The following is a 55,979-nucleotide window of genomic DNA, read 5'->3' as shown; positions in this document are numbered from 1 at the left end:
CCTTTACGGAAATCGTCACGCTGACGCAGATCGACAACAACGGCGTCTTCTTTGTTAATCAGACGCGTCGCTTCACCACGGGTGATAACCTTAATCTTAGACGTCAGGCTCTTAAATGTGGTGAACAGTACAGCAGCCAGCAGGCCAATCCACGCGATGCTCAGAACCGGATGGCGGCTAACGAATTGCATAATTTCTTGCATGGAGGGTAACTACTCCCGACTAAGTGATAAAAAAACCAGGACAGGAGTATACCTGTGCGTTCTGGCAAATACAGCCAGCGACCATAACCTAATCCATTTTCTGCGGCATGCCACCTAAAAAAATGCCTCAAAATGGTCCGGTCAGCATCTTGCCCCCGCGCTTTCTTTGATCTTCTGCGGCTATTTGATCGATTCAGCTGTAGTAAAATTACGCAAATTTTGACTCTTGAGCATGAGGTTGTTGCAATGTCGGTTTCTAAAAAACCTATGGTACTGGTGATTCTGGATGGCTATGGCTACCGCGAAGACAGCCAGGATAACGCTATTTTCAACGCAAAAACCCCGGTAATGGATGCGCTGTGGGCAAAACGTCCGCATACCCTGATTGATGCATCCGGTCTGGAAGTCGGCCTGCCGGATCGCCAGATGGGCAACTCCGAAGTCGGTCACGTTAACCTGGGCGCAGGCCGTATCGTGTATCAGGACCTGACCCGTCTGGACGTCGAAATCAAAGAACGCACCTTCTTCGCGAACACGGTTCTCTGCGGTGCGGTAGATAAAGCCGTTGCAGCAGGTAAAGCGGTGCACATCATGGGTCTGCTCTCCGCGGGCGGCGTGCACAGCCATGAAGATCACATCATGGCGATGGTTGAGCTGGCCGCTGAACGCGGTGCGGAAAAAATCTACCTGCACGCCTTCCTGGACGGTCGCGATACGCCACCGCGCAGCGCAGAAGGCTCCCTGAAAGCTTTCGAAGACAAATTCGCCGCGCTGGGCAAAGGCCGCGTGGCCTCCATCATTGGCCGTTACTACGCTATGGACCGCGACAACCGCTGGGATCGCGTTGAACAGGCCTATGACCTGATGACCCTGGCAAAAGGTGAGTTCCAGTTCGCGACCGCCGTTGAAGCCCTGGAAGCCGCATACGCGCGTGATGAAAACGATGAATTCGTGAAAGCGAGCGTGATCCGCGCTGAAGGCCAGGCCGATGCCGCGATGGAAGATGGCGACGCGCTGATCTTCATGAACTTCCGCGCTGACCGCGCGCGCGAAATCACCCGTGCGTTCGTCAACAGCGATTTCGACGGCTTTGCCCGTAAGAAAGTGGTGAACATCAACTTCATCCAGCTGACCGAATATGCGGCAGATATCAACGCGCCTTGCGCTTACCCACCTGCCTCGCTGGAAAATACCTTCGGCGAGTGGATGGCGAAGAACGACAAAACCCAGCTGCGTATCTCCGAAACTGAGAAGTATGCGCACGTGACCTTCTTCTTTAACGGCGGCGTTGAAGAGCCGTTTAAAGGCGAAGAGCGCATTCTGATCAACTCGCCGAAAGTCGCCACTTACGATCTGCAGCCAGAGATGAGCTCTGCCGAGCTGACCGAAAAACTGGTGGCTGCGATCGAAAGCGGCAAGTACGACACTATCATCTGTAACTATCCGAACGGCGACATGGTCGGCCATACCGGCGTGATGGAAGCGGCGGTGAAAGCGGTTGAAGCGCTGGACCACTGCGTTGAGCAGGTTGCGAAAGCGGTTGAGTCCGTTGGCGGCCAGCTGCTGATCACCGCTGACCACGGTAACGCCGAGCAGATGCGCGACCCGGCAACCGGCCAGGCGCACACGGCCCATACCAACCTGCCTGTTCCGCTGATTTATGTAGGTGATAAATCACTGAAAGCAGTGGAAGGCGGCAAGCTTTCCGACATCGCGCCAACCATGTTGTCGCTGATGGGCATGCCGATCCCTGAAGAGATGACTGGTAAGCCGCTGTTCATCGTGGAATAATCGCTCCCCATGAGGGGAAAGGCGATTTTTTCAATCACATGGGTCGTGAAGCCGCTTAGGTTATCAGTCAGACCTCTGCTTTGCGCCAGCGCACTCAGCGCTGGCGTATTGCTGTGCGCCGCATCCGCCCACGCGGATGACCGCGACCAGCTGAAATCCATTCAGGCCGATATCGCCGCCAAAGAGCGTGCGGTACGCCAGCAGCAACAGCAGCGCTCCGCCCTGCTCGCCCAGCTTAAGCAGCAGGAAGAGGCCATCTCCGCTGCTGCACGTAAACTCCGTGAAACGCAAAACACCCTCGCCGAGTTGAACAAACAGATCGACGAGATGAACGCGTCGATTGCCAAACTGGAGCGCCAGCGTGATGCGCAGGAGCGCAACCTCGCGGCACAGCTGGATGCTGCATTCCGCCAGGGTGAACATACCGGACTCCAGCTGATCCTCAGCGGCGAAGAGAGCCAACGCGGCCAGCGCCTGCAGGCCTACTTCGGCTATCTCAACCAGGCGCGTCAGGAGACTATCGCGCAGCTGAAGCAGACGCGCGAAGAGGTCTCCACCCAAAAAGCGGAGCTGGAAGAGAAGCAGAGCCAGCAACAGACGTTGCTCTACGAACAAAAAGCGCAACAGGCGAAACTTGAGCAGGCCCGTAACGAGCGCAAGAAAACCCTGTCCGGTCTTGAGTCCTCCATTCAGGCAGGACAAAGCCAGCTGAGCGAAATGCGCGCCAACGAATCAAAACTGCGTAACAGCATCGCCCGTGCGGAAGCGGCGGCGAAAGCGCGCGCCGAAAAAGAGGCGCGCGAGGCGCAGGCGGTTCGCGACAAGCAGCAGGAAGCCTCCCGCAAAGGAACCACCTACAAGCCAAGCGAGAGCGAACGTTCCCTCATGTCGCGTACCGGTGGCCTGGGCTCCCCTCGCGGTCAGGCATACTGGCCCGTTCGCGGTTCTATTTTGCATCGCTATGGCGAACAGCTGCAGGGTGAGCTACGTTGGAAAGGGATCGTTATCGGTGCGTCTGAAGGTAGCGAAGTGAAAGCCATCGCCGATGGCCGTGTGATTCTGGCCGACTGGCTGCAGGGTTACGGGCTTGTGGTGGTGGTCGAGCACGGTAAAGGCGACATGAGTCTTTACGGCTACAACCAGAGCGCGCTGGTCAGCGTCGGCACGCAGGTGCGCGCCGGCCAACCCATCGCCCTTGTGGGCAGCAGTGGCGGTCAGGGCCGCCCGTCACTCTATTTCGAAATTCGTCGTCAGGGTCAGGCGGTCAATCCACAGCCGTGGTTGGGAAGATAAGTTTTGCTTCAGTTTCGTCGAATGATTCTCTCCGTCGTCAGCGCGCTGGCGCTGGCTGCACCAGCTTATGCAGGCAAACTCGCGATTGTGATTGATGACTTCGGTTATCGTCCGCACTATGAAAATCAGGTGCTGGCGATGCCGTCAGCCATCTCCGTCGCCGTCCTGCCCAATGCGCCACACGCGCACGAGATGGCTACCAAAGCCCACAACAGCGGTCATCAGGTGCTTATTCATCTGCCAATGGCCCCGCTCAGCAAGCAGCCGCTGGAAAAAGATACCCTGCGCCCGGATATGAGCAGCGATGAGATCGAGCGCATCATCCGTGACGCCTACAACAAAGTTCCGTATGCCGTAGGCCTGAACAACCATATGGGCAGCGCGATGACCTCCAGCCTGTATGGAATGCTGAAAGTGATGCAGGCGCTGGAGCGTTACAATCTCTACTTCCTCGACAGCATGACCATCGGCAACAGCCAGGCGATGCGGGCCGCTCAGGGGACGGGTGTAAAGGTCATTAAGCGTAAAGTCTTCCTGGACGACTCCCAGAATGAAGCGGATATCCGCGTGCAGTTTAACCGCGCGGTAGCGCTGGCGCGCCGTAACGGTTCGGCTATTGCCATTGGGCACCCGCATCCTTCAACGGTGCGCGTTCTACAGCAGATGTTGCCCTCCCTGCCTGCCGACATCACGCTGGTACGCCCGAGCGATCTGCTCAATGAACCGCAGGTAGACACGTCTCGTCCGGGTAGCGCTCAACCTCCGGCAACGCAGCCGCGCAATCCGTTCCGCGGCGTGAAGAACTGCACGCTGAAACAACCGCCTGAACCGGTGCATGCAACCCGCTTCTTCACAGTAATCAGCGAAAGCGTGAGCCAGAGTACGCTGGTGCAATACTTCCAGCACCAGTGGCAGGGATGGGGTAAGAAAGTCTCAGCGAACCACTCCCAGTGACAGGCGATTAAGGTAGAACAATGCCGCAACGACACAAAATTCTGCTCCTCGATACCGGTAAAGAGTGGGGAGGAGGCACCAACAGCATGCTCGAACTTCTGAAGCGCATTAACCGCGAGAAGTTCGATATTACCTGTTGTTTTTACAGCGACTACAGTCGGGCCGAAGGACAAACCATCGGTCAGGTGCTGAACGGCATTGGCATTCCCTTAATTGTCATTCCCCAGCATAGACAGCCCGCATGGGCGAAAATCGGAAAAGAGCTGGGCCGCAGCCTGCTGTTTTTCTCCCGCAGCGCCCGGAAGGCGCTTACGCGCCATGTTGATACCCTCTGGCGCATTCGCCCTAACGTCCGCAAGATCGAGACGATTTTCCGGGAAGGCGGTTTCGATACGCTGTACATGAACAACCAGCCAGGCTCTAACGAAGAGGGTTACCTGGCGGGCGCGAAGCTGCATGCGCGGATAATTCAGCACTGCCGGATTGAACCGGTGCTGACGCCGCCGCTGGTAAAGCTGGTGAATGCCCATGCCACAAAAATCATCGCCGTTTCGCACGGCGTCGAGCGCGTGTTACTTCAGCATGGCGTCCGGCCCGAGCTGTGTACAACGGTGAACAATGCCATCGACATCCACCAGCCTTTGCCCGACCGACGCGCCATGCGTCATCGTCTGAACATTGATGACGACACCTTTGTGTTCGGCAGCATTGGATCGCTGATCCCCCGCAAGGCTAACCACCATACGCTGGCGGCGCTGGCGCAGTTCAACCAGCAGCATCCGCAGGCAAAATGGAAGATGGTGCTGGTCGGTGAAGGGGCTGAACGCGGCGCGCTGGCGGCACAGGCTGAAGCGCTGGGTATTGCTGGGCACGTGATTTTTACCGGTTTCCAGAACACGCCTTTTGACTACCTCGCTACCTTCGATGCGTTTATTCTGGCCTCGCAGAGCGAAGGTCTGCCCCGCGTCGTGCTGGAAGCGATGCTGCTGAACATCCCCGTCATTGGTTCAAAGGTGACCGGCACGGCAGAATTGATCGACCACGAGGCGACCGGGCTGCTTTTCCCGTGGAGCGATGTATCGAAACTTGCTCAACATCTGGATAATATCTGGCAGGATCCCGATCTGCGCGCCCGGCTCGCCGCGGCTGCGCATCAGAATGTCTGCAACGTGTATGCCATTGAAAGCTATGTTAACGGTGTCGAGGCCGTTCTTGGCGCGCAATAACCAAACGAGAACAACATGTTTAAATTCCTGAATGCTCGCTACCGCCACATCACCGGGCGACATAACATTCCGTACGCTTCCCTTCCGGTTACGCGCGATCTCGTTGCGGTGGACTCCATCGTGATCCCGTGTACGGGCGCGGATTTCGTTGAAGAAGCGTTGTTGTCAGCGACATTTGCAGAACGTTATGCCACCGACGTCAGCGAAATTGTTATCGTCAGCGATCAGCCTGAATCCGCTTTCGGCGAACTCCCGCCAAAGACCCGCGTCGTCACGCTTACCCTTCCGGTACGCGAGGAAAGTTACCGCTATAAGCAGATCTACCTCAGCCGTCTGGTGAAGCTGAACGCCCCGTTACAGGCGCGCGGTGAAGGCGTATTGATGATCGATTCCGATCTCAACCTGCTGAAAATGCCGGAAATTAACATGGCCGATATGCACATCTACTCCAGCTTCCGTCAGGGCAAAATGATTGCCAAGCTGGACGGTGCGCCAGCGGAGAAAGTGCCGGCGTATTACAAAGAGACGGTGCGCCCGTATCTGGTCGATCACGTTAACGGCGCGTTTCTTGCGGCCACCAAAAAGACCTGGCGCCGTATCTGCCCGCTGTGGCTGACGCTGTTCCAGGATACCTGGGAACTGATGGACGACACGCAGCCGCCAACCGATCAGCTGCCGCTCGCCGCGCTGCTGGACATGCTGGATTTAAAAACGGTTAATCTGGGCGACTGGATGAACTGGCCGGTGTCCAAGAAGATCGGCGGACAGGAAGCTGTTGTGCCGAAAGAGGTGATTGGCGCGCACGGTGGTTTCCCACTTTCCGAATGGCAGAAGTATCTTGAATCGCCAGATAATAAGCTGTTATTCAAAGGGCAGGACTACACCCGCAAGGTGCGTTACCTGACGGACGAAGAGAAAAAGAATCAGTAAAAAAGGGGCCGCTGGCCCCTTTTTGATTATTTATCCCAGCTCAGGATCACTTTTCCTGACTGGCCGGAACGCATCGCGTCAAAGCCCTGCTGGAATTCGTCGATGGAGAAACGGTGCGTAATAATCGGTGACAGATCCAGACCGGACTGGATTAGCGCCGCCATCTTGTACCAGGTTTCGAACATCTCGCGGCCATAGATGCCCTTGATGAACAGCCCCTTGAAGATGACTTTGTTCCAGTCGATGGACATATCTGACGGCGGAATACCCAGCATCGCAATACGCCCACCGTGGTTCATGGTGTCCAGCATGGTGCGAAACGCCGGTGGCGCGCCGGACATCTCCAGACCCACGTCAAAGCCTTCGGTCATGCCCAGCTCTTCCATCACGTCGGTCAGGCTCTCTTTAGAGACATCCACCGCGCGGGTCACGCCCATTTTACGCGCCAGCGACAGACGGTATTCGTTCACGTCGGTGATGACCACGTTGCGCGCGCCCACGTGCTTCGCCACGGCTGCCGCCATGATGCCGATTGGGCCCGCGCCGGAGACCAGCACGTCTTCGCCCACCAGGTCGAAGGAGAGAGCGGTGTGCACAGCGTTGCCGAACGGGTCGAAGATGGAGGCCAGATCGTCAGAAATATTGTCCGGGATTTTGAACGCGTTAAAGGCCGGAATCACCAGGTATTCCGCGAAGCAGCCCGGACGGTTAACGCCCACGCCGACGGTGTTACGGCACAGGTGCGTACGTCCACCGCGGCAGTTACGGCAGTGGCCGCAGGTAATATGGCCTTCGCCGGAAACGCGATCGCCAATCTTGAAGCCTTTTACTTCCTGGCCGATGCCGACCACTTCACCCACATATTCGTGGCCGACAACCATCGGGACAGGAATGGTTTTCTGCGACCACTGGTCCCAGTTGTAGATGTGAACGTCAGTACCGCAGATGGCGGTTTTACGAATTTTGATCAGCAGATCGTTATGACCGACTTCCGGCTCCGGCACGTCGGTCATCCAAATCCCTTCTTCCGCTTTCAGTTTGGATAACGCTTTCATCACACGTCCTCAGGCAATTACGCCCAGCTGTTTACCGATGCGGGTAAAGGCTTCCACCGCACGTTCAATTTGTTCAGGCGTATGCGCCGCGGACATCTGGGTGCGGATACGCGCCTGACCTTTTGGCACCACCGGGAAGAAGAACCCGGTGACGTAAATCCCCTCTTTCTGCAGCTCGCGGGCAAACTTCTGCGCGACGACCGCATCACCCAGCATCACCGGGATAATGGCGTGATCGGCACCGGCCAGGGTAAACCCTGCAGCGCTCATTTTTTCACGGAACAGACGGGCGTTGGACCACAGGCGGTCGCGCAGTTCGGCACCGGACTCCACCATCTCCAGCACTTTGATGGAGGCGGCCACAATCGCCGGCGCAAGAGAGTTGGAGAACAGGTACGGTCGAGAGCGCTGGCGCAGCCACTCAACCACCTCTTTGCGCGCAGCCGTGTAACCGCCGGACGCGCCGCCGAGCGCTTTGCCCAGCGTGCCGGTGATGATGTCCACGCGGCCCATCACGTCGCAGTATTCGTGGGAACCACGGCCGTTTTCGCCGACAAAGCCGACCGCGTGAGAGTCATCGACCATTACCAGCGCGTCGTATTTATCCGCCAGGTCGCACACGCCCTTCAGGTTGGCGATCACGCCGTCCATCGAGAACACGCCGTCGGTGGCGATCAGCACATGACGAGCCCCCGCTTCTCGGGCCTCTTTCAGGCGCGCTTCCAGCTCGACCATGTCGTTGTTGGCGTAGCGGAAGCGCTTCGCTTTGCACAGACGTACGCCGTCGATGATGGAGGCGTGGTTCAGGGCGTCGGAGATAATCGCATCTTCTGCGCCGAGCAGGGTCTCAAACAGACCGCCGTTGGCGTCGAAGCAGGAGGAGTACAGAATCGCGTCTTCCATTCCGAGGAAGCTCGCCAGCTTTTGCTCAAGCTGCTTGTGGCTGTCCTGCGTACCGCAGATAAAACGTACGGAGGCCATGCCGAAACCGTGGGTATCCATGCCGTTTTTCGCCGCGGCAATCAGCTCAGGGTGATTCGCAAGACCTAAGTAGTTGTTCGCACAAAAGTTGATCACATGGCTGCCGTCGGCAACGGTGATGTCCGCCTGCTGAGCAGACGTGATAATACGCTCTTCCTTGAACAACCCTTCCGCACGTGCGGTGTCGAGGTCGCTGTTTAACTGTTTGTAAAAATCACCACGCATTGCAATTCTCCAGACTCGGCAAATTTCGGCACATATTACCCAAACCTATAGTTCATGACGAGATGACGCAGTATCTCTTCTCGTTTTTGCAGCATAAATCACGTGTAACCCTGCTGCATATCGGTGAATGGCTGAAGGGTCGCCATACTAATGATATGATATGAACATTAGCGTCCGGGATTGGCCCCGGGCTCCACACTTCAAAGGTTACAGTTATGATCATCGTTACCGGCGGCGCGGGCTTTATCGGCAGCAATATTATCAAGGCCCTCAATGACAAAGGCATCACCGACATCCTGGTGGTGGACAACCTGAAAGACGGCACCAAGTTCGTTAACCTGGTGGATCTGAACATCGCTGACTACATGGATAAAGAAGACTTCCTTATCCAGATTATGGCAGGTGAAGAGTTCGGCGAGATCGAAGCCATCTTCCACGAAGGTGCGTGCTCATCCACCACAGAGTGGGACGGCAAGTACATGATGGACAACAACTATCAGTACTCCAAAGAGCTTCTGCACTACTGCCTGGAGCGTGAAATTCCGTTCCTGTATGCCTCCTCGGCGGCAACCTATGGCGGTCGTACCTCGGACTTCATCGAGTCGCGCGAGTACGAGCAGCCGCTGAACGTCTACGGCTACTCCAAGTTCCTCTTCGACGAGTACGTGCGTCAGATCCTGCCTGAAGCGAACTCCCAGATCGTCGGCTTCCGCTACTTCAACGTCTACGGACCGCGCGAAGGCCACAAAGGCAGCATGGCGAGCGTGGCGTTCCACCTGAATACCCAGCTGAATAACGGCGAAAGCCCGAAACTGTTTGAAGGCAGCGACGGCTTCAAGCGCGACTTCGTTTACGTGGGCGACGTGGCAGCCGTGAACCTGTGGTTCTGGGAAAACGGCGTGTCCGGCATCTTCAACCTGGGCACAGGCCGCGCGGAATCCTTCCAGGCAGTGGCTGACGCGACGCTGGCGTACCACAAAAAAGGCAGCATCGAGTACATTCCGTTCCCGGACAAGCTGAAAGGCCGCTATCAGGCGTTCACGCAGGCTGACCTGACCAACCTGCGCGCCGCAGGCTACGACAAGCCGTTCAAGACCGTTGCCGAAGGCGTAACGGAATATATGGCCTGGCTGAACCGCGACGCATAAGTATGAAGATTCTGGTGATCGGCCCGTCCTGGGTGGGCGACATGATGATGTCGCAAAGTCTTTATCGCACGCTCAAGGCGCGTTATCCCCAGGCGATAATCGACGTGATGGCACCTGCATGGTGCCGTCCGCTGCTATCGCGCATGCCGGAAGTGAACGAGGCGATCCCGATGCCGCTTGGCCACGGGGCGCTGGAAATCGGCGAGCGCCGCAAACTCGGCCACAGCCTGCGCGAGAAGCGCTACGATCGCGCGTACGTGCTGCCAAACTCCTTCAAATCCGCCCTGGTGCCTTTCTTTGCGGGTATCCCGCACCGTACCGGCTGGCGAGGTGAAATGCGCTACGGCCTGCTGAACGACGCCCGGGTGCTGGATAAAGAGGCCTGGCCGCTGATGGTGGAGCGCTACGTGGCGCTGGCCTACGACAAAGGCGTGATGCGCAGCGCGAAAGACCTGCCGCAGCCGCTGCTGTGGCCGCAGCTTCAGGTTAACGACGGGGAGAAATCCCACACCTGCAACGCGTTTGGCATTTCGTCTGAACGCCCGATGATTGGCTTCTGCCCTGGCGCGGAATTTGGTCCGGCAAAGCGCTGGCCGCACTACCACTACGCCGAACTGGCGAAACAGCTGATCGACGAAGGCTACCAGATTGTGCTGTTTGGCTCGGCGAAGGACCACGAGGCGGGCAACGAAATACTCGCCACGCTGAGCAATGAACAACAGGCCTGGTGCCGCAACCTGGCTGGAGAAACGCAGCTCGAGCAGGCGGTTATCCTGATTGCCGCCTGTAAGGCCGTGGTCAGCAATGACTCTGGCCTGATGCACGTCGCCGCCGCACTGGACCGTCCGCTGGTCGCGCTGTATGGCCCAAGCAGCCCGGACTTCACCCCGCCCTTGTCGCACAAAGCGCGCGTCATCCGCCTGATCACTGGCTACCACAAGGTACGCAAGGGCGATGCCGCAGAAGGCTACCATCAGAGCCTGATCGATATTACCCCGCAGCGCGTTCTCGAAGAGCTCAACGAACTGCTGTTGAGCGAAGAAGGATAACGGATGCGGGTATTGATCGTTAAAACCTCCTCAATGGGCGATGTTCTGCATACGCTGCCGTCGCTGACGGACGCTATGCGGGCCATCCCCGGCATCCGTTTTGACTGGGTGGTGGAAGAAGGCTTCGCGCAGATCCCCACCTGGCATGAAGCGGTTGACCGCGTGATCCCGGTCGCGATTCGCCGCTGGCGCAAAGCGTGGTTCTCCGCGCCGATTAAAGCCGAGCGTAAAGCCTTCCGTGAAACGGTGCAGGCGCAGCGCTACGACGCAATCATCGACGCCCAGGGGCTGGTGAAAAGCGCCGCGCTGGTCACGCGTCTGGCGCACGGCGTAAAGCACGGCATGGACTGGCACACCGCCCGCGAACCGCTGGCGAGCCTGTTCTATAACCGCCGCCACCACATCGCAAAACAGCAGCACGCCGTGGAACGCACCCGCGAGCTGTTCGCAAAAAGCCTCGGCTATGCGAAACCGGAAACCCAGGGCGACTATGCCATTGCACAGCACTTTTTGCGCAATACAGATCCCTGTGCTCAGCCTTATCTTGTCTTCCTGCATGCCACAACGCGTGACGATAAGCACTGGCCGGAAACGCACTGGCGAAGGCTGATTGAACTAATGCAACCCTCCGGTATCCATATTAAACTCCCGTGGGGCGCTGAGCATGAACGGCAGCGTGCGGAGCGTCTGGCTGCAGGCTTTACCCACGTTGAGGTTTTACCCAAACTCACGCTGGCGCAGGTTGCCGCAGAGCTGGCAGGCGCTAACGCCGTTGTTTCCGTGGATACGGGTTTAAGCCATTTAACCGCGGCGCTGGATCGTCCAAATATCACCCTTTTTGGCCCGACTGATCCCGGCCTGATCGGGGGCTATGGCAAAAACCAGCATCAGATGGTCAGCCCGACTCAGCAAACGAAGGATATCAGCGCAGATGCGATTTTTTCATTTTTACAGGGCAGCCGTTGGCTTTCCAACAGGGATATTTAACCCATGAGTTACGTATTTCTGCTGATTTTACTCTTTCCGGTGAAGCTTCTCCGGAAGCTGTTTCGCAAGGAGACAGGTAAAAACCTGGTCATTCAAACAGCTAAAATCGGCGATTTTGTTAATGCAACGCCCCTCCTGGCCTGGCTGCAAAAAAGCGACGTGCTGATCAGTCGCAGCGTTGGCGCGCTGGCGAAGCATGATGAGACGATCGACGAGATTTTTTTTATCGAGCAGCAAAAGCGTAACCTGTGGCGAAAGCTTCGCTTTGCCTGCAGGATTATGAACCGCTATGACAACGTATACCTGTTGCAGCCTAACAGCGTGAATCTCTTTTTCGCCTCCGTATGCAATGCCAAAAACAAACAATTTTTAAGCACTTATACGCGCAGGTGGTATCACGGGATTTTCTATGCAACGGCCGATGGTACGGTTAAGCACGAAAAGAAGACGCTGTCCGTCACGAACTATCTTAAGCTGGCGGATCGTGCGCTGACCTGGCGAGATTCGCCAAAGCACGCCACAAAGCCACTTTTTAAACCCGCGACTTATCCGGCGATCCTTGATAAACCGGGCGCGATCCGCATTGGCATCAGTATCGCCGCCGGGAATAAGGCGAAAACCGTTCCGCCGGTTATCTGGAAGCAAATTGCCGATCGTCTCGCCGACCTGCCCTGCGAGTTTTATGTCTTTGGCGCCCCGAATGAACAGTCGTGGATGGACGACATCATCCGCGCTTATGGTGAACTGCCCAACTTTATTAATCTGATTGGCAAGCTCTCGCTGGAAGAGCTTCCGTGGGCCATTTCTAAAATGGATTGCTATATCGCGTCCGACTCGGGGAATGTCTATATCGCCGATGCGGTGGGTGTGCCGGTCGTCTTACTGTTCGGACCGTGCTGCCACTATGAGCAACGCCCGCTTGGCAACGTGTTGCTGATTGGTAATGATGACAACATTTGCTCGTATGTTTTTGAAACACGATATTACTTCTCACAAAGCCGGGAAGAACTCTTCGCGGTAACAGACGAATCGCTGGACGAACTCAAACATTTCATTTGCGGACTGCCAACAGCAAATTCTGCCCTTGATGCGCAGGGAAACTAATTATTATGGCTTTTCTCAGCATCATTATTGCCGCACACAACGCTGAAGACACGCTTCACGCCACGCTGGAAAGCCTGCAAAACGCGATTGAGAATGCAGGCGATGAAGTCGAAGTCATTATCTTTAATGACAGTTCCGGTGATTCCACACAGGATATTATTGAGACGTGGTTGCCAAAGCTTCCGCATGCGCAATCCCATTACGTTGAGTACCGTAACGTAGGGCATGTTCGAAATAGCGCAGTCTCGCTGGCGTCGGGCGAATACATCACGATGCTGGATAGCGACGATCTGTTGAAGCCGGGTAGCGTCCGGGATGCCGTCGCCTTCCTGAAAGCAGAGCGTCCTGATATGTTGCTGACGCGCCTGCTGGAAATTCGCGATATGCGGAAAATTACCTCCGCCTGGCAGGGATTCACCCCCGTCTCATTGTCGCAAAGTGATGCAATAAAGCGTTTCTTACAACACAAAGATTTTCAGGCGCACCTCATCGGGCAATTCGTACACCGCAGGCTGTACGCAACCAACCCGATCCCTTCTATGGTCTGCTATGAAGATTTCGCGGTATTTCCCGGCATGCTGATGCAATCGCGTAAAATCGTCTATCAGCGCCAGGGGCACTATTATTACATCAAACGCAGCGGCAGTTTGTCGAGCCGTCTTGACGCCAGTAAAATCGCTACGCTGGTTGAATGCACATTACAGATGGAAAAAACATTCCCGCCATCATTTAAGCATCTTGTTAATTGCCACTGGTTTGATATTTACAGTAATCACCGGCAACACCTGACCGACCTGCAGCTCAAACTGGTTAAGCAGCGGGTGAATGCACTTTATTCTTTCTCTTTTTTCTTCTCCAGAGATGTACGTTTCAGCTACAAAAAAAGGGTTATTGAGGCATTATGGAAAAAGTAAAACTGCGGCTCTATCAGCTGGCACTGATTTTGAGCCTCATTTCGCTGGCGCTGTCGCTGCTGAGCTCAGGTAAACAACGAGAATTTTTCTACATCGCGGTTTATGCCAGCATTATCGGTTTAGCTTGCGAATATAAAAAAATTACGCTGCGTCCCTTTTCTATCGCGCTACCCATTTTGCTGATTGGGCTACTCAATTTTGTCTGGTATATGGTGTATGAATATCATAGCGAAGGTTTAAACGCTTATAGCGATTATCTTGGTGCCAGTAAGAAGCTGATTTTAGCGAGTATTCTCGTTTTCTATCTTGATCGGTTTAAGTCTTACATTGATAAAGCATCCTTTCAGAAATATTTCTTATACGCCTCTGGCGCGGGGTTTGTACTTGCCACTGGCTATGGCTTATGGCAGGCATCGCAAGGTATGGGGCGTATCGAGATGGCCATAAATCGTGCGACCGTATCAGCCTATGTTTACTCTGTACTGTCACTGGCGTTTGTATACAGCCTTTACCTGCAAAAAAATATAAAGCTGTATGTTGCTGCAGGGCTCATCGTATTAATATCTTATTTCGTCATTCTTTTAACAGGTACCCGTGCCGCAATGGGGCTGTATTTGCTTCTGGCGATTGTGCTCACACTCTACCACTTCAGAAGAATTCACCTAAAATCAACGCTGATTTTTTTATGTATTGTGGCGGGTATTATTATCGTTAGCTACAAGCCATTGATTTCGCCAAAGATAGTTCAAACGCAGATAGAAGTGGAAAGCTACCAGCAGGGACATGACGCAACGTCACTCGGAGCGCGTTTTTCCATGTGGACAATTGGTATTCAGAACGGACTTGCACACCCGCTGGGGCAGTCAGTCGAAGACCGCGAAGTATGGACACAGCAATATGTGCAACATGGGCATCCACATCTTGCTACCGCACTCGAGTATATCAGGGTGCATTTACACAATGAGTTTATTGAAAAATACTCTCTGCAGGGGCTGCCAGGTCTGGCGATATTACTCTTTTTCTTCGTTTCGATGATCGCTTACGCACTTAAAAACCGAAATGGTTTGCTGCTGTCAACGATGCTTCTTTTATTACTCTATGGCCTGACGGACGTCATTCTATTGAGCTCAGAAGCCTTAATATTCTTTGTAACCGTGTTTGCCCTGAGCACTCCGTTCTCGCAAACCAGACCAAGTCAATAAGTGATAATGCCCGCCTCGCGGGCATTATTTTTTCTTGTATTGATAAAACTCCGCCAGCGTCATCCCCACCGTTTTATCGGATAGCCAGCTAAAAAGCGCTTCTAAATCCTGATATAACCCTTCGATCGCCGCCTCATCTTTAAACGTGGGGCTTCCGCCAGGCATAAATTCAGAAGAGTGAAGCATAAACTCCACGTAGTCATTTCCCTGAGACAAGCATTGCTGCGCGACCTGAATCATCTGCGGCGCATTTCCACCCGTCGGTCGTAGCCAGTTCACGGAGGGAGAACGGTATTTCCCGCGAAGACGATCGTACCCCTGTTTGATCGTGTTCAACCAGGCCGGATGTTTATACTGAATGCTCATCGGCACTTCCAGTAATGGGCTATTGCCCGCCCGGGAAAGAGTATCTAAATCCATAAAATAGGCGTGGTCGGGGAAATGCTGATAGTCCGTTCCGCCATTACCCTGCGGGGCACCTTTCGCGTTGCGCCAGTTCACGCGCGGCGTCACGGAGCAATCAACCTGGTAGCCCAGTTCAACGAGCAATTTTGCATAGCGGCTATCAAATGCCCAGCGCCCGGCGCGGTGGCTCAGCATTTTGGTCTGGAATGTCTCTTCCAGCAGACGGGTCATGAACAGCACTTTCTCACGCATCACCTCGTCTGAAAATTCAATCAGATACGGCTGCCAGCGCCAGTCATCTCCCGTGAGATCGTGCTCAGGCGGGCTATTCCATGCGTGAAGGTGCATTCCCACCTCCCCCTGCCTGCGAGCAATCACGTCCCTGGCGAACTCAATGAAAACGGGCTCGATTGCCATCTCATAGTTTGTCAGCCATACGGGCTTAAAACCAAAACGTTCACAAAGGGTCTGAAAGCGGGCCAGATAGCGCGCGTTTTCCGTTTTAATGACGTGGTGATTCTGCCAGAGATTATCGCCCTCAGTATCAATCGTGATGATAAACGCTGGTTTTTTCATAATGAGTCCGCATGACAGGGAAGTTAGCGCTATGTTACGCACTCACCAAAGCCTGAGTAAAGCCTCCCTGGGAAATTCCTGAGATTATGGAGAAAGAGTGCAAGTCGCTACCAGGTCTATTAGAATTGCCAACAGTACAACGCCGATAAGATGATGATGAATAACTTACCTGACACGCCTGATTTGCGCATTTTACTGATCAAACTCCGCCATCATGGCGATATGTTATTGACCACTCCCGTCATTGATTCGTTACGTCAAAAATGGCCGCAGGCGCAAATTGACGTGCTGTTGTATGAAGAAACGCGCGATATGCTCGCCGCCCATCCGGCGATTGGCACTATTTATGGAATCGATCGTAAATGGAAGCAGCTGGGCACGCTGAAGCACCTCCAAAAGGAGTGGCAATTGCTCTGCGCGTTACGAAAGCAACATTATCATCTGGTGATTAATCTTGCCGATCAGTGGCGTAGCGCTATCGTGACCCGCTTCACCGGTGCGCCGGTTCGCCTCGGATTTGCCTTTAACAAACGCAACAATCCATTCTGGCGTTTCTGCCATAGCGAATTAGTCTCTGTTGCAAACCACAAATCCCTGCACACCGTCGAACAAAATCTCTCCATTCTGTCGCCATTACAGGTCGCGCCTAAGCCAGCGGTTACCATGGCCTACAGCGCAGAAGACTGGCACCACGCCCGCCAGCAGCTGGTGCAAAAAGGAGTGGGCGATAACTACATCGTCATCCAGCCGACGTCACGCTGGTTCTTCAAATGCTGGGATGAGAGCAAAATGGCGCAAACCATCACCGCGCTGCAGCAGGATGGGCATACCGTCGTCCTCACGGCCGGGCCGGATAAAAAAGAGCTGGCGATGATCGATCGCATTCTCGCCGCCTCACCGAAGACGGGGGTCGTCTCGCTGGCGGGACAGCTAACGTTGCGCCAGCTGGCCTCGCTTATCGATCACGCGTGTCTTTTTATTGGCGTTGACTCCGTTCCGATGCATATGGCCGCCGCGCTGCAGACGCCCTGCGTGGCGCTGTTTGGCCCTTCCAAACTGACGTTTTGGTCTCCATGGCAAGTCAACGGTGAAGTCATCTGGGCGGGCGACTACGGCCCCCTTCCCGATCCCGACGCCATTGATACCAAAACGAAAGAACGTTATCTCGACGCCATTCCTGCTGATGCTGTCGTCTCCGCTGCAAGGAGATATCTGTCATGAAACACCATCGCCTGGCGATTGTTCGCCAAAAGTATCGCCCTGATGGCGGGGCGGAGCGCTTCGTTTCACGTGCTCTCACCGCGCTGAGCAACCAGAATCTTGAACTCAACGTCATTACGCGTGAATGGCAGGGCGAAAAGCAGGACGACTGGCATATCCATATTTGCGACCCGCGTAAATGGGGCCGCATCAGCCGCGAACGCGGTTTTGCCCATGCCGCCCGCGCGCTGTGGCAACAACAGCAGTTTGATATTGTGCAAAGCCATGAGCGTATCCCGGGCTGCGATATCTACCGCGCTGGCGATGGCGTCCATCGCCGCTGGCTGCTGCAGCGTGCGCGCATTCTGCCCGCCTGGCGCGCGCAGATGCTGATGTTCGATCGCTATCACCGCTACGTGATGCAAACCGAACGAGAAATGTACCAGGCCCCAGAGCTGAAGGCGGTTATCTGTAATGCGGAGATGATCAAACGCGAAATCGTCGAAGACTTTGATATTGACGCAAAAAAAATACATGTGATTTATAATTCAATTGATTCCAGCCGCTTCATTCCAGCCCAGGAAGCACAGCGAGCCGCGCTGCGTCAGCAATTTGGTTTACCAGCCGATGCCGTGGTGTTCTGTTTTGTAGGGTCGGGATTTGAACGAAAAGGATTGGCCAGCGCCATACGCGCTATCGCAGGAACCCCAGCCTGGCTGATTGTGGTTGGACAGGATAAAGCAGAACATCGTTATCGTGACCTCGCCCGCTCATTAGGCTGCGAAGGGCAAATCCGTTTCCTGGGGATGCAGAAAGAAACTCTGCCTTTTTATCAGCTATCCGATGGTTTACTGTTGCCAACGCTGTATGATCCGTTTCCGAACGTCATTCTTGAAGCGATGGCCTGCGGCTTGCCCGTCATTACTTCAGAGAGCTGCGGTGGCGCTGAATTTATTCAGCAAGGCCAGAACGGATTTTATTGTGACGCCCTGGATATCGACACATTGAAGGAGGCAATTGCAGCCACCCCTTCTCTGGGAAAAAATAACACGATGGGGCAAGCGGCACGTGAACGCGTAAAAAGCGCCACCCCCGAAAAACTGTCAAGTCAGCTTATTTCGCTTTATCAAAAATTACTGGATTAAAAATGCGTATCCTAATGATTATTGATGGTTTACCCGGTGGGGGAGCTGAAAAAACAGTTCTTACACTTTCCAGCGGATTAATGGAAATGGGACATCAGGTCTCCCTTTTCTCTCTGCGGAAAGTGTGTGATTACGCCATCCCGGAAGGCATTGATTATCAGGTGGTTCAGGATACCTGCAAAAAACCGTGGCGAAAGCTGACGGAGATCCCACGCCGCGCCCGCCTGCTGGATCAGGCAATTGAGCGGGCTGAGCGCAGCGGAAAATTTGACGTTGTGTTCTCTCATCTGCACAAAACGGATCGCATTGTGGCGCACTGCCGCGCGCTGGAACGTGATAAAGTCTGGTTCTGCGTGCATGGCATGTTCTCGTTCTCTTATCTCCGCCACCGCAGCGGGCTTTCGCGCTGGTTTAAGCATCTTAAAATTCGTCATACCTACGAAAACCGAAACGTTGTCGCCGTCTCAGGCGCCGTGTTGAAAGATCTTTCCGAGACGCTGGCTCTCAAACTCCGGCGTAAAGCGGTTATCCATAATCCTTTTGATATCCCTGAGATTCAGCGTCTGGCGGATGCCCCCTTCGAGATGCAAGGAAAGGATTACATCATCCATGTTGGCCGCTTCCATGAACACAAACGCCACGACCGCCTTTTACGCGCGTTCGCACAGAGTCAGCTTGACACTACGCTTGTCATGATGGGCAATGGCTCCGAAGCCAAAATTCAAAAACTTAAGCAGCTTGCCCGCGATTTGGGTATTGAAAACAAAACGGTTTTCCGTCCGTTCGACGCTAACCCCTACCCCTGGATAAAAGGTGCACGCCTCTTAGTGTTAAGCTCTGACTGCGAAGGTTTTGGTAATGTGCTGGTGGAATCCATTATCTGCCAGACGCCACCGGTCAGTACCAATTGTCCGGGTGGCCCCGCAGAAATTCTCACCGGCGCCTTAGCGCGCGGGCTGGCAGAGTTAAATGACGCGTCACTGGCAAAAACCCTGGTAGATATTTATACCGCCCCGCCGGTCGTTGGCGATGCAACGATTGCATCGTTCGGTATCAATGCCATCTGCCAGCAGTACATTGCTTTGGTCGACAATCAAAAATAATCAGGTTTCTTATGCAAAATTCAGCGCCAATGTTAAGCGTGGTGGTTGCCGTTTATAACGGCGAAGCTTTTCTGGATCAGTTCTTTACCTGCCTTGTGAATCAACGCATCGACAGCATGGAAGTCATCATTGTCAATGACGGCTCGACTGACCGCTCGATGCAGATCGTCGAAAGCTGGCGTGAAAAACTGCCGCAGATACAGGTGATTGAACAGCATAACCAGGGTGTTTCCATCGCGCGTAATACCGGCCTGGCCGTTGCAACCGGTCAGTATCTCTCTTTCCCGGATATTGATGACGTCTTCAAACCTGGCATGTACCAGCGTCTGCTGGATATGGCCGTTACGCAGGATCTGGATGTCGCCACCTGCAACGGCAACTATGTCTGGGAAAATGACAGGAAACCTTCTCGCCCTATCTTCCCTAAGGATAAACTCGCCTCGACGGGCGTCATGACGGGCCCGGCATGGCTGAAGATGGCGCTGGATTCACGTAAGTTCCTGCACGTGACCTGGCTTAATATTTATCGCCACGATTTTATTCGTAAACACCGTTTCCATTTCGAACCCGGCCTGCGCCATCAGGATATCCCGTGGACCACCGAGGTGCTGCTTGCCGCAGAGCGCGTTCAGTACACCAGCGAACGCTTTTATGACTACTACATTCACTCTGCCTCGGTATCGCACACGCCGGATAATGACGACACGCTGATTCGCTCCGCGCGCCATTACATGAAAATCCTGCAGATGCTTGATGCCATTAACCAGCGTTACCCGGATAAAGTGAAAAATATCCCCGCCTGCTACTGGCAAATCGCCAAAGAGGGGTTGGGAATCATTCATACCTTCGACAACATGAAGGATGAGACAAAGAAGACAATGATTATCAAAGAGTTCTTCGACACCGGGATCTGGAAGCTTATCTGGAAAAGTGCCAAAAGCCCGCGTTTGCGCTGGCGCCTGGGCCGACGCTACTTCCGTTTAAAACGGTATCTGGCATAAGAGATAGCTTTACCTGGCTTAAATGCTTAGAATTTGCCCGCCGAAACTAAAAAGACGGATAATCGCTTGGAATTGTTGTATACCGCCCTGCTCTATATCATTCAGCCACTGGTGTGGCTGAGACTGTTGCTTCGTAGCCGTAAAGCGCCTGCGTATCGTAAACGCTGGGCTGAACGCTATGGCTTTTGCCGCAATAAAGTCGCGCCGGACGGTATTTTGCTGCATTCCGTTTCTGTTGGTGAAACGCTGGCGGCGATCCCGCTGGTTCGCGCTCTGCGCCATCGCTACCCGTCTCTGCCAATTACCGTCACCACCATGACGCCAACCGGCTCAGAGCGCGCGTTATCCGCGTTTGGTAAAGACGTTCATCACGTCTACCTCCCTTACGATCTGCCCTGCGCCATGAATCGTTTCCTGAACACCGTTCGCCCGAAGCTGGTGATCGTGATGGAAACCGAGCTGTGGCCGAACATGATTTCCGCTCTGCACGCCCGTAAAATTCCGCTGGTGATTGCCAACGCGCGCCTGTCAGAGCGCTCGGCGAAAGGCTACGGCAAGCTGGGTAAATTTATGCGCCGCCTGCTGAGCAAAATCACGCTGATTGCTGCGCAGAATGAAGAAGACGCGGCACGCTTTATCTCTCTGGGCCTGAAGCGCAACCAGCTTGCCGTAACCGGCAGCCTGAAATTCGATATTTCCGTTACCCCTGAACTGGCCGCCCGCGCCATCACGCTGCGTCGCCAGTGGGCTCCGCGTCGTCAGGTCTGGATTGCCACCAGTACTCATGAGGGTGAAGAGGCAATTATCCTGCAGGCGCACCGCAAGCTGCTGGAAAAATTCCCTGATTTACTGCTGATCCTCGTGCCTCGTCATCCGGAACGTTTTAAAGATGCCCGCGAAATGGTGCAGAAAGGCGGCTTCAGCTTCACTCTGCGCAGCAGCGGAGAGATCCCTTCCGGCAGTACCCAGGTGGTGATTGGCGATACGATGGGCGAACTGATGCTGCTCTACGGCATTGCTGACCTCGCCTTTGTTGGCGGAAGCCTGGTGGAACGCGGAGGCCATAACCCGCTGGAGCCGGCAGCCCACGCCATTCCTGTGCTGATGGGGCCACACACGTTTAACTTCAAAGATATCTGCGCGAAATTACAGCAGGCCGATGGTTTAATTACCGTGACCGATGCGGACTCGGTCGTCAAAGAGGTATCGACCCTTCTGACGGACGAAGATTACCGCCTGTGGTACGGTCGCCACGCCGTTGAAGTGCTGCACCAGAATCAGGGCGCACTCACCCGTCTGCTGCAGCTTCTGCAACCTTATTTGCCTCAGCGGAGCCACTAATGTCTACGCGTCTGTCGGTCGTCATGATCGCCAAAAACGCCGCCGACCTGCTTCCGGACTGCCTGGCCTCCGTCGCCTGGGCTGACGAGATCGTCATTCTCGACTCCGGAAGCACGGACAACACGGTGGACGTTGCCCGGGCAGCGGGCGCAAAAGTCTTTACCAATACTGACTGGCAAGGCTATGGCATCCAGCGCCAGCGCGCGCAGGGGTATGCCACCGGTGATTACGTGTTGATGCTCGATACCGACGAACGCATCACGCCGGAGCTTCAGCAGGCCATCCAGGCGGTGCTTTCCTCGCCCAAGCCTGGCGCCGTATACAGCATCGCCCGCCGCAACTACTTCCTTGGCCGCTTCATGCGCCACAGCGGCTGGTATCCTGACCGCGTGATGCGCCTCTACGAGCGCGAGCGCTATCAGTACAACGACAATCTGGTCCATGAATCCCTGACCTGCGACAGCGCCCAGGTCATCCCCCTGACGGGCGATTTGCTGCACCTGACCTGCCGTGATTTCGCCAGCTTCCAGCAAAAGCAGCTCAACTATGCCACCGCGTGGGCACAGGAGCGTCACCAGCGCGGCAAGAAGGCCTCGCTGACGGGTATCTTCACCCACACGCTGGGTGCGTTTCTGAAAACGCTGCTGCTGCGTGGTGGCGTGCTGGACGGTAAGCAGGGCTGGTTACTCGCGGTAGTGAATGCCCAGTATACTTTCAACAAATACACCGAGCTGTGGGCGCTCTGCCGCGGCTACTCAGAGAAAACGTGAGCCATGAGCACAAAAGCGATTTATCCGGGTACCTTCGATCCGATCACCAACGGTCATCTTGATATCATCACCCGTGCGGCATGCATGTTCGACAAGGTGATCCTGGCCATTGCCGCCAGCCCCAGCAAAAAGCCGATGTTTGACCTCAACGAGCGCGTAAAGCTCGCCACCGATGCCATTTCGCACCTGCCGAATGTTGAGGTGGTCGGGTTTAGCGACCTGATGGCGAACTTCGCCCGCGCCCAGCAGGCCAATATTCTGATCCGTGGCCTGCGCGCGGTGGCAGACTTCGAGTATGAGATGCAGCTGGCGCACATGAACCGCCACCTGATGCCGGAGCTGGAAAGCGTATTCCTGATGCCATCAAAAGAGTGGTCGTTTATCTCGTCCACGCTGGTGAAAGAGGTGGCGCGCCATCACGGGGACGTTACCCATTTCCTGCCGGATAACGTCCACCAGGCGCTGATGGACAAGCTAAAGTAGCGCTATTTCTGGCACTGACGGCAGTAGAACGTGGCTCGCTGGGCGTGCTTTGCGGCAGCGATCGGCGTCCCGCATACCCGGCATGGCTCACCTTTACGGCCATACACCTGCAGCTCCTGGGCAAAATAGCCCGGTTTACCGTCGCTTTGCAGGAAGTCCTTCAGCGTGGTCCCGCCCTGCTCAATCGAGCGCAGTAATACGGCTTTAATGACCCGAACCAGCAGCTCACACTCCTGCGCCGACAGCGATGAGGCCAGCCGATCGGGATGGATCCCGGCCGCGAACAGCGATTCACTGGCGTAAATATTCCCCACGCCGACCACCAGCTTGTTATCCATCAGCCAGGGCTTGATCGGAGCCTTCTTCTTCGCACACTTCTCTTTCAGGTAGTCCGCGTTGAACGCGTCTGAAAGCGGCTCAGGGCCCAGATGCGCCAGCACGTTGTGTCCTTCCAGCTCCTTTGTCCACAGCCACGCGCCAAAACGCCTGGGATCGGTGTAACGGAGCACTTTGCCGTTGCTCATGACCAGATCGACGTGGTCGTGCTTTTCCGCAGGCAGTTCTTCGGTCAGGATGCGCAGGCTCCCGGACATCCCCAGATGGATAATAATCCAGCCGTCAGGCAGCTCCAGCAGCAGGTATTTCGCGCGGCGCTGCACGCTAAGGACGGGTTTGTCGCTTAACGCGTGGATCTCATCGGACACCGGCCAGCGCAGACGTCCATTACGAACGACAGCATGAAGAATAGTCGCGCCGACCAGATGGGGCTCAATGCCGCGACGGCTGGTTTCTACCTCAGGTAATTCAGGCATGGTTCCTCCGTTGAGATGCAGAATGCAAAAAACCCCGCAGTTGCGGGGTTTTTCAATACAAGGAGGCTAAAATTATTTGATTTTAGCTTCTTTGTACAGTACGTGCTGGCGTACAACTGGATCGAATTTTTTCAGTTCCAGTTTTTCCGGCTTAGTACGTTTGTTCTTCGTGGTGGTGTAGAAGTGACCTGTACCAGCAGAAGAAACCAGCTTGATTTTCTCGCGAATACCTTTAGCCATGATTTATTTCCTCTTTAAGTACTTAGTACTTTTCGCCACGGGCACGCAGTTCAGACAGAACTGTATCGATGCCTTTCTTATCGATTACACGCATACCTTTAGCAGATACGCGCAGGGTGACAAAACGCTTCTCGCTCTCAACCCAGAAACGGTGAGAGTGCAGGTTCGGCAGGAAACGGCGTTTAGTCGCGTTCAGTGCGTGGGAACGGTTGTTACCGGTCACCGGACGCTTGCCAGTAACTTGGCAGACTCGGGACATGTCTATTCTCCAAAAATCAAATTAGCTCGAGCTTCGTATGGGGTATCGGCGCCTCGTCAGGCTTTACAGCCCGGTCATCGCGTAGTTCTAAGTGAACTCTCGATTGCCAGGCCCAAATGCCAAACCCGAGATTCTCAAAGGTGGCGTAGTATACGCTGACTCGGCGGTGTGCTCAAGTCCCGAACAGACAAAGATCCCGATGGATCGCCAGAAATAGCCTAAATCCAGCCATGTTCTGCAAAAGAAATGTACTCTCCGCGGCCAATTATCAGATGGTCCAGCACACGAATGTCCATGAATTGACAGCATTTGATAATGCGCTCGGTGATTTCTTTGTCCGCTCTGCTCGGTTCTGCACAGCCAGAGGGGTGATTATGCGCGAGGATCACGCCTGCTGCATTCACTTTTATCGCTTCGCGCACAATTTCACGCGGATGCACCTCAACGTGGCTCAGTGTACCTGAAAAAAGGCGGGTATGCTTAAGCACCCGGTTTCGGTTGTCGAGAAAGATCACCATAAAGATCTCCCGCTCCAGACCGGATAGCTGGCTTTGCAGAAATTCGCGGGTCATGTCAGGGGTAAGGATCGGATCTTGCTCCTCCATCTGCACGTTATAAAATCGCCGGGCAAGTTCAGCAATACCCCGTAACTGGGCATATTTCGCGACGCCAATGCCTTCTACGTGCGCAAACTCCTCCAGTTCGGCGGTCAGCAAACCATACAGTGAACCAAAATGGTCTATCAGATTTCTCGCCAGCGTAAATACCGTTTTTCCCTTCGTACCTGTACGTAAAAAGAGCGCCAGCAGTTCGTCGTCTTTTAATAACGTGACGCCATGACGCAGCATTTTTTCGCGCGGTAGCAGCAGTTCAGTCTCTTCCATGCCCGGCCTCCCTCTGTTTGCCATTATGCTGCCACAGGCAAATCCGGGGCTCGACGCTGAGGTTTCGTTCTTGCGTAGCGCCTCGCAAAGTGAATAAAGGACTTCATCACCCCGTATTTGGGATTGTGATAAAATGCCCGCTCTCTGGTGAAACCCAACAGGAAAGAATCATGATGAGCCTGGCCGGTAAAAAAATCGTTCTTGGCGTGAGCGGCGGTATTGCTGCCTATAAAGCGCCGGAGCTGGTGCGTCGTCTGCGCGAGCGCGGGGCGGACGTGCGGGTCGCGATAACCGAAGGCGGTAAAGCCTTTATCACCCCTCTGAGCCTGCAGGCGGTTTCAGGATACCCGGTATCTGACAGCCTGCTCGATCCGGCCGCCGAAGCCGCGATGGGGCATATTGAGCTTGGAAAATGGGCCGATCTGGTGATTCTTGCCCCAGCCACGGCGGATTTGATTGCCCGCGTGGCGGCCGGTATGGCGAACGATCTGGTTTCGACCATTTGCCTCGCGACGCCTGCACCTGTCGCCGTTGTGCCAGCCATGAACCAGCAGATGTACCGCAACGCCGCCACCCAGCATAATCTGGAGACGCTGGCCTCGCGCGGCCTGCTTATCTGGGGCCCGGACAGTGGCAGCCAGGCCTGCGGCGACGTTGGCCCAGGGCGTATGCTCGACCCGTTGACGATTGTAGATATGGCTGCCGCCCATTTCTCACCTGTCAACGATCTGCAACATCTCAACATCATGATTACTGCGGGTCCCACGCGCGAGCCGTTGGACCCGGTGCGCTACATCACCAACCACAGCTCCGGCAAGATGGGCTTTGCAATTGCTGCCGCAGCGGCAAAACGCGGTGCTAACGTCACGCTGGTCAGCGGCCCGGTCTCGTTACCTACGCCACCTTTTGTGCAGCGCATTAATGTCACTACCGCGCAGGAGATGGAAGCCGCCGTGCAGGCTCATGCGCAACATCAGCAGATTTTTATCGGCTGTGCGGCCGTGGCAGACTATCGTGCCGAGACCATCGCCGAATCTAAAATCAAAAAGCAAGGTGATGAATTAACACTGAAAATGGTGAAAAACCCGGACATTGTTGCTGGGGTCGCCGCACTAAAAAACCATCGTCCTTACGTTGTTGGATTTGCCGCAGAAACGAATAATGTGGAAGAATATGCCCGGCAAAAACGTACCCGCAAAAACCTCGATTTAATTTGCGCGAACGACGTATCGCTGGCCACGCAAGGATTTAATAGCGACAGCAACGCACTGCACCTTTTCTGGCAGGATGGAGATAAAATCTTACCGCTTGAGCGCAAGGAACTCCTGGGCCAACAATTACTGGACGAGATCGTTACCCGTTATGATGAAAAAAATCGACGTTAAGATTCTGGACCCGCGTGTTGGCGAGCAATTCCCGCTGCCAACCTATGCCACCTCCGGCTCTGCCGGACTTGACCTGCGCGCCTGTCTCGATGACGCCGTAGAACTGGCTCCCGGTGCCACTACCCTGATCCCGACTGGGCTGGCGATCCACATTGCTGACCCGTCTCTGGCGGCAGTGATCCTTCCGCGCTCTGGTCTGGGCCATAAGCACGGCGTTGTGCTGGGTAACCTGGTCGGCCTGATCGACTCCGACTACCAGGGTCAACTGATGGTATCCGTCTGGAACCGTGGCCAGGACAGCTTCACCATTGAACCGGGCGAGCGTATCGCGCAGATGGTTTTTGTACCGGTGGTTCAGGCAGAATTTAACCTGGTGGCAGACTTTGATGCCACCGACCGTGGCGAAGGCGGCTTCGGCCATTCCGGGCGCAAATAACCGCCCGACACACACGTATCTCGCAGCGCCATAACGCAATAACAAACCGCAAACGTCAGTTTGCGGTCGCTGTGTGGATGCCAGCCTGGCAAGTGCTTATTTTTCAGGGGTATTTTGTAACATGGCAGAAAAACAAACCGCGAAAAGGAATCGTCGCGAAGAAATACTTCAATCTCTGGCTCTGATGCTTGAATCCAGCGATGGCAGTCAACGCATCACCACCGCTAAACTGGCCGCCTCTGTGGGCGTGTCTGAAGCGGCGCTGTATCGTCATTTCCCCAGCAAAACAAAAATGTTCGACAGCCTGATCGAGTTTATTGAAGACAGTCTGATCACACGCATTAACCTGATTTTGAAAGACGAAAAAGACACCACCGCGCGTCTGCGTCTGATTGTGCTGTTAATTCTGGGCTTTGGGGAACGCAATCCGGGTTTAACCCGTATCCTGACCGGCCACGCGCTGATGTTTGAGCAGGACAGGCTACAGGGCCGCATCAATCAGCTTTTTGAGCGTATTGAAGCGCAGCTGCGACAGGTGCTGCGCGAGAAGAAAATGCGTGAAGGTGAAGGATACAATACGGATGAGACATTGCTGGCAAGCCAGATCCTGGCGTTTTGTGAAGGCATGCTCTCCCGCTTTGTGCGCAGTGAATTCAAATACCGACCAACGGACGATTTTGACGCCCGCTGGCCGTTAGTAGCAGCACAACTGCAGTAGCACCGCAGGCCCGGTAAGCGTAGCGCCGCCGGGCAATTCAATTACACGCCAAACTCTTCGCGATATGCCCGCACCGCTGCCAGGTGATCCGCCATCTCTGGCTTCTCTTCCAGATACGCAATCAGGTCTTTCAGGGTGATGATAGAGGTCACTTTGCAGCTGTAATCACGCTCTACTTCCTGGATAGCAGAGATATCGCCGCGACCACGCTCCTGACGATCCAGAGAAATAAGCACGCCAGCAAGCGTCGCACCGTTGGCCTGGATAATCTCCATAGATTCACGGATCGCAGTGCCTGCGGTGATCACGTCGTCCACCAGCATCACGCGGCCCTGCAGCGCGCTGCCTACAAGATTACCGCCTTCACCGTGGGTTTTGGCCTCTTTGCGGTTAAAGCAGTACGGCACGTCGCGGTCGTGATGTTCCGCCAGCGCGACTGCTGTGGTGGTCGCAATTGGAATGCCTTTGTAGGCCGGGCCAAACAGCAAGTCAAAATCAATCCCGGAATCCACCAGCGCTTCGGCATAGAAACGGCCTAACAGGGCCAGATCGCGCCCGGTATTAAACAGCCCGGCGTTGAAGAAATAGGGGCTCTTACGCCCGGATTTCAGCGTAAATTCGCCAAACTTAAGTACCTGTTTATTAATAGCAAACTCAATAAACTGGCGCTGATACGATTTCATGGATTCGCTCCTTTGGTTTTTCTGTCTTACAGGCAAAAAAAAGGCGACTCACTGGTCGCCTTTAAAATCAATTTTCTAACGCCGCTTTCTGCGTCGTTACAATGGATTCGATCCCCCCTCGGGCCAACGCCAGCAGGGAGAGAAGTTCTTCATGGGTGAACGGCTCGCCTTCCGCCGTGCCCTGCACCTCAATGATGCGGCCATCTTCGGTCATCACCACGTTCATGTCGGTCTCGGCGGCGGAATCTTCAACGTATTCCAGATCGCAAAGCGCTTCGCCGTTAACGATCCCCACGGAAACCGCCGCGACCATCCCTTTCATTGGGTTGGTTTTCAGCTTACCGGCTGCAACCAGCTTGTTCAGGGCATCCGCCAGCGCTACGCAGGCACCGGTAATGGACGCGGTACGCGTGCCGCCATCTGCCTGAATTACGTCGCAGTCCAGCGTAATAGTGAATTCACCGAGAGTTTTCAGGTCAACGGCAGCGCGCAGCGCACGTGCGATCAGACGCTGAATCTCCATGGTACGGCCGCCCTGCTTACCCTTTGCCGCTTCACGGGCATTACGAGTGTGCGTTGCGCGTGGCAGCATACCGTATTCGGCGGTGATCCAGCCCTGACCCTGGCCTTTCAGGAAGCGCGGAACCCCTTCTTCGATGGATGCGGTGCACAGCACTTTGGTGTCACCAAACTCAACCAGCACGGAGCCTTCAGCGTGTTTTGTATAGTTACGGGTCAGGGTGACGGGACGCACCTGATTGGCGCTACGACCTGATGGACGCATGATGGATTCTCCGGCTTGAAACGAATGTGGCTGCGCATTATACGGATAAAGGACGCTTATTCCTATCCTGAGAAGCCCCCGAAAGCTATAATCCCCCCATCTCTCCTTTAAAAACGGGAATGTCTATGATCCGCAGTATGACCGCCTACGCCCGGCGTGAAATCAAGGGTAGCTGGGGTAGCGCTACCTGGGAAATGCGTTCGGTAAACCAGCGCTATCTGGAAACATATTTCCGTATGCCGGAACAGTTCCGCAGCCTTGAACCTGTGGTGCGCGAGCGTATCCGTACGCGTCTGACCCGCGGGAAAGTGGAATGCAACCTGCGCTTTGAGCCAGATGCCAGCGCGCAGGGCGAACTTATCCTCAACGAAAAGCTGGCGAAACAGCTCGTGAATGCGGCGAACTGGGTCAAAATGCAGAGCGATGAAGGCGAAATCAACCCGGTTGATATTCTGCGCTGGCCTGGGGTCATGGCCGCCGGTGAGCAGGATCTGGATGCCATTGCCGCTGAAATTCTGGCAGCCCTCGACGGCACACTAGACGATTTTATCGTTGCCCGAGAAACCGAAGGCCAGGCGCTAAAAGCGATGATTGAGCAACGTCTTGAAGGCGTGAGCACCGAAGTAGCCAAAGTCCGCACCCACATGCCAGAAGTGCTGCAATGGCAGCGCGAACGACTTGTCGCTAAGCTGGAAGAAGCGGAAGTTCAGCTGGAAAACACCCGTCTGGAACAAGAGCTGGTGCTGATGGCGCAGCGCGTTGACGTGGCCGAAGAGCTGGATCGTCTGGAAGCGCACGTGAAAGAGACCTACAACATACTGAAGAAGAAGGAAGCTGTAGGCCGCCGTCTGGACTTTATGATGCAGGAGTTCAACCGCGAGTCGAATACTCTGGCGTCTAAGTCTATCAATGCTGAAGTGACCAACTCAGCAATTGAACTGAAGGTTCTGATTGAGCAGATGCGCGAGCAGATCCAGAATATTGAGTAATCCCTTTTTGGGTGGTATCGGCTGATGCCACCCATTATTATTTCTAATTCGAATTTTCAGACCTTTTCCAATTCACCTGCCAATAATCAACCATATTCAGCATGTATTGATTAGATTTTATAGGTGAAATCCAATCGCCTTAGAAAATCTCAATCGTGATCTTGCGCACAAATCGCTAACCTTCCCGCGTTCACACCGGAGGGTATATGCTGCTTCACATTCTTTATCTCATTGGTATCACCGCAGAAGCCATGACTGGCGCTCTCGCCGCCGGGCGTCGCCGGATGGACACCTTCGGCGTGATCATTATTGCTACTGCAACCGCGCTGGGCGGCGGTTCCGTGCGCGATATCCTGCTTGGTCACTACCCGCTTGGCTGGGTGAAGCATCCTGAGTACGTGATTATCGTCGCAACGGCTGCCGTATTAACCACCATAGTGGCACCCGTTATGCCCCATCTGCGCCGCCTGTTCCTGGTGCTTGATGCGCTGGGGCTGATCGTTTTTTCAATCATCGGCGCGCAAATCGCGCTCGATATGGGGGAAGGTCCGGTTATCGCTACCATCGCGGCCGTGGTCACGGGGGTATTCGGCGGCGTGCTGCGCGATATGTTCTGCAAGCGCATTCCTCTGGTCTTTCAAAAAGAGCTGTATGCCGGCATCTCCTTCGCCGCAGCGGTGCTCTACATTGCCCTGCAGCATTACGTTTCAAACCACGACGTGGTGGTCATCTCCACGCTGCTGTTTGGCTTTACGGCCCGCATGCTGGCGCTGCGTCTGAAGCTCGGGCTGCCTGTGTTTCACTATAAGCATGGCGCTCACTAATCTCAGAACCCGTTGATGTGCTGTTCAGCGAGCCACTTCGCCAGCACATCAATCTCTGGCGCGTGCAGCCAGCTAACGATTTGCCGCGCCTTCTCCTCTCCCGTTCCCGGCAGGGCCTGCCATGCCTTTGCGCTGCGCTCGCTCATCTTCTGCCAGGACACCTCCCCTGAAGCCTTCAGCGACGCCAGCGGTAACGGAACACCCAGAGCCATAATCCAGCGGATGAAAGGCTGCTCGCGCACCTGATTAAAGCGGTGCCAGAGCGCGAGCCCGCGCGCTGCGGAAAACCCCGGCGTCGACTGCAGCTGTTCCTGCGTTAATAGCAGCCATGAAAAGAGATGTTCAAAATGATGTGCCTGCCAGAGCATCCGCCAGCCTGACTCACCTAATCCTTCAATGTTGAATACCTGCTTTGAACTGAGCCACGTCAGCCGGGCAAAGAACTGTTCCATACACTCCGGCGAGGCATAAAAGCAGCTAAGGGAGTGATAACGCGGGGCCGGTGGTTCTGGTTTTTGTCTGTCCGTTCCTCGCCAGACCACCTTATCAAACCGGGGGATACCCTGCCCGGCCAGACTTACCTGAACCTGATCGCCCGGGGCAATATCCAGCCTCTGCCAGCGCCCAACCGAACCCAGGCTCACTCGCTGCACCTGTTTATCGTCCAGTTGGACAGGCTCCAGTGCCGCCACGACAGAAATTTTGCCCGTGCGCCCCACGGAAAAATGAATATTCCTGACCTCAGCGACCTGTGCCGCAGGCGAATATTTCCACGCGATGACCCAATTGCCTTCGTCAGGCAGCCAGCGCTCCCCTGAAGGAGACTCCGCAGACCGAACCACTATGCCATCCGTGGCAAAGGGTAATGCCGTGTTTTGCCAGGCCAAACGCTGTTTTTCAACAGCATCAACAGTCTGTACGGGCAGCGTATAGCGCGCCGTCAGGGAAAAACCTGCGCTGGACAGCTCAGAAAGCCTGTTTTCCATTCCCTTCGGTCCATCCGGCCAGGCCCAGATAAATATTCCCGTCTGGTTCAGAAGCGCGTTGTCCTTTTGTCGCATCATCGCGCCCGCCACTTTTGCACGTGCATTCATTCCGCCCATCTGCCGCTGGACGTGGTTTTCGCGTAGCCAGAAAAGCTCCCCCTGTAAGACGCTGTTTGCCAGCACGCCGGATACCTCCTTAGGCACGGACGGAATCAAACGCACGCGTGCCGTCCAGTCCTCGCCTTTTAGCCCATTACCACGGCTGATCGCCCGGGCTAGCTTTCCGTTGCGATACACAAGCGTCACTGCCACGCCGTCGACTTTTGGCTGCATCCAGAGATTTTTCCGGCCGTGCATCCACTGGCTCAGCGCTTCTTTGCTGGCTGCTTTACGTACCCCCGTATGGGCAACAGGATGTTTTACGCTTCCCGTCAGCGCGGGGAGTTTCTCTTCTGAAATCTCACTGCCAAAACAGCGCTGCCACTGCGTTAACCGCCCGTGAAGCTGGTCGTACACGTCGTCGTTTACATCGCTCGCCCCCTGCTTCCAGTAGGCATCATCCCAGCGTTTTATCTGCGCGCTTAACGACGCAATCTCTTTCTCTGCTTTTGCCTGCGACCACACCGGACACACCGCCGCGCCATAGCCACACCACAACACCAGTAATCCGCTTATCCATCGCCACATTGCTACCCCTCCTTTGCGTTGCAGGAGGTATAACCTGCCGATCAAAACAACGCTAACGGCAACCTTTCGCTTTACGAGGCGCTATCCAGGGTTTCTTTTTATTTCTGCAAACCGCGGGTAAAACCTGAAAACGGCACGCAAAATTCAATAATCCAGGGGAAAAAGTGTGACAAAGGCTACGTCACGGTGCGCCGACGTGTATAATAAGCCCGTATGTAGGACTTCTTCGTTAACACATACAAAAGACTCTCATGGCTCAAGGCACGCTTTATATTGTTTCTGCCCCTAGTGGCGCGGGTAAATCCAGCCTTATTCAGGCACTGTTAAAAACCCAACCGTTGTACGACACACAGGTTTCTGTTTCTCACACCACGCGAGCGCCGCGTCCGGGTGAAGTGCACGGTGAACACTATTTCTTTGTGGATCACGACGAGTTCAGAGCGATGATCGGCAGAGACGCGTTTCTTGAACACGCAGAAGTGTTTGGAAACTACTACGGCACCTCACGTGAAACCATTGAGCAGGTTCTGGCGACGGGCGTGAATGTGTTCCTCGACATCGACTGGCAGGGCGCACAGCAAATTCGTAAGAAAATGCCTGACTCGCGCAGTATCTTTATTTTACCGCCGTCGAAAGATGAGCTGGATCGCCGCCTGCGTGGCCGCGGTCAGGACAGCGAAGAAGTCATCGCAAAGCGTATGGAACAGGCAGTTGCAGAAATGAGCCATTACGCGGAATATGATTACCTTATTGTGAATGATGATTTTGATGCCGCGCTGAGCGATCTCAAAACCATTCTTCGCGCAGAACGACTGCGTATGAGCCGCCAGAAGCAGCGACATGACGCATTAATCACCAAACTGTTGGCAGACTGAACCCACTTTCAGTATCATGCCCAGTCATTTCTTCACCTGTGGAGCATTTTAAGTATGGCACGCGTAACTGTTCAGGACGCTGTAGAGAAAATTGGTAACCGTTTTGACCTGGTGCTGGTCGCCGCGCGTCGCGCTCGTCAGATGCAGGTAGGCGGTAAAGATCCGCTGGTACCGGAAGAAAACGATAAAACCACCGTTATTGCACTTCGCGAAATCGAAGAAGGTCTGATTAACAACCAGATCCTCGACGTACGTGAGCGCCAGGAGCAGCAAGAGCAGGAAGCCGCAGAACTGCAGGCCGTAACCGCCATTGCTGAAGGTCGTCGTTAATTAAACCTGCGGGTCGCCCTTGTATCTGTTTGAAAGCCTGAATCAACTGATTCAAACCTACCTGCCTGAAGACCAGATTAAGCGTCTTCAGCAGGCGTATCTCGTTGCACGTGACGCTCACGAGGGCCAGACACGTTCAAGCGGTGAACCTTATATCACGCACCCGGTTGCGGTAGCCTGTATTCTGGCCGAGATGAAACTCGACTACGAAACGCTGATGGCCGCCCTGCTGCACGACGTGATCGAAGATACCCCTGCCACCTACCAGGATATGGAACAGCTGTTTGGCAAAAGCGTTGCCGAGCTGGTGGAAGGGGTCTCTAAGCTTGATAAGCTGAAATTCCGCGACAAGAAAGAGGCGCAAGCCGAAAACTTCCGCAAGATGATTATGGCGATGGTGCAGGATATCCGCGTCATTCTCATCAAACTCGCTGACCGTACCCACAACATGCGCACGCTGGGCTCACTTCGCCCGGATAAACGTCGCCGCATTGCCCGTGAAACCCTCGAAATCTACAGTCCGCTGGCGCACCGTTTAGGTATTCACCACATCAAAACCGAGCTGGAAGAGCTGGGCTTTGAAGCGTTGTACCCGAACCGCTATCGCGTAATCAAAGAGGTGGTAAAAGCCGCCCGCGGTAACCGTAAAGAGATGATTCAAAAGATCCTCTCTGAAATTGAAGGGCGCTTACAGGAAGCGGGAATTCCGTGCCGCGTCAGCGGTCGCGAGAAACATCTGTATTCCATCTACTGCAAAATGGTGCTCAAAGAGCAGCGTTTTCACTCGATCATGGATATCTACGCGTTCCGCGTAATCGTCCACGATTCGGACACCTGCTATCGCGTGCTGGGGCAGATGCACAGCCTCTACAAACCTCGTCCGGGGCGCATGAAAGATTACATTGCCATTCCAAAAGCGAACGGCTATCAATCTCTGCATACCTCGATGATCGGTCCGCACGGCGTGCCTGTTGAAGTGCAGATCCGCACCGAAGACATGGACCAGATGGCAGAAATGGGTGTTGCCGCACACTGGGCGTACAAAGAGCACGGTGGCGAAAGCAGCACGACCGCACAAATCCGCGCCCAGCGCTGGATGCAGAGCCTGCTGGAGCTTCAGCAGAGTGCGGGTAGCTCGTTTGAATTTATCGAGAGCGTTAAATCCGATCTCTTCCCGGATGAGATTTACGTTTTCACCCCAGAAGGCCGCATTGTCGAACTTCCTGCGGGCGCAACGCCGGTCGACTTCGCCTACGCCGTGCATACCGATATCGGGCACGCCTGCGTCGGCGCCCGCGTCGACAGACAGCCTTACCCGCTGTCTCAGCCGCTCTCCAGCGGCCAGACGGTGGAAATTATTACCGCGCCAGGCGCACGTCCGAACGCGGCCTGGCTGAACTTTGTCGTGAGCTCCAAAGCGCGCGCAAAAATCCGTCAGCTGCTGAAAAACCTCAAGCGCGACGACTCCGTCAGCCTGGGGCGTCGTCTGCTCAACCACGCGTTAGGCGGCAGCCGCAAGCTGGCTGAGATCCCGCCGGAGCATATCCAGCGTGAACTCGACCGTATGAAGCTCACGTCTCTGGACGATCTGCTGGCGGAAATTGGTCTGGGCAACGCCATGAGCGTCGTGGTGGCGAAAAACCTGCAGCAGGGCGAAGCGACGCCTTCTGCTCCAGGCGCATCCGGCCATGCTCATCTGCCGATTAAAGGCGCGGACGGGGTGCTGATCACCTTCGCAAAATGCTGCCGCCCAATCCCTGGCGACCCGATTATCGCGCACGTCAGCCCGGGCAAAGGGCTGGTTATCCACCATGAATCCTGTCGTAACATTCGCGGCTACCAGAAAGAAGCCGAGAAGTTTATGGCGGTCGAGTGGGATAAAGAGACCGCGCAGGAATTTATCACCGAAATTAAGGTGGATATGTTCAACCACCAGGGTGCTCTGGCGAACCTGACGGCAGCAATCAACACGGCCTCGTCCAACATTCAGAGCCTGAATACGGAAGAAAAAGACGGCCGCGTGTACAGCGCCTTTATTCGTCTGACCGCTCGCGACCGCGTGCATCTGGCGAACATTATGCGCAAGATCCGCGTCATGCCGGACGTGATTAAAGTCACCCGAAACCGAAACTAGGTTTATGAATTCACAACGTTATGCCCGTATCTGCGAAATGCTCGCCAGGCGTCAGCCTGACCTGACGGTCTGCATGGAGCAGGTCCATAAACCACATAACGTTGCTGCTATCGTCCGTACCGCTGACGCCGTAGGCGTGCATGAAGTGCACGCCGTCTGGCCAGGCAACCGCATGCGCAACATGGTCTCCGCTGCCGCAGGCAGTAACAGCTGGGTCTCGGTCAAAAACCATCAAACCATTAGCGAAGCCGTATCGCACCTGAAAGGCCGCGGGATGCAGGTTCTTGCGACAAACCTCTCCGCTAAAGCCGTGGATTTCCGCGAGATCGATTATACCCGCCCGACCTGCATTTTGATGGGCCAGGAAAAAACCGGGATCTCCCGGGAAGCGCTGGATCTGGCGGATCGGGACATCATCATTCCGATGATCGGCATGGTCCAGTCCCTTAACGTCTCCGTAGCGTCCGCGCTCATTCTGTATGAAGCGCAGCGCCAGCGTCAGAACGCCGGGATGTACGAGCGCAGCAACAGCATGCTGCCGGAAGAGGAACAGCAGCGCCTGCTGTTTGAAGGTGGCTATCCGGTGCTGGCTCGCGTTGCGAAGCAGAAAAAATTGCCTTACCCCCACGTCAACGCGCAGGGCGAAATTGAAGCCGATGCCGAGTGGTGGGCCACCATGCAGTACGCCGGGTAACCGATGAAAGGCCGCCTGCTGGATGCTATCCCGCTCAACAGCCTGACGGGCGTGGGCGCGGCGCAAAGCAATAAGCTGGCAAAAATTGGCCTGCACACCGTGCAGGATCTCCTGCTTCACCTCCCCCTGCGTTACGAAGACCGCACTCAACTCTACAAGATTGGCGATCTGCTTCCCGCCATTTACGCCACCGTTGAAGGCGAAGTCCTGAACTGCAACATCACCTTCGGTGGACGCCGGATGATGACCTGCCAGATCAGCGACGGCACCGGCATCCTCACCATGCGTTTCTTCAATTTCAGCGCGGCGATGAAAAACAGCCTGGCGACAGGCCGCAGGGTGCTGGCCTATGGAGAAGCCAAACGCGGGAAATACGGCGCAGAGATGATCCACCCGGAGTACCGCGTGCAGGGCGATCTCAGCACGCCGGAGCTGAAGGAGACGCTCACCCCGGTTTACCCGACGACGGAAGGCATCAAGCAGGCAACGCTGCGTAAGCTCACCGATCAGGCGCTGGAGCTGCTGGATACCTGCGCCATTACCGAGCTGCTGCCGCCCGAGCTGGCGCAGGGCATGATGAGCCTGCCCGAGGCGCTGCGCACCCTGCACCGCCCGCCGCCAACGCTGCAGCTCAGCGATTTAGAAAGCGGCAAACATCCCGCCCAACGGCGTCTTATCCTTGAGGAATTACTGGCGCATAACCTGAGCATGCTGGCGCTTCGCGCGGGCGCGCAGCGTTTCCACGCTCAGCCGTTAAGCCAGAATGATGCGCTCAAAGATAAGCTGCTGGCCTCGCTGCCCTTTAAGCCCACCGGCGCGCAGGCGCGGGTCACCGCCGAGATCGAACGCGATATGGCGCTCGACGTGCCGATGATGCGCCTGGTGCAGGGCGACGTGGGGTCCGGTAAAACGCTGGTTGCCGCCCTGGCCGCGTTACGCGCCATCGCCCATGGCAAGCAGGTCGCACTGATGGCACCGACAGAGCTGCTGGCCGAGCAGCACGCCAACAATTTCCGCACATGGTTCGCGCCGCTCGGGATTGAAGTGGGCTGGCTTGCCGGGAAACAAAAAGGCAAAGCGCGTCTTGCGCAGCAGGAAGCCATCGCCAGCGGCCAGGTGCAGATGATTGTCGGCACGCACGCCATCTTCCAGGAGCAGGTGCAGTTTAACGGTCTTGCGCTGGTGATTATCGACGAGCAGCACCGCTTTGGCGTGCATCAGCGTCTGGCGCTGTGGGAAAAAGGGCTGCAGCAGGGCTTCCACCCGCATCAGCTGATCATGACCGCCACGCCGATCCCGCGCACCCTGGCGATGACCGCCTATGCCGATCTGGATACCTCCACCATCGACGAACTGCCGCCGGGCCGTACCCCGGTCACGACGGTCGCCATTCCTGACACGCGCCGCAGCGATATCATTGACCGCGTGCGCAACGCCTGCACCCACGAAGGGCGTCAGGCCTACTGGGTCTGTACCCTGATTGAAGAGTCTGAACTGCTGGAAGCGCAGGCCGCCGAAGCGACGTGGGAAGAACTCAAGCTGGCACTGCCCGAGCTGAACGTTGGCCTGGTTCACGGCCGCATGAAGCCTGCCGAGAAGCAGGCGGTGATGCAGTCCTTCAAACAGGGAGATCTGCATTTGCTGGTTGCGACGACGGTCATTGAAGTGGGCGTTGACGTACCCAACTCCAGCCTGATGATCATCGAAAACCCGGAGCGTCTGGGCCTTGCTCAGCTCCACCAGCTGCGCGGGCGCGTTGGCCGTGGCGCGGTAGCGTCCCACTGCGTACTGCTCTACAAAGCCCCGCTCTCAAAAACAGCCCAGATGCGGTTGCAGGTGCTGCGCGACAGCAACGACGGTTTTGTAATTGCGCAAAAAGACCTGGAGATCCGCGGCCCGGGTGAACTGTTGGGCACGCGCCAGACGGGGAACGCAGAATTCAAAGTGGCGGATTTACTGCGCGATCAGGCCATGATCCCCGAAGTTCAGCGCTTGGCTCGCCATATTCATGAACGCTACCCCGAACAGGCGGCAGCGTTAATTGAACGCTGGATGCCGGAAACCGAACGCTATTCCAACGCCTGATCTCAGGCAAACATCGGCAGCATCAGGTACAGCTTGATCACCAGCGCGTTGACGATATCAATGAAGAATGCGCCAACCATCGGGACCACCAGAAACGCCATATGCGATGGCCCGAACCGTTCGGTGATCGCCTGCATGTTGGCGATAGCCGTTGGAGTGGCTCCCAGACCAAACCCGCAGTGACCCGCCGCCAGCACCGCCGCATCGTAGTTTTTGCCCATCATGCGCCAGGTCACGAACATGGCGTACAGCGCCATAAACAGCGCCTGCACCGCCAGAATCGCCACCATCGGCAGCGCCAGCGAGGCCAGTTCCCACAGCTTGAGGCTCATCAGCGCCATCGCCAGGAACAGCGACAGGCAGACGTTGCCGAGCACCGATACCGCCCGTTCAAACACGCGGTAGAAGCCCATCAGCGCCAGACCGTTGCTCAGGATCACCCCGATAAACAGCACGCAGACAAAGGTCGGCAGCTCAAACGCGGTACCCGCCAGCCATTGCGCAACCACTTTGCCCACGGTCAGGCAGATGGCAATCATCGCGATAGTTTCAATCATCACCAGTGAGGTGATGCTGCGTCCAACGTCCGGCTTTTCGAATGCGGTCGGCACCATTTCATCGTCAGGTCTGCCGTTCGGCGTGGTGGAGTGCTTCACCAGATAACGCGCCACCGGGCCACCAATCAGGCCACCCAGCACCAGGCCAAAGGTCGCACAGGCCATCGCCACTTCCGTTGCGTTTTCAAACCCGTAGCGTTCGATGAACAGCTTGCTCCACGCGGCGCCAGTGCCGTGGCCGCCCGAAAGGGTAATCGACCCCGCCAGCAGACCCATCAGCGGATCCAGCCCCAGCAGCGTCGCCATGCCGATGCCAATGGCGTTTTGCATCAGCAGCAGCCCCACCACCACAATCAGGAATACGCCGAGCACCTTACCGCCCGAGCGCAGGCTCGCCAGGTTGGCGTTCAGGCCGATGGTGGCAAAGAAGGCCAGCATCAGCGGGTCTTTCAGGGACATATCAAAATCAATTTCCCAGCCCATGCTTTTTTTCAGTATCAGCAGGGCCAGCGCCACCAGCAGACCGCCGGCGACGGGTTCAGGGATAGTGTACTTTTTCAGAAAGGAAACGCTATGTACCAGCTTACGGCCAAGCAATAAGACCAGCGTTGCGGCAACAAGTGTCGACAACGTATCGAGATGAATCATAAAAGGCTCCTGTTTTGCGCGTGTTCCATACACACGCGGCGTTATCCTGGGCCAGTTTGCGCTCTTCATGAGCCCCCGGCGCAAAAAGTGTAATTTTTTTTCCCGATGCGTTGTAGAAAACCTGCTCACAGCAGCAGATTTTCTTCCCTTTTTTTGCTGGCAATCGTTTGCTTTTACCAGGTGGTCAGATAAAATGCCCGCTTTTCCACCGTGGGATTGCCGCCGATGTCCGTTAACACCATAGAGTCGCCTGATGCGCAACCGATTGCGCAGAAGCATAATAGCGAACTGATTTACCGCCTTGAAGACCGCCCGCCGCTTCCACAGACGCTTTTCGCCGCCTGCCAGCATCTTCTGGCGATGTTTGTTGCCGTGATCACTCCGGCGCTGCTGATCTGCCAGGCACTTGGCTTACCGGCGCAGGATACGCAGCACATCATCAGTATGTCTCTGTTCGCTTCCGGCGTGGCCTCCATTATTCAAATTAAAGCGTGGGGTCCGGTGGGCTCTGGATTATTGTCGATTCAGGGCACCAGCTTTAACTTCGTGGCACCGTTGATCATGGGCGGTACGGCGCTGAAAACCGGCGGTGCGGATGTCCCAACCATGATGGCGGCGCTGTTCGGCACCCTGATGCTGGCCAGCTGCACGGAGATGGTCATCTCCCGCGTGCTGCATCTGGCTCGCCGCGTCATTACCCCGCTGGTCTCCGGCGTGGTGGTGATGATTATCGGCCTGTCGCTGATCCAGGTGGGCCTCACCTCCATCGGCGGCGGCTATTCCGCAATGAGCGATCACACCTTCGGCGCGCCGAAAAACCTGTTGCTGGCGGGCGTAGTGCTGGCAATCATTATTCTGCTTAACCGTCAGCGTAACCCTTACCTGCGCGTCGCCTCGCTGGTGATCGCCATGGCGGCGGGCTATTTGCTGGCGTGGGCGCTGGGCATGCTGCCGGAAAACACCGCGCCGACCAACAGCGCGCTGATCACCGTACCCACGCCGCTGTACTACGGACTGGGCATTGACTGGGGCCTGCTCCTGCCGCTGATGCTGGTCTTTATGATCACCTCTCTGGAGACCATCGGCGATATCACCGCCACCTCCGACGTCTCCGAGCAGCCGGTGTCCGGCCCGCTGTACATGAAGCGTCTGAAAGGCGGCGTGCTGGCGAACGGCCTGAACTCGTTTGTCTCTGCGGTATTCAACACCTTCCCGAACTCCTGCTTCGGCCAGAACAACGGCGTGATCCAGCTGACCGGCGTGGCCAGCCGCTACGTTGGTTTTGTGGTGGCGCTCATGCTAATCGTCCTCGGCCTGTTCCCGGCGGTGAGCGGCTTTGTGCAGCACATTCCTGAGCCGGTGCTCGGCGGCGCAACGCTAGTGATGTTCGGGACTATCGCGGCCTCCGGCGTGCGTATCGTCTCCCGCGAGCCGCTGAACCGCCGCGCGATCATGATTATCGCGCTGTCGCTGGCCGTTGGCCTGGGCGTTTCCCAGCAGCCGCTGATCCTGCAGTTTGCCCCGGACTGGGTGAAAAACCTGCTCTCTTCCGGCATTGCCGCGGGCGGTATCACCGCTATCGTGCTGAACCTCGTTTTCCCGCCTGAGAAGAACTGATCTCCCTCACGGCAGGCAGTCAATGCCTGCCGTGACATCTAATTACACCATTCCCGCCTTGAGCATTGCGTATAAATCGTGCATAACTCCCTTATGTTCGTTTTGCGGGATGGAAGACCATGAAATTTATTGGAAAGCTACTCGTCTATCTTCTGGTAGCCCTGCTTATTGTGCTGCTGGCGTTCTATATTTTGCTCCAGACCCGCTGGGGCGCGGCTCAGGTCAGCAGCTGGATTACGGTGAATACCGACTACGAACTCAGTTTCGATAAAATGAATCACCGCTTTTCGTCGCCTTCCCACATCATTCTGGAAAACGTCACCTTTGGGCGGGATGGTAAACCTGCCACATTAGTTGCCAAAAAAGTCGATATTGGCCTGAGCAGCCGTCAGATCACCGATCCGCTGCACATGGGCACCATCACCCTGTTCGACGGTACGCTGAATCTCTCGCCTCAAACAGCACCGCTGCCCTTCCAGGCCGATCGTCTGCAGCTGAACAACATGGCCTTTAACAGCCCGAATACTGAATGGGACCTGAGCGCGCAAAAGGTCACGGGCGGCGTCAGCCCATGGCAGCCGGAAGCCGGCAACGTGCTGGGGAATAACGCGCAGATCCAGATGAGCGCGGGCTCGCTGACCCTGAACGGCGTACCGGCCACCAACGTGCTGATCGAGGGCCAGCTGAACGGCAAGGAGGTGGTGCTGAAAACGATTGGTGCCGACATGGCCCGTGGTTCGCTCACCGGCTCCGCCCTGCGCAACGCCGACGGGAGCTGGATTATCGACACGATGCGCCTGAACGAGATCCGCCTGCAGAGCGACAAAACGCTGACGGCGTTCTTCGCACCGCTGGCCACCTTTCCCTCTTTACAGATTGGCCGTCTGGACGTGACCGACGCCAGGCTTCAGGGTCCGGACTGGGCGGTGACCGATCTCGACTTAAGCCTGCGCAACCTGACTCTCAGCAAAGGCGACTGGCAGAGCCAGGAAGGCCGCCTGTCCATGAATGCCAGCGAGTTTATCTACGGCTCGCTGCACCTTTTCGACCCGATCCTGAATGCGGAGTTTTCCCCGCAGGGCATGGCGCTGCGCCAGTTCACCTCCCGCTGGGAAGGCGGCATGGTGCGCACGTCCGGTAACTGGCTGCGCGACGGCAAAGCGCTGGTGCTGGACGATGTCGCCATCGCCGGGCTGGAGTACACCCTGCCGCAGAACTGGAAAACGCTGTGGATGGATCCGCTGCCGGAATGGCTGCACAGCGTCACGCTGCAAAAATTCGGCCTGAGCCGCAACCTGGTGATCGACATCGATCCCGCCTTCCCGTGGCAGATCACCTCTCTGGACGGCTATGGCGCAAACCTGCAGCTGGTGAAAGATCGCCAGTGGGGCGTCTGGGGCGGCAGCGCAACATTGAATGGCGCGGCGGCAACCTTTAACCGCGTCGACGTACGCCGTCCGTCTCTGGCGCTGAATGCCAACGCCGCCACGGTGAACATTACCGACCTGAGCGCGTTTACCGAGAAAGGCATTCTGGAAGCCACGGCGACGGTTTCACAGCTGCCACAGCGGCAGACCACGGTGAGCCTGAACGGGCGCGGCGTGCCGCTCAACGTGCTGCAGCAGTGGGGCTGGCCTGCGCTGCCGATTACGGGTGACGGCAATATTCAGATGACCGCCAGCGGTAGCGTGCAGGCGAATGCCCCGCTTAAGCCGACGGTGAACGGCAAGCTGAACGCGGTGAATATGGATAAACAGCAGGTGCAGCAGACGATGACGGGCGGTGTGGTTTCAACACCTGTGCAATAAACAAGCCGGGTGGCGTAAGGTAAATGCAAAACGGCAACCCTGTTGCCGTTTTTGATGTTTGTTCCCTCTCCCTGTGGGAGAGGGTCAGGGTGAGGGCATCAGACCGCACAATTATCGTAGGCCCGGTAAGCGAAGCGCCACCGGGAATTTTTCCAGCTCAGAAGTGAACCACCACCACTTCCCCCTCCGCTTTCACCACCACGCCCCACTCGCTGCCCGCGAGTGAACCGCCCTTCACGCCGCTCACCTTCTGCACGTTGCGCAAGCACACCGACCAGTTTTGCGCGTCTCCCGCGCCGGTAAAGGTCACAATGTCTCCCCGACGTGACGCCTTCAGCGTAAACGCCACTGAACCGTCCGCCGCAGGCACCTCGCTTACCGCCGTTGCGCCATCGTCCAGGTTAAACAGCTGGAAGGCCGTCCCCTCATTCCACGCGTAGTCCGGCTTCTGGTTGTTGTTACCCAGCGCCAGCAGGGTATTGTCGCGCACGTAGACCGGCAGGCTCATGAAATCGTGCTGCTGCTTATACCAGCGGCTGCCCTGAAGTTCGTCGTTGTGCCACAGGTGCGTCCAGCGGCCTTCCGGCAGGTAGAACTGTACGTCCCCCGCCTCAGAGAACACCGGCGCGACCATCACTGAATCCCCCAGCATGTACTGACGGTCAAGGTAATCGCACGCCGGATCGTCCGGGAACTCCAGCATCATCGCCCGCAGCATCGGCGTGCCGAACTCACGCGCCAGCGCCGCCTGGCGATACAGATACGGCATCAGCTGACACTTCAACTGGGTGAAGTGGCGCACCACGTCGCAGGACTCGTCATCGTACGCCCACGGCACGCGGTAGGATTTGCTGCCGTGCAGACGACTGTGGCTGGAGAACAGCCCGAACGCGCACCAGCGCTTGTAGACGTGCGCCGGGGCGGTGTTTTCGAACCCGCCGATATCGTGGCTCCAGAACCCGAAGCCGGACAGGCCAATCGACAGCCCGCCGCGCAGGCTTTCAGCCATCGATTCGTAGTTGGCGTAGCAGTCGCCGCCCCAGTGCACCGGGAACTGCTGCGCACCGACGGACGCCGAACGGGCAAACAGCACCGCTTCTTCCTCCCCCACCGTCTCTTTCAGCACGTTCCACACCAGTTCGTTGTAAATGTAGGCGTAGTGGTTATGCATCTTCTGCGGATCGGACCCGTCGAACCACTGCACGTCCGTCGGGATACGCTCGCCAAAGTCGGTCTTGAAGCAGTCGACGCCGATATCCACCAGGCCTTTCAGCTTGTCGGCATACCACCGGCACGCTTCCGGGTTGGTGAAGTCATAAATCGCCAGCCCCGGCTGCCATTTGTCCCACTGCCACAGGGAGCCGTCCGGGCGCCTGAGCAGGTAGCCCTTTTCTTTCAGCTCCCGGAAGATCGGGGATTTCTGGCCGATGTACGGGTTAATCCACACGCAGACCTTCAGCCCTTTCTCTTTCAGGCGGCGGATCATCCCTTCCGGATCCGGGAAGGTCACCGGGTCCCACTCGAAGTCGCACCACTGGAAGGCCTTCATCCAGAAGCAGTCGAAGTGGAAGACGTGCAGCGGCAGGTCGCGCTCGGCCATGCCGTCAATAAAGCTGTTTACCGTCGCTTCGTCGTAGTTGGTGGTGAACGAGGTGGTGAGCCACAGGCCGAACGACCAGGCAGGCGGCAGCGCCGGACGCCCGGTGAACCGCGTATAGCGGTTCAGCACCTCTTTCGGCGTCGGGCCGTCGATCACGAAGTACTCAAGATATTCCCCTTCCACGCTGAACTGCACCTTGGAGACCTTTTCGGAGCCGACTTCAAACGAGACGTTCTCGGGATGATTCACCAGCACGCCGTAGCCGCGGTTGGTCAGGTAGAACGGGATATTTTTGTAGGACTGCTCGGTGCTGGTGCCGCCGTCGCGGTTCCAGGTTTCGACCGTCTGGCCGTTGCGCACCAGCGCGGTAAAGCGCTCGCCCAGACCGTAGACCGTTTCCCCCACGCCCAGATCCAGACGTTCGAACACGTAATTGCGTTCGGTATTGCTGTCCTGCACGTAGCCGTTGTTTTTCAGCTGGCTGCCGGTAATGCGCTGGCCGTTGCGCAGGAAATCCAGCGCCCAGAACTCGCCTTTGGTGACACGCATGCTGACGCTGCCGCTTTTCAGCTCGGCAAAATCGGCGTTGTTTTCAATCTCTACCTTCACGTCTTTCAGAACGTTCAGCGGGTAGTGCGGGCCATTATTCAGCGCGCCCTGGAAGTGCTCGATGCGCACCCCGACAATCCCTTCCTGCGGGGCAAACAGGCGCACCGTGAACATCAACGTGTCAAGCTGCCAGGTGCGTTCACGCACGTCGCGCGGCGCAACAAACACCACCAGGTCATTGCCCTGCTGCTCCACGTCGAACACCTGCACCGGATACGTCACGTTCAGGCCCGGTTGAATAAGCCAGTTTCCATCACTGATTTTCATACTCTCGTCCTCTTAGTTCTGCAATTCTTTGCTGGCCGGCAGGTTTTCAAACTCCTGCTGATTGCGGCGCGCGCCCTGCGCCAGCTCGCCCAGGATTTTGGTCAGGAAAGGGGTTTTCAGCGTGTAATAGCGTTTAGCGATGATGGCGCTCAGCACGTAGCAGACCGCCGGGGCCAGGGTGAACAGGCCGATAATGATGCTGATGGTCGCGCTGTTCTGGGTTTTGGCCGCCGCGTCGTAGCCGCCGCCTGCCAGCATCCATCCGATCATTGCCCCGCCCAGCGCCAGGCCGAGCTTCAGCACGAACAGCGTGCCCGCAAAGCTGATGCCGGTCAGGCGCTTGCCGTTGCTCCATTCGCCGTAGTCGACGGTATCGGACATCATCACCCACTGAATCGGCGTCACCAGCTGGTGCAGCACGCCGATGACGAAGATGAAGCCGAACATCAGCACGGTGGCGTGCATCGGGACGAAGAACATCGCCACGCTGACCACCGACAGCGCGGCGTTGGTCCACCAGAAGATGCTGACCTTGCATCTCCAGTCGGTGAGCGGTTTCGCCAGCGCGGAGCCGATCAGGTTGCCGACGCAGTAGGTGGTGAGGAACGCGACGAACACCTCCGGCAAGCCCATGATCCAGGTGCAGTAGTACATCATCGCCCCGCCGCGCACGCAGACGGCGAGGATGTTGAGGATGGTGAGCACGCCAACGATGCGCCACTGGTCGTTTTGCCAGATGTCGCGCAGGTCTTCCCGCATGGAGGTGGTGCTCGGCGGCACCTGGATGCGCTCTTTGGTGGTAAAGAAGCAGAACGCCAGCATCAGGAAAGCGACAACCGACAGCACGGCGATGCCGCCCTGGAAGCCGAACGCCTTATCGTCGCCGCCAATGAGGTTCACCAGCGGCATCATGAGCACCGTGGAAAGCATGCCGCCCGCGGTCGCCAGCACGAAGCGCCAGGACTGAAGGGAGATACGCTGCGTCGGGTCGTTGGTGATCACGCCGCCCAGCGCGCAGTAGGGGATGTTGACCACGGTATAGAGCAGCGTCAGCAGCGTGTAAGTCACGGCGGCGTAGACCATTTTACCGTTGAGGCTAAGGTCCGGCGTGGTGTAGGCCAGCACGCAGACGATACCGAATGGTATCGCACCGAACAAAATCCACGGACGGAACTTGCCCCAGCGGCTGCGGGTGCGGTCGGCAATCAGCCCCATGCACGGGTCGGAGATCGCATCCAGCGCGCGGGCCAGCAGGAACATGGTGCCGACAAAACCGGCGGGAATGCCGAAAATATCGGTGTAGAAAAACATCATGTACAACATGACGTTATCAAAAATGATGTGGCTGGCGGCGTCTCCCATGCCGTAGCCAATCTTCTCTCTTACTGACAATACTTCGCTCATCTTTTTTTATCCTTCACGCTGTAGGGGGCGCTGAGACCGGTTGCATTGGTTTTAAACCATTGTTTCAAAGGCGGGTATTGCGTTTTCTGGTTAGCAAATTACGTTTCTTGTTTTTTGTGATCGCGGTAAATGTTGGCAGCACGAAAGGCTAACCTGAGGATTTTCTTAAGAATTAACTGAAACAGGGGTGTACAGGTCAAAAGAGAGGTGAAAAAAGTGTGTGGGGGTATGTGGTAAATGCCTGAAAGTAGCTATAATGCGCCCCGCCTCCATGTAGCAATGCAGGCGCGGAAGATCGTCATCTCCGGTGAGGTGGCTGGACTTCAAATCCAGTTGGGGGCGCCAGCGTTCCCGGGCAGGTTCGACTCCTGTGATCTTCCGCCAAAAATGCCATCCGCTTTAATAAAAACTTTATTAATAAATAGATTCGCCCATTCCAGTCACCTTATGTGAACATGATCACTTATTCATTTAAATATTGAGTGTTATTCTCTCCCCCTTTTCAAAATTATCACCAAGGGAATCCGTAATGGAATGGATTATAGGTGCTGTAGTTTTAATGGTCATTATTGGTGCTATATTGAAGCCCAGACAGTGTGATATCTGTCATAATCCCTTTAAGAAGAAATACTACACATGGGAAATTGAAGGGAAGAAACAACATTTATGTCCCAATTGTAATGGTAAAATGCAACGACGAATCAGTTCGCAAAAATTTAAAAGCAGATTCGGTTAAAATCGACTGATACATTTTAATTATATAAATGATAATTATAAAATCATCATCAATGATAAGTTTGTAACATATATTCCGAACTTATCATCTATTTTATCGTTAACACTACCTATAAAGCTTTGATGACTACTCACTCAAAAGCCTAAGCCTACAAGCCTCTTTCACCCACTTATTAAAATTCCCCTTACCCGCAGCCTTTTCAATCTGTTCCAAAAGCTCATCCTCGAACCGGATGTTCTTCATCGTGCTCTTTGTGCGGTCAAAATTGGTTTCTTTTTCTTGAGCCGTAATCCAATCTCCGGCAGCCATGGCCGATCTGTAAGGTAAAGATGTTCGAACTATTAATGGGTATCTCATGAAAAAATTTTCTGGTCGCAAAGTTGATTAACATTCAACTAACCGGTTATCCCGGATAGTTCACTAGCCAGCATGAATAGAAAATACGCTGGAAAGCGCCTCGCAATTTTTTAATTGCGCGATCCGCTTGATTTCCCTTCTTTGTCATACTCTTGCCACTAACAGCCTGGCTGTCGATGACAGCCATTGCATTTATTAACTACAGCTTATATTCTATTTATAAGCTACAGCTTATCATGGACGAAAGCATGTGGACGGTTCTGTTCGGAAAGGTATTCGAGCAATGGCTGCTTGAGCAGGAAGAAGGATTACAGGATAAGGTACTGGCAGACCTGTTAAATCTGCAAAACTATGGGCCACGTCTTCCTCGCCCCTATGCAGATACGGTTAAAGGCTCACGGTATAACCATATGAAGGAATTACGTATTCAATATGCTGGTCGTCCGATACGTGCTTTCTTCGCATTTGATCCTATCCGTCAAGCCATTGTGCTTTGCGCGGGCGATAAGAGTAATGACAAAGCCTTTTATGAAAAAATGATTCGCATCGCAGATGCCGAATTTTCCTTTCATCTGACAAGCCTGGAGGCAACCAAGTGAAAACCTTAAATGAAGTGATTGCGTCACGTTCACCGGAAAGCCAACAACGTATTAAAGAGATGGCAGATGAAATGATCCTCGAGACGGGTCTACAACTTTTACGTGAAGAGCTGAGGCTTTCGCAAAAAAATGTTGCCGATCTGATGGGGGTGAGCCAACCCGCAGTAACGCAGCTTGAGCAACGTGGAAATGAACTAAAAATTGCCACGCTTAAGCGTTACATCGAAGCAATGGGTGGAAAACTCTGTATCGACGTTGAACTTCCCACAGGAAAACGCGTTGCATTTCATATCTAACAAGCGTGATATTTGCGTTAAGTTAGCATTCACCCAACCGCATATGCAGCAACGGAAACGGATTCCCCTGCCCGTCCAGTTCCGAGCGTCCGACCTGCTCAAACCCCATATGGCGATAAAATCCCACGCCCTGCGGGTTCTGCTCATTCACGTCCACCTCGTTCGCGCCAAACTCTTCGATGGCGTGTTGCAGCAGCAATTTCCCGACGCCCTTTCCCCGGCTCGCGTCATCCACAAACAGCATTTCAATGCGGTTTTCATCCACGCCTAAAAAACCGTGAATAACGCCTGCGTCATCGCGAGCGATCACAACCTTGAGGTTAGGCAGGTAGGCGTTGAGCAATAGCGGGCGCAGCGCCGCAATATCGCTTTCCTGTAAAAAGTGATGGGTGGCACGGACGGAGGATTCCCAGATCGCGACCAGACGTTCGAAGTGTGAGGGGAGTGCGGTTTCTATTTTCATTGGGGGATCATGATTGGAAAACCGAGCTATTTCAAGCCACGCTTTGCGGTCTGTTCCACCCTCACCCTAACCCTCTCCCTTGTACAGTCCGGGGACATGGTAGACAGGTGTTCGGGGACATGGTGAACACTTTTTAACATCCTTTACCCATGGTGATCGACTTTTTCTTCAGGTCGATCACCCCCACTTTCGTGCTGTACCACCACACTTCATAGCAGCCATCTTTCACCGTCTCCTTCAGCCCGCCCCGTTCTCCCCTGAACGCCTTGCCTGCGCTCAGACTTACCCCTTTCACGCTCAGCTTTCCGCTGACATCCACTTTCCTGACCATGACGCCCTCGTCGTATTCCGGTGGCGTCATGGTGCCGCTGTACTGCCGGGCTGACGGCTGATACCGCGAGCCCGGTACCGCCATATCCAGCGCCTCGTGCGGGCGTTCAAGGTTATAGACCGTCCGCCAGTGGTCGAAGGCGCGCTGCAGCTCACCGCTGTCCGCGAACCATTTTCCCTGCAGCACTTCCGCCTTCAGGCTGCGGTGAAAACGCTCCAGCTTGCCCTGCGTCTGCGGATGGTAAGGCCGGGAGTGCCCCACCCGGATACCCAGACGCATCAGCCACAACTCCAGCGCCGTCCAGGTGCCGGTGGTGTCGCCCCACGGTGAGCCGTTGTCCATCGTCATCCGGTCCGGCAGGCCGTAGCGTTCAAACACGCTGACCAGCTGCTGCTGCACGGTCTCGCGCCGTTCATCGGTACAGGGCGCCAGGCACAGGGAAAAACGGGAGTGGTCGTCCAGCAGGGTGAGCGGATGGCAGCGGCCACCGCCAAAGAGAAAGTGGCCCTTAAAATCCATCTGCCAGAGGCGGTTCGGCGCGTCGTGTTCGAAGCGTCCCGTGGCGGGAATGCCCGGTGAAGCGCCCGGCAGCAGGCCGTGACGGGCCATGAGGTTATGGACGGTGCTGAAGGCGGGCATGGGGTGCCCCTGGTCTTCGAGCCAGCGCTTAATCTTGCGGGCGCCCCAGCGTTCATGACGGTCATGCGCCATGCGCAGCAGGGCAGTGATGTCGTCAGATGAGCGGTTCGGGGAATGGTGCGGTATGCGCGGGCGGTCCTGAAGGCCGGACGGGCCTTCGTGAGCCCAGCGGCGAAGCCACTTGTAGCCGGTGGCAGGTGAAATGCCAAAGCGACGGCAGAGGGAACGGATGTTCGCCCCGTCCTGCGAGGCGAACAAAACAAACTCGGTACGTAATGACATGGTATCTCTCGCATCCCAGGGCATAAGCGACTCCATAAACGGGTTCTTATGCCTCAGTTGTAAGTGTCTACCATGTCCCCGAACAAGTGTTCACTATGTCCCCGGACCGTACACCCTCAGGGAGAGGGAACAGATCGAGCTAAACCTTAATCTCCATCACCGCGTACACCCCATCCTTCGGCACAACCACGGTGACGTTTTCTATCGGCACGCCCGCCGCGAGGTGGATATCCTGCAGCTGCTGTAACGACCTCGGGTGAATATCCTCCCAGCCGATACCCCGCAGCACAAAGTCAATTTGCGGGCTGCTGGTCAGCATGTTTGACACAATCACCGCGCCGCCGGGTTTGACCAGCCGCAGCGCGCGCTGGAGAAAAATCACCGCATCGGTATCGTTGAAGTATTCGAAGATCCCCAGCGCGTCGACCAGTTCGGCCTGGTGCTCGCCCAGCTCCAGCAGCAGGTCCTCGTTACGCACCAGCGTATGGAGCAGGTTGCGCCTGAGCAGGGTCAGCTGTTCGCCCACCACAATGCCTTCCTGCGCCGCCATGGTTTCGGCCCAGCTGAGCGCTACCGGGTCTTTGTCCACCAGCGTGAGATAGACCTGCTGGCCGTCGAGCTTTGCTTCGCGCAGCGCCTCCAGCACCGGAATGGCGGCGCCGCTCGCGAGGCTGACCCAGTTGTTCTCGCTCTCGTTGTGAATGTACTTATCCACCAGCGCGGCCAGCACCCGGGCGCGGGAGCGCACGCCGATGGCATCGTTGGCGTGGATAAACCACTGGCGGCTGTCGCTGTCCATTTTTGTGCCGTCGGGCAGGCGGTCCTCCAGCGGGTTTTGCACCACAAACAGCGCCAGCGCAGAGGGCACCAGCCGGGTGCGCCACGCGGCGAGCGCCGGACGGTTACGGAAGGCCTGTTCGGAATAGCGGTTCTGCGGGACAAGCACGGCCTGCCCCCCTTCGTCGTATTCCACCCTCGGCGGCCGGAGCGCTGGCTCGGCTTTCAGGGCGCGATCAAGGGAGGCGATCTCACGGGCAGCGTCGTCTTTCATCGGCCACTGGTCGCTGACGTCGGGAAATGACGCGCTGAAAATCGTCATATTTTCCGGTGGATCGCCGCGAAAAGGCTGCCAGTTCATATTGTCGTCCCTCCGTTAGGCTTTTAACGGAAGTCTATCCAGGCGAGCCAGTAATGCCCCAGGAAGAAAGCACGATTTTTATTGCTTCACCCACACCAGTTGATCAACCCGGAAGCCCAGACTGCGCGCGGTGTTCAGGTAATCCTGCTTCACCGCATCCGGGATGGTCGGCGTGCGCGACAGGATCCACAGGTAATCGCGGTTCGGGCCGCTCACCAGCGCGTACTGGTACTTATCGTCCAGCCTGATCACGTTATAGCCGCCGTAGAACGGGCCGAAGAACGATACCTTCAGCGCGGCGGTGGTCGGTTCGCCGGTAAAGTACGCTTTCCCTTCGCTCTCGTTCCACTTGTTCTTCACCGGATCGTAGCCCCGGTTAAGCACGCTGATGCCGCCGTCGCTGCGTTTGCCGTAGGTGGCGGTTACCTGCTCCAGCCCGCGTTCAAAGCGGTTTTCCAGACGGGCGACCTCGTACCATTTTCCGAGATAGCGGCTGGCTTCAAAGTTGGTAATAGGCTGCACGCCCTTCGGCGGCGTGGGGGATTTACAGGCGACCAGCGTCAGCGCAATGGCAACACCGGTCACAACAGGCCATAGCTTCATGAGAATTCCTTTCATTTGCGCGGTTGGATGTTAAGTGTAGTGCACCGTTTCGGCGCTTCATCCCGTTCGGGAAAATTCGTAGTATATTGAGAGTATTCCTCCACTCTGGACACGGACATGGCTTACTCCATCGGCGAATTCGCCCGACTCAGCGGCATCACCGCCACCACCCTGCGGGCGTGGCAGCGTCGCTATGGTTTACTCAAGCCACAGCGCACGGAAGGCGGCCACCGCCAGTACAGCGATGAGGACGTCCAGCAGGCGCTCAAAATCCTCGACTGGGTAAAAAAAGGCGTCCCGATCGGCCAGGTCAAACCGCTGCTGGAACGCCCGATGCCGGGTCGGACCAACAACTGGCAAACCCTGCAGCAGAACATGCTGCAGCGCCTGCAGGACGGCAAAGTCGAGTCCCTGCGCCAGATGATTTACGACGCCGGACGCGAATACCCAAGGCCGGAGCTGGTCGCGAACGTGCTGCGCCCTCTGCGCAGCCAGGTTTCGGCCAACGTCGCCGCCGCCATGACCCTGCGCGCGATCCTCGACGGCATCATTATCGCCTACACCTCGTTTTGCCTCGAAGGCGATAAAATAGCGCCAGGCGATAACATTCTGCTCAGCGGCTGGCACCTGAATGACCCGTGCGAGATCTGGCTCGAAGCCCTGACGCGCACCGGGCAGGGCCACCGCATCGACATCCTGCCGGTTCCGCCTGACGCGCTGGCACCGGAAATTTTCCCGGAGCGTAAATGGCTGCTGGTCACCAGCGGCAAACTCACCGCCGGGCGGAAAAAGCAGGTGGAGCAGTGGCAGCAGCAGGTATCGCTTGAAGTGATTATCCTCTGATAATTTTCTCCTGCGGGAATCTTCACGAAAAGTTGAATATTTTCCCGCGCCGCAGATGCTAACGTTTTCCTGTGACGAATAACTCAACAGGAAAACACCATGAAAAAAACTGCCCCTCTGCTGATCCTGGCCTCGATGGCCTTTGCCCCTGCCGCCTTTAGCGCCCCTGCCGGCACGCTAAGCGTCCACATTCTTGACCAGCAAACCGGAATGCCGCCATCAGACGTGACCGTTACGCTGGAGAAGCAGCAGCAGGACAAATGGACCCCGATTGCCAGCGGCAAAACCGACCACGATGGCCGTATCAAATCGCTCTATCCGCAGGATCAGGACATGCAGCCTGGCGTGTACAAAGTAACCTTTAAAACCGCAGAGTATTTCCACGGCAAAAAGCTGGATACCTTCTTCCCGGAGATCCCGGTGCTGTTTACCGTGACCAGCACCAACGAGAAGCTACACATCCCGCTTCTGCTTAGCCAGTACGGCTACTCGACATACAAGGGCAGTTAAGAGGCATTGATTTTAAAGGATTATAAAAAATAGTTCCGCGAATACTTGGACAAATTAGTCATGTTGTGTAAGTTTTAGTTATATGAACGGGAGGACAACACCATGACAACGAAACCTGTGCTCGGTATTAGCGGATGTTTGACCGGATCCGCCGTTCGCTTTGACGGCGGACATAAGCGCATGGGCTTCATCATGGATGAGCTGGCCCAGTGGGTGAATTTCAGGCCCGTCTGCCCGGAGATGGCCATCGGCCTGCCGACGCCTCGCCCGGCGCTGCGTCTGATCGTCACGACAGACGGAGAAACGCAGATGCGCTTCAGCCACGCGCCTCACGAAGACGTTACGCAGAAAATGGCCGACTTTGCGGCAGATTATTTGCCGAAAATCGGCGATCTCGCTGGCTTTGTTGTCTGTGCAAAATCCCCAAGCTGCGGCATGGAACGCGTGCGGCTGTATGATGAAAACGGCAACCGGGGCCGCAAGGAGGGGGTCGGGCTGTTCACCGCCGCCCTCCTTGAAACCTGGCCGTGGCTGCCCGTTGAAGAGGATGGACGCCTGCACGACCCGGTGCTGCGGGAAAACTTCGTCGAGCGCGTTTTTGCGCTGCACGAACTTAACACGCTGCGTAAAAATGGCCTCACGCGCCGCGCGCTGCTGGACTTCCACAGCCGTTACAAGCTTCAGCTGCTGGCGCACCATCAGGCGGGTTACCGCGAAATCGGCCCGTTCGTTGCCTCGCTGCACGAGTGGGAAGACCTGGACGCTTTCTTCGTAGCGTACCGGGAAAAGCTGATGACCATCCTGAAAAAACCCGCCTCGCGGAAGAATCACACCAACGTGCTGATGCATATTCAGGGCTATTTTCGTAACCAGCTCAACACCCGCCAGCGCGGCGAGCTGCGCGATGTGATCCTGCATTATCACAACGGACAGTTGCCTATCCTCGCGCCGATCACGCTGCTGAAGCACTACCTGGCCGAATACCCCGACCGGTATCTGATGACGCAAAACTACTTTGATCCCTATCCTGATGATTTGGGTCTGCGTCTGGCAGTCAAGTGATGAAAAAAATGCGAAGGCCCCATTGACCCATAGAGGCCCAAAGCAGTACCCCGTTTAGACGACATCCTCACTGTCGTCTCTTTTTTGCGCTTAACCCATACGATCGGCAAAAAAAAGCGCCGTAAAACGGCGCTCTGAGGATTATGCGACAAAATTCTTTTTCAACGCTTCCAGCCCATCCTGGTAAATCCCGCTGAACAGGGCCTGGGCCTCTGCGTCAGAAACATTTACCGGCGTGAATTCACCGTACCACTACACGTGAGACGTTGCTGTCGGCCGTTTCATGTACCGTAATGGTGGAAAGATAATCCACCACCGGGAAGGGCGCTTTCATAATCGAGTAGCTGTAGCTGCGCTGGCGGTTATCAAACGCTTCCAGACGTTCAATCACGGTGCCACCATCAGCCGTGGTCAGCGAACGTACGCGCCCGCCTTCAGAGGAGACGCTTTCTGGGATGAACGGTAGCCAGTCTGGCAGGGCATCAAAGCCCCCCATCAGTTGCCACACCGTTTCGGCAGATGCCGGAATTTCAATAGATACTGTTGTATTAGCCATGATTATTCTCTCTTAATATCAGTAATGTAGGATTACATTGCGAGGGTGTCGACAACACCGCCATCCACACGCAGGGCAGCACCCGTGGTCGCGGAAGAGAGCGGTGATGCCAGATAAACGGCGAGGTTTGCCACCTCTTCCACATCCGCGGCGCGCTGAATAA

At 55.9% G+C, this 55,979-nt stretch carries 55 protein-coding genes, 1 tRNA gene and 1 pseudogene (2 of these 57 running past the window's edge); 36 read left to right on the top strand and 21 right to left on the bottom strand.

Annotation, left to right across the window (positions count from 1 at the left end; all coding sequences use genetic code 11):
• A protein-coding gene (locus V1603_RS03705) for a rhodanese-like domain-containing protein (protein WP_014882007.1) crosses the window boundary here: on the bottom strand, positions 1-203 show its beginning. Its footprint begins 229 nt before the window's first position; the window shows 203 of its 432 coding nt (coding positions 1-203); it begins with the start codon at positions 201-203; its stop codon lies beyond the left edge, outside the window.
• Between the two features lie 246 nt (positions 204-449).
• Here V1603_RS03705 and gpmM point away from each other — a divergent pair, with 246 nt between their 5' ends.
• The 5 genes from gpmM to V1603_RS03680 are packed head-to-tail and all read left to right on the top strand — an operon-like array spanning position 450 to position 6,397.
• Positions 450-1,994 carry a 2,3-bisphosphoglycerate-independent phosphoglycerate mutase gene (gene gpmM / locus V1603_RS03700; RefSeq protein ID WP_166709694.1) on the top strand — a complete coding sequence of 515 codons (1,545 nt, stop codon included), beginning with the start codon at positions 450-452 and terminating at the stop codon, positions 1,992-1,994.
• Positions 1,995-2,027: 33 nt separating this feature from the next.
• On the top strand, positions 2,028-3,287 hold the full coding sequence (gene envC / locus V1603_RS03695) for a murein hydrolase activator EnvC (protein WP_233003646.1): 1,260 nt from the start codon (positions 2,028-2,030) through the stop codon (positions 3,285-3,287).
• 3 nt (positions 3,288-3,290) lie between these two features.
• Positions 3,291-4,241: a divergent polysaccharide deacetylase family protein gene (locus V1603_RS03690; RefSeq protein ID WP_163330032.1), complete on the top strand. Its 951-nt coding sequence runs from the start codon at positions 3,291-3,293 to the stop codon at positions 4,239-4,241.
• A 20-nt stretch (positions 4,242-4,261) separates the two neighbouring features.
• A complete protein-coding gene (locus V1603_RS03685; protein WP_395313514.1) occupies positions 4,262-5,467 on the top strand; it encodes a glycosyltransferase in 1,206 nt (401 codons plus the stop codon).
• A 15-nt stretch (positions 5,468-5,482) separates the two neighbouring features.
• Entirely contained in the window at positions 5,483-6,397 is a 915-nt protein-coding gene (locus tag V1603_RS03680) for a hypothetical protein (RefSeq protein ID WP_116342997.1), read from the top strand.
• A 26-nt stretch (positions 6,398-6,423) separates the two neighbouring features.
• Here V1603_RS03680 and tdh read toward each other — a convergent pair whose 3' ends face one another.
• Complete coding sequence (gene tdh, locus V1603_RS03675) at positions 6,424-7,452, bottom strand: L-threonine 3-dehydrogenase (RefSeq protein ID WP_042717745.1); 1,029 nt, start codon at positions 7,450-7,452, stop codon at positions 6,424-6,426.
• 9 nt (positions 7,453-7,461) lie between these two features.
• Complete coding sequence (gene kbl, locus V1603_RS03670; protein ID WP_023309905.1) at positions 7,462-8,658, bottom strand: glycine C-acetyltransferase; 1,197 nt, start codon at positions 8,656-8,658, stop codon at positions 7,462-7,464.
• Positions 8,659-8,873: 215 nt separating this feature from the next.
• On the opposite strand from kbl, the gene rfaD reads away from it, so the two are divergent.
• Genes rfaD through V1603_RS03640 form a run of 6 tightly spaced genes read left to right on the top strand, consistent with a single transcriptional unit; the run spans position 8,874 to position 15,062 of the window.
• Positions 8,874-9,806 carry an ADP-glyceromanno-heptose 6-epimerase gene (gene rfaD / locus V1603_RS03665; protein ID WP_080329840.1) on the top strand — a complete coding sequence of 311 codons (933 nt, stop codon included), beginning with the start codon at positions 8,874-8,876 and terminating at the stop codon, positions 9,804-9,806.
• Positions 9,807-9,808: 2 nt separating this feature from the next.
• Positions 9,809-10,855 (top strand): ADP-heptose--LPS heptosyltransferase RfaF, encoded by a 1,047-nt coding sequence (rfaF, locus tag V1603_RS03660; protein WP_116342993.1) that lies wholly within the window; start codon positions 9,809-9,811, stop codon positions 10,853-10,855.
• Between the two features lie 3 nt (positions 10,856-10,858).
• Positions 10,859-11,842 (top strand): lipopolysaccharide heptosyltransferase RfaC, encoded by a 984-nt coding sequence (gene rfaC / locus V1603_RS03655; RefSeq protein WP_166709688.1) that lies wholly within the window; start codon positions 10,859-10,861, stop codon positions 11,840-11,842.
• 3 nt (positions 11,843-11,845) lie between these two features.
• On the top strand, positions 11,846-12,946 hold the full coding sequence (locus tag V1603_RS03650) for a glycosyltransferase family 9 protein (protein WP_395313513.1): 1,101 nt from the start codon (positions 11,846-11,848) through the stop codon (positions 12,944-12,946).
• A 5-nt stretch (positions 12,947-12,951) separates the two neighbouring features.
• The gene (locus V1603_RS03645; protein WP_395313512.1) at positions 12,952-13,860 is read left to right on the top strand and encodes a glycosyltransferase family 2 protein; all 909 of its coding nucleotides are present in this window, start codon (positions 12,952-12,954) and stop codon (positions 13,858-13,860) included.
• Positions 13,848-15,062: an O-antigen ligase family protein gene (locus V1603_RS03640; protein ID WP_395313511.1), complete on the top strand. Its 1,215-nt coding sequence runs from the start codon at positions 13,848-13,850 to the stop codon at positions 15,060-15,062. Before V1603_RS03645 ends, V1603_RS03640 begins: the two co-directional genes overlap by 13 nt.
• A 24-nt stretch (positions 15,063-15,086) precedes the next feature.
• Here V1603_RS03640 and V1603_RS03635 read toward each other — a convergent pair whose 3' ends face one another.
• A complete protein-coding gene (locus V1603_RS03635) occupies positions 15,087-16,043 on the bottom strand; it encodes a polysaccharide deacetylase family protein (protein WP_395313510.1) in 957 nt (318 codons plus the stop codon).
• Positions 16,044-16,193: 150 nt separating this feature from the next.
• Between V1603_RS03635 and rfaQ the strand changes: the two genes are divergently transcribed.
• From rfaQ to coaD, 7 genes are all read left to right on the top strand, one after another.
• Positions 16,194-17,264: a putative lipopolysaccharide heptosyltransferase III gene (gene rfaQ / locus V1603_RS03630; RefSeq protein ID WP_395313509.1), complete on the top strand. Its 1,071-nt coding sequence runs from the start codon at positions 16,194-16,196 to the stop codon at positions 17,262-17,264.
• On the top strand, positions 17,261-18,388 hold the full coding sequence (locus V1603_RS03625) for a glycosyltransferase family 4 protein (protein ID WP_395313508.1): 1,128 nt from the start codon (positions 17,261-17,263) through the stop codon (positions 18,386-18,388). Before rfaQ ends, V1603_RS03625 begins: the two co-directional genes overlap by 4 nt.
• A gap of 2 nt (positions 18,389-18,390) precedes the next feature.
• Positions 18,391-19,491 carry a glycosyltransferase gene (locus V1603_RS03620; RefSeq protein WP_163330025.1) on the top strand — a complete coding sequence of 367 codons (1,101 nt, stop codon included), beginning with the start codon at positions 18,391-18,393 and terminating at the stop codon, positions 19,489-19,491.
• A gap of 11 nt (positions 19,492-19,502) precedes the next feature.
• Positions 19,503-20,492 carry a glycosyltransferase gene (locus tag V1603_RS03615; protein WP_395313507.1) on the top strand — a complete coding sequence of 330 codons (990 nt, stop codon included), beginning with the start codon at positions 19,503-19,505 and terminating at the stop codon, positions 20,490-20,492.
• A 66-nt stretch (positions 20,493-20,558) separates the two neighbouring features.
• On the top strand, positions 20,559-21,833 hold the full coding sequence (waaA, locus tag V1603_RS03610; protein ID WP_116342973.1) for a lipid IV(A) 3-deoxy-D-manno-octulosonic acid transferase: 1,275 nt from the start codon (positions 20,559-20,561) through the stop codon (positions 21,831-21,833).
• Complete coding sequence (locus tag V1603_RS03605) at positions 21,833-22,603, top strand: glycosyltransferase family 2 protein (protein WP_116342971.1); 771 nt, start codon at positions 21,833-21,835, stop codon at positions 22,601-22,603. Before waaA ends, V1603_RS03605 begins: the two co-directional genes overlap by 1 nt.
• A gap of 3 nt (positions 22,604-22,606) precedes the next feature.
• Positions 22,607-23,086 carry a pantetheine-phosphate adenylyltransferase gene (coaD, locus tag V1603_RS03600; RefSeq protein WP_116342969.1) on the top strand — a complete coding sequence of 160 codons (480 nt, stop codon included), beginning with the start codon at positions 22,607-22,609 and terminating at the stop codon, positions 23,084-23,086.
• A gap of 2 nt (positions 23,087-23,088) precedes the next feature.
• On the opposite strand, the gene mutM is transcribed toward coaD, so the two are convergent.
• The 4 genes from mutM to radC all read right to left on the bottom strand — a co-directional run bounded on the left by mutM (position 23,089) and on the right by radC (position 25,281).
• Positions 23,089-23,898: a bifunctional DNA-formamidopyrimidine glycosylase/DNA-(apurinic or apyrimidinic site) lyase gene (gene mutM / locus V1603_RS03595; RefSeq protein ID WP_116342967.1), complete on the bottom strand. Its 810-nt coding sequence runs from the start codon at positions 23,896-23,898 to the stop codon at positions 23,089-23,091.
• A 72-nt stretch (positions 23,899-23,970) separates the two neighbouring features.
• Entirely contained in the window at positions 23,971-24,138 is a 168-nt protein-coding gene (rpmG, locus tag V1603_RS03590; RefSeq protein ID WP_003024094.1) for a 50S ribosomal protein L33, read from the bottom strand.
• Between the two features lie 22 nt (positions 24,139-24,160).
• Complete coding sequence (gene rpmB, locus V1603_RS03585; RefSeq protein ID WP_002436699.1) at positions 24,161-24,397, bottom strand: 50S ribosomal protein L28; 237 nt, start codon at positions 24,395-24,397, stop codon at positions 24,161-24,163.
• 218 nt (positions 24,398-24,615) lie between these two features.
• Positions 24,616-25,281: a DNA repair protein RadC gene (gene radC / locus V1603_RS03580; protein WP_116342965.1), complete on the bottom strand. Its 666-nt coding sequence runs from the start codon at positions 25,279-25,281 to the stop codon at positions 24,616-24,618.
• Between the two features lie 173 nt (positions 25,282-25,454).
• On the opposite strand from radC, the gene coaBC reads away from it, so the two are divergent.
• The 3 genes from coaBC (at position 25,455) to slmA (ending at position 27,820) form a co-directional block, all read left to right on the top strand.
• The gene (coaBC, locus tag V1603_RS03575; protein ID WP_116343108.1) at positions 25,455-26,666 is read left to right on the top strand and encodes a bifunctional phosphopantothenoylcysteine decarboxylase/phosphopantothenate--cysteine ligase CoaBC; all 1,212 of its coding nucleotides are present in this window, start codon (positions 25,455-25,457) and stop codon (positions 26,664-26,666) included.
• Positions 26,644-27,102, top strand: coding sequence for a dUTP diphosphatase (dut, locus tag V1603_RS03570; protein WP_015570042.1), 459 nt, complete (start codon positions 26,644-26,646; stop codon positions 27,100-27,102). The genes coaBC and dut overlap by 23 nt, the downstream gene beginning before the upstream one ends.
• Positions 27,103-27,223: 121 nt before the next feature.
• Positions 27,224-27,820 (top strand): nucleoid occlusion factor SlmA, encoded by a 597-nt coding sequence (gene slmA, locus V1603_RS03565; RefSeq protein ID WP_028015015.1) that lies wholly within the window; start codon positions 27,224-27,226, stop codon positions 27,818-27,820.
• A 41-nt stretch (positions 27,821-27,861) separates the two neighbouring features.
• Here slmA and pyrE read toward each other — a convergent pair whose 3' ends face one another.
• Both pyrE and rph read right to left on the bottom strand, forming a co-directional pair.
• A complete protein-coding gene (gene pyrE, locus V1603_RS03560; protein WP_041911672.1) occupies positions 27,862-28,503 on the bottom strand; it encodes an orotate phosphoribosyltransferase in 642 nt (213 codons plus the stop codon).
• A 67-nt stretch (positions 28,504-28,570) separates the two neighbouring features.
• Positions 28,571-29,287 carry a ribonuclease PH gene (gene rph / locus V1603_RS03555; RefSeq protein ID WP_006812424.1) on the bottom strand — a complete coding sequence of 239 codons (717 nt, stop codon included), beginning with the start codon at positions 29,285-29,287 and terminating at the stop codon, positions 28,571-28,573.
• Between the two features lie 125 nt (positions 29,288-29,412).
• Here rph and V1603_RS03550 point away from each other — a divergent pair, with 125 nt between their 5' ends.
• Positions 29,413-30,276 (top strand): YicC/YloC family endoribonuclease, encoded by an 864-nt coding sequence (locus V1603_RS03550; protein ID WP_116342963.1) that lies wholly within the window; start codon positions 29,413-29,415, stop codon positions 30,274-30,276.
• Between the two features lie 206 nt (positions 30,277-30,482).
• A complete protein-coding gene (locus V1603_RS03545; RefSeq protein WP_061096641.1) occupies positions 30,483-31,100 on the top strand; it encodes a trimeric intracellular cation channel family protein in 618 nt (205 codons plus the stop codon).
• 2 nt (positions 31,101-31,102) lie between these two features.
• Here the strand turns inward: V1603_RS03545 and ligB are convergent, their stop codons facing one another.
• Positions 31,103-32,773 (bottom strand): NAD-dependent DNA ligase LigB, encoded by a 1,671-nt coding sequence (gene ligB, locus V1603_RS03540; protein WP_395313506.1) that lies wholly within the window; start codon positions 32,771-32,773, stop codon positions 31,103-31,105.
• Positions 32,774-33,024: 251 nt separating this feature from the next.
• Here ligB and gmk point away from each other — a divergent pair, with 251 nt between their 5' ends.
• The 5 genes from gmk to recG are packed head-to-tail and all read left to right on the top strand — an operon-like array spanning position 33,025 to position 38,891.
• The gene (gene gmk / locus V1603_RS03535; protein WP_010426438.1) at positions 33,025-33,648 is read left to right on the top strand and encodes a guanylate kinase; all 624 of its coding nucleotides are present in this window, start codon (positions 33,025-33,027) and stop codon (positions 33,646-33,648) included.
• A 54-nt stretch (positions 33,649-33,702) separates the two neighbouring features.
• Complete coding sequence (gene rpoZ / locus V1603_RS03530) at positions 33,703-33,978, top strand: DNA-directed RNA polymerase subunit omega (RefSeq protein ID WP_000135058.1); 276 nt, start codon at positions 33,703-33,705, stop codon at positions 33,976-33,978.
• 19 nt (positions 33,979-33,997) lie between these two features.
• Entirely contained in the window at positions 33,998-36,112 is a 2,115-nt protein-coding gene (gene spoT, locus V1603_RS03525; RefSeq protein ID WP_028015011.1) for a bifunctional GTP diphosphokinase/guanosine-3',5'-bis pyrophosphate 3'-pyrophosphohydrolase, read from the top strand.
• 4 nt (positions 36,113-36,116) lie between these two features.
• The gene (trmH, locus tag V1603_RS03520) at positions 36,117-36,806 is read left to right on the top strand and encodes a tRNA (guanosine(18)-2'-O)-methyltransferase TrmH (RefSeq protein ID WP_163330021.1); all 690 of its coding nucleotides are present in this window, start codon (positions 36,117-36,119) and stop codon (positions 36,804-36,806) included.
• Between the two features lie 3 nt (positions 36,807-36,809).
• The gene (gene recG / locus V1603_RS03515; protein WP_395313505.1) at positions 36,810-38,891 is read left to right on the top strand and encodes an ATP-dependent DNA helicase RecG; all 2,082 of its coding nucleotides are present in this window, start codon (positions 36,810-36,812) and stop codon (positions 38,889-38,891) included.
• Positions 38,892-38,893: 2 nt separating this feature from the next.
• Here the strand turns inward: recG and gltS are convergent, their stop codons facing one another.
• On the bottom strand, positions 38,894-40,096 hold the full coding sequence (gene gltS, locus V1603_RS03510) for a sodium/glutamate symporter (RefSeq protein WP_116342955.1): 1,203 nt from the start codon (positions 40,094-40,096) through the stop codon (positions 38,894-38,896).
• 225 nt (positions 40,097-40,321) lie between these two features.
• Here gltS and V1603_RS03505 point away from each other — a divergent pair, with 225 nt between their 5' ends.
• Complete coding sequence (locus V1603_RS03505) at positions 40,322-41,713, top strand: NCS2 family protein (RefSeq protein WP_163330019.1); 1,392 nt, start codon at positions 40,322-40,324, stop codon at positions 41,711-41,713.
• Positions 41,714-41,832: 119 nt separating this feature from the next.
• Positions 41,833-43,521 (top strand): AsmA family protein, encoded by a 1,689-nt coding sequence (locus V1603_RS03500; RefSeq protein ID WP_395313504.1) that lies wholly within the window; start codon positions 41,833-41,835, stop codon positions 43,519-43,521.
• A 157-nt stretch (positions 43,522-43,678) separates the two neighbouring features.
• Here the strand turns inward: V1603_RS03500 and yicI are convergent, their stop codons facing one another.
• Both yicI and V1603_RS03490 read right to left on the bottom strand, forming a co-directional pair.
• Positions 43,679-45,997 carry an alpha-xylosidase gene (yicI, locus tag V1603_RS03495; protein ID WP_395313503.1) on the bottom strand — a complete coding sequence of 773 codons (2,319 nt, stop codon included), beginning with the start codon at positions 45,995-45,997 and terminating at the stop codon, positions 43,679-43,681.
• A gap of 12 nt (positions 45,998-46,009) precedes the next feature.
• A complete protein-coding gene (locus V1603_RS03490) occupies positions 46,010-47,401 on the bottom strand; it encodes a glycoside-pentoside-hexuronide family transporter (RefSeq protein ID WP_395313502.1) in 1,392 nt (463 codons plus the stop codon).
• A 289-nt stretch (positions 47,402-47,690) separates the two neighbouring features.
• Between V1603_RS03490 and V1603_RS03485 the strand changes: the two genes are divergently transcribed.
• Positions 47,691-47,785, top strand: a tRNA-Sec gene (locus V1603_RS03485).
• Between the two features lie 478 nt (positions 47,786-48,263).
• On the opposite strand, the gene V1603_RS03480 is transcribed toward V1603_RS03485, so the two are convergent.
• Positions 48,264-48,446, bottom strand: coding sequence for a YlcI/YnfO family protein (locus V1603_RS03480; RefSeq protein ID WP_395313501.1), 183 nt, complete (start codon positions 48,444-48,446; stop codon positions 48,264-48,266).
• Between the two features lie 296 nt (positions 48,447-48,742).
• Between V1603_RS03480 and V1603_RS03475 the strand changes: the two genes are divergently transcribed.
• Together V1603_RS03475 and V1603_RS03470 are read left to right on the top strand one after the other, a co-directional pair.
• The gene (locus V1603_RS03475) at positions 48,743-49,093 is read left to right on the top strand and encodes a type II toxin-antitoxin system RelE/ParE family toxin (protein WP_032662102.1); all 351 of its coding nucleotides are present in this window, start codon (positions 48,743-48,745) and stop codon (positions 49,091-49,093) included.
• Positions 49,090-49,389, top strand: a complete 300-nt coding sequence (locus V1603_RS03470; protein ID WP_032661956.1) for a helix-turn-helix domain-containing protein — start codon at positions 49,090-49,092, stop codon at positions 49,387-49,389. The genes V1603_RS03475 and V1603_RS03470 overlap by 4 nt, the downstream gene beginning before the upstream one ends.
• Positions 49,390-49,411: 22 nt before the next feature.
• Here V1603_RS03470 and V1603_RS03465 read toward each other — a convergent pair whose 3' ends face one another.
• From V1603_RS03465 to V1603_RS03450, 4 genes are all read right to left on the bottom strand, one after another.
• Positions 49,412-49,852: an acetyltransferase gene (locus tag V1603_RS03465; protein WP_116342941.1), complete on the bottom strand. Its 441-nt coding sequence runs from the start codon at positions 49,850-49,852 to the stop codon at positions 49,412-49,414.
• Between the two features lie 133 nt (positions 49,853-49,985).
• Positions 49,986-51,140 carry an IS481 family transposase gene (locus V1603_RS03460; protein WP_395313500.1) on the bottom strand — a complete coding sequence of 385 codons (1,155 nt, stop codon included), beginning with the start codon at positions 51,138-51,140 and terminating at the stop codon, positions 49,986-49,988.
• Between the two features lie 103 nt (positions 51,141-51,243).
• Positions 51,244-52,242 carry a class I SAM-dependent methyltransferase gene (locus V1603_RS03455; RefSeq protein WP_395313499.1) on the bottom strand — a complete coding sequence of 333 codons (999 nt, stop codon included), beginning with the start codon at positions 52,240-52,242 and terminating at the stop codon, positions 51,244-51,246.
• Between the two features lie 78 nt (positions 52,243-52,320).
• Positions 52,321-52,845, bottom strand: a complete 525-nt coding sequence (locus V1603_RS03450) for a lipocalin family protein (protein WP_008500115.1) — start codon at positions 52,843-52,845, stop codon at positions 52,321-52,323.
• A 117-nt stretch (positions 52,846-52,962) separates the two neighbouring features.
• On the opposite strand from V1603_RS03450, the gene V1603_RS03445 reads away from it, so the two are divergent.
• The 3 genes from V1603_RS03445 to V1603_RS03435 all read left to right on the top strand — a co-directional run bounded on the left by V1603_RS03445 (position 52,963) and on the right by V1603_RS03435 (position 55,260).
• Complete coding sequence (locus tag V1603_RS03445) at positions 52,963-53,688, top strand: MerR family transcriptional regulator (RefSeq protein WP_395313498.1); 726 nt, start codon at positions 52,963-52,965, stop codon at positions 53,686-53,688.
• A gap of 99 nt (positions 53,689-53,787) precedes the next feature.
• On the top strand, positions 53,788-54,198 hold the full coding sequence (gene uraH, locus V1603_RS03440; RefSeq protein ID WP_048960254.1) for a hydroxyisourate hydrolase: 411 nt from the start codon (positions 53,788-53,790) through the stop codon (positions 54,196-54,198).
• A gap of 102 nt (positions 54,199-54,300) precedes the next feature.
• Positions 54,301-55,260 carry a YbgA family protein gene (locus V1603_RS03435; RefSeq protein WP_395313497.1) on the top strand — a complete coding sequence of 320 codons (960 nt, stop codon included), beginning with the start codon at positions 54,301-54,303 and terminating at the stop codon, positions 55,258-55,260.
• 141 nt (positions 55,261-55,401) lie between these two features.
• Here the strand turns inward: V1603_RS03435 and V1603_RS03430 are convergent.
• Together V1603_RS03430 and V1603_RS03425 are read right to left on the bottom strand one after the other, a co-directional pair.
• Positions 55,402-55,816, bottom strand: a pseudogene (locus V1603_RS03430) (SRPBCC family protein).
• Positions 55,817-55,848: 32 nt separating this feature from the next.
• Positions 55,849-55,979, bottom strand: partial view of an SDR family NAD(P)-dependent oxidoreductase gene (locus tag V1603_RS03425; protein WP_048960252.1) — the final stretch only. It continues 667 nt past the right edge of the window; the window shows 131 of its 798 coding nt (coding positions 668-798); the start codon falls outside the window, past its right edge — the gene reads right to left on this strand; its stop codon occupies positions 55,849-55,851.

The sequence above is a fragment of the Enterobacter sp. ECC-219 genome, assembly GCF_043966805.1.
Lineage (GTDB): Bacteria > Pseudomonadota > Gammaproteobacteria > Enterobacterales > Enterobacteriaceae > Enterobacter > Enterobacter cloacae_N.
Note: the sequence above shows the minus strand (reverse complement) of the source record. Positions and strands in the feature narration are given on the sequence as shown.

What these genes read in the sequence shown, in the direction of transcription:
- gpmM (WP_166709694.1), top strand. Translation starts at nt 450, where the DNA reads ATGTCGGTTTCTAAAAAACCTATGGTACTGGTGATTCTGGATGGCTAT.
- V1603_RS03685 (WP_395313514.1), top strand. Translation starts at nt 4,262, where the DNA reads ATGCCGCAACGACACAAAATTCTGCTCCTCGATACCGGTAAAGAGTGG.
- V1603_RS03680 (WP_116342997.1), top strand. Translation starts at nt 5,483, where the DNA reads ATGTTTAAATTCCTGAATGCTCGCTACCGCCACATCACCGGGCGACAT.
- tdh (WP_042717745.1), bottom strand. Translation starts at nt 7,452, where the DNA reads ATGAAAGCGTTATCCAAACTGAAAGCGGAAGAAGGGATTTGGATGACC.
- kbl (WP_023309905.1), bottom strand. Translation starts at nt 8,658, where the DNA reads ATGCGTGGTGATTTTTACAAACAGTTAAACAGCGACCTCGACACCGCA.
- rfaD (WP_080329840.1), top strand. Translation starts at nt 8,874, where the DNA reads ATGATCATCGTTACCGGCGGCGCGGGCTTTATCGGCAGCAATATTATC.
- rfaF (WP_116342993.1), top strand. Translation starts at nt 9,809, where the DNA reads ATGAAGATTCTGGTGATCGGCCCGTCCTGGGTGGGCGACATGATGATG.
- rfaC (WP_166709688.1), top strand. Translation starts at nt 10,859, where the DNA reads ATGCGGGTATTGATCGTTAAAACCTCCTCAATGGGCGATGTTCTGCAT.
- V1603_RS03650 (WP_395313513.1), top strand. Translation starts at nt 11,846, where the DNA reads ATGAGTTACGTATTTCTGCTGATTTTACTCTTTCCGGTGAAGCTTCTC.
- V1603_RS03645 (WP_395313512.1), top strand. Translation starts at nt 12,952, where the DNA reads ATGGCTTTTCTCAGCATCATTATTGCCGCACACAACGCTGAAGACACG.
- V1603_RS03640 (WP_395313511.1), top strand. Translation starts at nt 13,848, where the DNA reads ATGGAAAAAGTAAAACTGCGGCTCTATCAGCTGGCACTGATTTTGAGC.
- V1603_RS03635 (WP_395313510.1), bottom strand. Translation starts at nt 16,043, where the DNA reads ATGAAAAAACCAGCGTTTATCATCACGATTGATACTGAGGGCGATAAT.
- rfaQ (WP_395313509.1), top strand. Translation starts at nt 16,194, where the DNA reads ATGATGATGAATAACTTACCTGACACGCCTGATTTGCGCATTTTACTG.
- V1603_RS03625 (WP_395313508.1), top strand. Translation starts at nt 17,261, where the DNA reads ATGAAACACCATCGCCTGGCGATTGTTCGCCAAAAGTATCGCCCTGAT.
- V1603_RS03620 (WP_163330025.1), top strand. Translation starts at nt 18,391, where the DNA reads ATGCGTATCCTAATGATTATTGATGGTTTACCCGGTGGGGGAGCTGAA.
- V1603_RS03615 (WP_395313507.1), top strand. Translation starts at nt 19,503, where the DNA reads ATGCAAAATTCAGCGCCAATGTTAAGCGTGGTGGTTGCCGTTTATAAC.
- V1603_RS03605 (WP_116342971.1), top strand. Translation starts at nt 21,833, where the DNA reads ATGTCTACGCGTCTGTCGGTCGTCATGATCGCCAAAAACGCCGCCGAC.
- coaD (WP_116342969.1), top strand. Translation starts at nt 22,607, where the DNA reads ATGAGCACAAAAGCGATTTATCCGGGTACCTTCGATCCGATCACCAAC.
- mutM (WP_116342967.1), bottom strand. Translation starts at nt 23,898, where the DNA reads ATGCCTGAATTACCTGAGGTAGAAACCAGCCGTCGCGGCATTGAGCCC.
- rpmG (WP_003024094.1), bottom strand. Translation starts at nt 24,138, where the DNA reads ATGGCTAAAGGTATTCGCGAGAAAATCAAGCTGGTTTCTTCTGCTGGT.
- rpmB (WP_002436699.1), bottom strand. Translation starts at nt 24,397, where the DNA reads ATGTCCCGAGTCTGCCAAGTTACTGGCAAGCGTCCGGTGACCGGTAAC.
- radC (WP_116342965.1), bottom strand. Translation starts at nt 25,281, where the DNA reads ATGGAAGAGACTGAACTGCTGCTACCGCGCGAAAAAATGCTGCGTCAT.
- coaBC (WP_116343108.1), top strand. Translation starts at nt 25,455, where the DNA reads ATGAGCCTGGCCGGTAAAAAAATCGTTCTTGGCGTGAGCGGCGGTATT.
- dut (WP_015570042.1), top strand. Translation starts at nt 26,644, where the DNA reads ATGATGAAAAAAATCGACGTTAAGATTCTGGACCCGCGTGTTGGCGAG.
- slmA (WP_028015015.1), top strand. Translation starts at nt 27,224, where the DNA reads ATGGCAGAAAAACAAACCGCGAAAAGGAATCGTCGCGAAGAAATACTT.
- pyrE (WP_041911672.1), bottom strand. Translation starts at nt 28,503, where the DNA reads ATGAAATCGTATCAGCGCCAGTTTATTGAGTTTGCTATTAATAAACAG.
- rph (WP_006812424.1), bottom strand. Translation starts at nt 29,287, where the DNA reads ATGCGTCCATCAGGTCGTAGCGCCAATCAGGTGCGTCCCGTCACCCTG.
- V1603_RS03550 (WP_116342963.1), top strand. Translation starts at nt 29,413, where the DNA reads ATGATCCGCAGTATGACCGCCTACGCCCGGCGTGAAATCAAGGGTAGC.
- V1603_RS03545 (WP_061096641.1), top strand. Translation starts at nt 30,483, where the DNA reads ATGCTGCTTCACATTCTTTATCTCATTGGTATCACCGCAGAAGCCATG.
- ligB (WP_395313506.1), bottom strand. Translation starts at nt 32,773, where the DNA reads ATGTGGCGATGGATAAGCGGATTACTGGTGTTGTGGTGTGGCTATGGC.
- gmk (WP_010426438.1), top strand. Translation starts at nt 33,025, where the DNA reads ATGGCTCAAGGCACGCTTTATATTGTTTCTGCCCCTAGTGGCGCGGGT.
- rpoZ (WP_000135058.1), top strand. Translation starts at nt 33,703, where the DNA reads ATGGCACGCGTAACTGTTCAGGACGCTGTAGAGAAAATTGGTAACCGT.
- trmH (WP_163330021.1), top strand. Translation starts at nt 36,117, where the DNA reads ATGAATTCACAACGTTATGCCCGTATCTGCGAAATGCTCGCCAGGCGT.
- recG (WP_395313505.1), top strand. Translation starts at nt 36,810, where the DNA reads ATGAAAGGCCGCCTGCTGGATGCTATCCCGCTCAACAGCCTGACGGGC.
- gltS (WP_116342955.1), bottom strand. Translation starts at nt 40,096, where the DNA reads ATGATTCATCTCGATACGTTGTCGACACTTGTTGCCGCAACGCTGGTC.
- V1603_RS03505 (WP_163330019.1), top strand. Translation starts at nt 40,322, where the DNA reads ATGTCCGTTAACACCATAGAGTCGCCTGATGCGCAACCGATTGCGCAG.
- V1603_RS03500 (WP_395313504.1), top strand. Translation starts at nt 41,833, where the DNA reads ATGAAATTTATTGGAAAGCTACTCGTCTATCTTCTGGTAGCCCTGCTT.
- yicI (WP_395313503.1), bottom strand. Translation starts at nt 45,997, where the DNA reads ATGAAAATCAGTGATGGAAACTGGCTTATTCAACCGGGCCTGAACGTG.
- V1603_RS03490 (WP_395313502.1), bottom strand. Translation starts at nt 47,401, where the DNA reads ATGAGCGAAGTATTGTCAGTAAGAGAGAAGATTGGCTACGGCATGGGA.
- V1603_RS03480 (WP_395313501.1), bottom strand. Translation starts at nt 48,446, where the DNA reads ATGGCTGCCGGAGATTGGATTACGGCTCAAGAAAAAGAAACCAATTTT.
- V1603_RS03475 (WP_032662102.1), top strand. Translation starts at nt 48,743, where the DNA reads ATGTGGACGGTTCTGTTCGGAAAGGTATTCGAGCAATGGCTGCTTGAG.
- V1603_RS03465 (WP_116342941.1), bottom strand. Translation starts at nt 49,852, where the DNA reads ATGAAAATAGAAACCGCACTCCCCTCACACTTCGAACGTCTGGTCGCG.
- V1603_RS03460 (WP_395313500.1), bottom strand. Translation starts at nt 51,140, where the DNA reads ATGGAGTCGCTTATGCCCTGGGATGCGAGAGATACCATGTCATTACGT.
- V1603_RS03455 (WP_395313499.1), bottom strand. Translation starts at nt 52,242, where the DNA reads ATGAACTGGCAGCCTTTTCGCGGCGATCCACCGGAAAATATGACGATT.
- V1603_RS03450 (WP_008500115.1), bottom strand. Translation starts at nt 52,845, where the DNA reads ATGAAGCTATGGCCTGTTGTGACCGGTGTTGCCATTGCGCTGACGCTG.
- V1603_RS03445 (WP_395313498.1), top strand. Translation starts at nt 52,963, where the DNA reads ATGGCTTACTCCATCGGCGAATTCGCCCGACTCAGCGGCATCACCGCC.
- uraH (WP_048960254.1), top strand. Translation starts at nt 53,788, where the DNA reads ATGAAAAAAACTGCCCCTCTGCTGATCCTGGCCTCGATGGCCTTTGCC.
- V1603_RS03435 (WP_395313497.1), top strand. Translation starts at nt 54,301, where the DNA reads ATGACAACGAAACCTGTGCTCGGTATTAGCGGATGTTTGACCGGATCC.